Here is a 57,132-nt window from a genome sequence, read left to right on the forward strand (position 1 = left end):
CGGCGTTGCGCGCCATCAGCGCCTTGATCGGCAGGGCGGCGAGGTCGTCGGCGCGCACGCCGGAGAGGGCGCCGCCGTAGCGGCCTATGGGGGTGCGGATGCCGTCGCAGATGAAGACTTCACTCACGGAAGGAACTCCTCTTGGCCCGGCGGCTGCCGCGGGCGGCCGGCCGGCGGAAAGAAAAAAGGGGGCGCGTCGCCACGCCCCCCGAACGAGAGAGTTGGAGACAACCCTCTGGAGAACAGGTGCCACCGGGAGGGGCCCCGCGCGGGTGGCATGCGCCGCGCGGGTCGGGCTGCCCGGCTGCCTGGTTCAGGCAGGCAGGGCGGGCTCAGTAAGTCTCGATGTGGAAGCGGCCGGTGGTGAGCAGCCTGGGCCGCAGCGCGTCCCAGTCGGCGCCCTTGGCGCGGCAGATGTCGCGGAAGGCTTCGAGGACGCCGGCCTCCATGGTCTTGAGGCCGCAGATGTAGATGTAGGCGTTTTCGTCCTGCAGCATCTGGAAGACCTTGTCGGCGCGCTCGCGGATCAGGTCCTGCACGTATTTCTTCGGCTCGCCGGGCACGCGGGAGAAGGCCAGGTTGATGTCGATGAAGTCTTCCGGCAGCTTCTGCAGCGGGCCGAAGTAGGGCAGCTCGCCCGGCGTGCGGGCGCCGAAGAACAGCACCAGTTCGCCGCCTTCCTTCAGCGCCATGCGCCGGCGGCGGCGCTCGGTCATCGCCCGCATCGGCGCCGAGCCGGTGCCGGTGCAGATCATCATGATGGAGGCGCCCGGGTGGTTGGGCATGAGGAAGCTGGCGCCGTAGGGGCCGGTGACCTGCACCTTGTCGCCCTTCTTCAGGTCGCAGACGTAGTTGGAGGCCACGCCCCTGGCCGGATTGCCTTCGTGGTCTTCGGTGACGCGCTTCACCGTCAGCGCCAGGTTGTTGTAGTGCGGACGTTCGCCCTCGCGCGGGCTGGCGACGGAATACATGCGCAGCAGGTGGGGCTTGCCGCGCTCGTCCAGGCCGGGCGGGATGATGCCGATGGACTGGCCTTCCAGCACCGGGAAGGGGGTGGCGCCGAAATCCAGCACGATGTGGTGGATGTCGGAGGAAGCGTCCTCGTCGGTGAGCCGGTAGTTGCCGGTGACGGTGGCGGTGACCGGGTTGGCCGGCGAGTAGAGATTGACGTAGGGGTGCGACGCGGACCACGGCGCCAGCGAGGGGCCGCCCTGCCCTGCGGTGGCGACGTCGGTGATCTGCTGCACCTCGGCCGGGGTTTCGCTGCCGCCGCCGGTGGCGCCGGTCTGGGCTTCGTAGTTGTCCAGCTCGGTGGTGTCGGGCAGGAGATCCCAGGAAAGCTGCTCTTCCAGCGTATGCGGCTGCTGCTGCTCGACATTGCGCCAGGAGTCGATCGCGCCGGTAGGACAGGGCGGGACGCAGGCGAGGCAGCCGTTGCAGACCTCGAACTTGACCACGTAGTTGCGCGAATCATGGGTGATCGCGTCTATCGGGCAGGTTTCCTCGCAGGTGTTGCAGCGGATGCAGATTTCCGGATCGATCAGGTGTTGCCGGGCGATGCTGGCGTGCTCTGCTGGCGCGTTCATGGTCTCTCTCCTTGGGTCTCTCTCTCAGGCCTCGTGCCGCTGCGGCGCTGCCGGCGCCGGGCCCTGGTCTCCGATGTTCTGATTTGTCAAAGGCGCAGCGGCCGTGGCCGGCGGCGCGGCGCCGTGACAGGATGCGCTGCCGTACGGAGGTACGGTGCGCATCGCGGTCGCGGCCCCGGGTCGCGCGGCAGGCCGGTGCGGCCTTTTTAGTTGAAGCGGACGTACTCGAAGTTGACCGGCTGGTTGTTGATGCCGCGTCCCGGGGGAGCGATCCAGTTGGCGAACTGGCCCGGCTCCAGGCAGCGGCCCATCAGGGAGTGCACATACAGGCGGTCTTCATCGCTGGGCAGCCAGTTCAGGTGCTGGTGGGTCCATTCGGCTTCGGACAGCAGGCGGCCGTCGGGCGACACATGGACGTCGGCGAACATGCCGATGGCGCGGTGGAAGCCCTTGTGCGGCAGGGTGAACTTGAAGTCGATGCCGAACTTCGCCGGGATGCGGTTCCAGCGATCGACACCGGCCTGCACGTCGGCGATCCAGTCGTCGCGCAGACGCTCGTTCAGGGCCGACAGCGCGGCGACCTGACGGGTGCCGATGTTGTCGCCGGCCACGTCCATCACCTGGTACTCGTTGTTCTGCAGCTTGTGGTCGTCGTCGATCTTGGTTTCTTCGAAACGTCCCTTGAGGCCGGTGGTGTAGTAGGTGGCGGCGTTGGACGACACTTCGTTGCCATACAGGTCGCTGGTGACGCTGAAGTGGAAGTTGAGGTACTTCTGCAGCGTCGGCAGGTCGATCACGCCGGCGGCGCGCAGCTTCTCCTTGTCGTCGGTCTTCAGCTGCTGCATCACTTCGCAGGTGCGCTGGATCACGCGGGCCACGCCGGATTCGCCGACGAAGAGGTGGTGCGCTTCCTCGGTGAGCATGAACTTGCAGGTGCGCGCCAGCGGGTCGAAGGCGGATTCGGCCAGGGAGGCGAGCTGGTACTTGCCGTCGCGGTCGGTGATGAAGGTGAACATGAAGAAGGACAGCCAGTCCGGCGTCTTCTCGTTGAAGGCGGTGAGGATGCGGGGATTGTCCTCGTCACCCGAACGGCGCTCCAGCAGGGCTTCGCCTTCTTCGCGGCCATCGCGGCCGAAGTGGGCGTGCAGCAGATACACCATGGCCCACAGGTGGCGGCCTTCTTCCACGTTCACCTGGAACAGGTTGCGCAGGTCGTACAGCGAGGGCGCGGTGAGGCCGAGGTGGCGCTGCTGCTCGACCGAGGCCGGCTCGGTGTCGCCCTGGGTGACGATGATGCGGCGCAGGGTGGAGCGATACTCGCCCGGCACTTCCTGCCACACGTCTTCGCCCTTGTGGTCGCCGAAGGTGATCTTCTTGTTGGCTTCCTGCGGCGCCAGGAAGATGCCCCAGCGGTAGTCCGGCATCTTGACGTGGTCGAAGTGCGCCCAGCCCTTGGGGTCGACGCTGATGGCGGTGCGCAGGTAGACGTCGTAGTTGGTCGAGCCGTCCGGGCCCATGTCGTCCCACCACTGCAGGAAGGCCGGCTGCCAGTGCTCCAGGGCGCGCTGCAGGGTCTTGTTTTCCGACAGATTGACGTTGTTCGGGATGCGTTCGCTGTAGTTGATCATGACTCAGTGCTCCTCCGAGTTTCGGATGTGGCGTGCTGGGGCACGCGCTGCTTTGCGACGGACCTCCCGCTCTGCGCCAAGGCGCCGACTGCATCGGCAGTGGGACGGCTTGCCACGCGGCACGGGCGAGGGATACGGACGGACCGGGTGCGTGTGCCCGGCCTTGTTCTTCCGGCGGCCGGCGGGCGGCGTTGCAGCCACCCGCCGGCGGGGCGCCGGCTTAGACGCGGTCCCAGTCGAACTGGGCCTTCTTGCCGGAGCCGAACAGCTTCAGCGCGCCGTTGGCGCCCACCGCGTTCGGGCGGATGAAGATCCAGTTCTGCCACGCCGACAGCCGACCGAAGATGCGGGTGTTCATCGTCTCGGTGATGCCGAAGCGCAGGTTCGCCTCCAGGCCGGTGAGGGCGTCGGGCGACAGGGCCACGCGTTCCTCGATGGCGATGCGGATTTCATCCGCCCAGTCGAGGTCGTCGGGGATGGAGGTGACCAGGCCCACCTCGAAAGCTTCGGCCGGGGTGAGCAGGCTGCCTTCCTTCGCCTTCACCGCGCCGACCTGGGCTTCGTCTTCGTAGAAGCGGGCGGCGATGCGGGAGAGGCCGTTCACCATCGGCAGGGCACCGAAGTTGAGCGCGGAGAGGCCGATGCGGTTGTCGGCGTCCGGCGTGTCCAGCATGTAGCTGCGGTCGGCGGCCAGGGCGATTTCCAGCAGGGTGCCGGCGAAGCAGGAGCCCGGCTCGATCAGCGCGTACAGGCTGCGGGAGGAAACGTCGATGCGGGCCAGGGTGCGGCGCAGCATGCCCAGGGTCTCGCGCACGAACCAGTTGTCCTGGTTGGCGGCGATGATGCCGTCGATTTCCAGCACCACCTTGGCGTCGCCGGCGGTGCGCAGCTGCCACAGGCCGACGTCGAGGTGGTTGGTGCGCAGGTTGAGGATGGCGTCGTCCAGCTCGCGCGCCATCTTCAGGGGCCACCAGGCGGCGCCCTGGGCTTCGATCTCGGCGGCGCTGCGGGCGCCGACGGCGGCCGGTGCGCGCACCGTCAGCGTGGCGCTGCGGCCGGCGGCGTCGATGGCGACATCGACGAATTCATAGTGGTAGCCCTTGTCGTCCACCGTGCGCTCCAGGCGCGGCAGCGGCACGCCCTTGGCGCCCGCCGGACGGTTGGACTGGCGGGCGAGTTCCTTGGCGCGGGCGGCGATGTGTTCGCCGAACTGCTGCTGCTTCACCACGTCGTCCACCAGCTTCCAGTCCTTGGCGCGGCTGCCGCGCACGCCTTCGGAGATGGTGCAGAAGATGTCGGCGTGGTCGCGGCGCACCTTGCGCTTGTCGGTGACGCGGGTGAGGCCGCCGGTGCCGGGCAGCACGCCCAGCAGCGGCACTTCCGGCAGGGAGACGGCGGAGTTGCGGTCATCCACCAGCACGATCTCGTCGCAGGCCAGCGCCAGCTCGTAGCCGCCGCCGGCGGTGGTGCCGTTGCAGGCGGCGATGAACTTGAGGCCGGAGTACTGGCTGGCGTCCTCGATGCCGTTGCGGGTCTCGTTGGTGAACTTGCAGAAGTTCACCTTCCACGCATGGGTGGAAACGCCCAGCATGTAGATGTTGGCGCCGGAACAGAAGATCTTGGCCTTGCCGGAGGTGAACACCACGGTGCGCACTTCCGGATGCTCGAAGCGGATGCGCTGCAGCGCGTCGTGCAGTTCGATGTCCACCCCGAGGTCGTAGGAGTTCAGCTTGAGCTTGTAGCCCGGGCGGATGCCGCCGTCCTCGTCGATGTCCAGCGTCAGCGTGGCGACTTCGCCGTCGAAGCCCAGCTTCCAGTGCTTGTAGCGCGACGGCTCGGTGCGGTAGTCCACCGGTTCGATTTGGGCGTCCTGCTTGATCGCGACCGCTTCCATTTGTCTGTCTCCTCTCTGTCGGGGTTTGGGGTGGGCCTGCGGTTTTTCGGGCCCGGCCGGCGAACCGGCCCTTGCGTCAGCTCGCGACGAATTGCCTGAGCTTCAGAAAACTTTCCTCCACCGTCTCGCCCGAGGTATCGAGCATGGTGTCGGCGCGGGCGTAGAGGGATTCGCGCGCTTCCAGGATGCGCTTGAGGTCCTCCATCGCCTCGTCGTTGCCCGCCATCGGCCGCAGGTCGCCCTGGGCCATCACGCGGGCCATGTGTTCTTCCGGCTGCGCCTTCACCCACACGGTGAGGCAGTTCGACAGCAGCATTTCGTAGGTTTCCGGCTGGGCAACCACGCCGCCGCCCACCGAGATCACCGCACGGTCGTGGTCGCGGATCACCCGCTCCAGCGCGCGCTTCTCGATGCGGCGGTAGCCGGACTGGCCGTAGAGGGCAAACAGTTCGCTCGCCGGCATGCCGGTGTCCTTCTCGATCTCGCGGTCCAGCTCGATGAAGGGCATGCCTTCTTCCTTGGCCAGCCGCCCGCCCAGGGTGGACTTGCCGGCGCCGCGCAGGCCGATCAGGGCGATGCGCTTCCTGCGCACCGCTTCTTCATGGCCGAAGTCGCGCATCAGGCGGAACACCACTTCTTCCAGCCGGTTCTGCGGCAGCCGTTCGAGGAAGCGGCGGATCAGCCGCTTCTCCACCGTGTCTTCCGCCTCCGGCGCCAGCAGCTCCACCAGGGAGACATCCAGCGCACGGGCGATGTGGCGCAGCAGCACGATGGAAACATTGCCTTCACCGCCTTCCAGGTGCGCCAGGTGGCGCTCGGAGACGTTGGCTTCGCGTGCCACCAGCTTGCGCGTCATGCCACGGCGGTCGCGGATTTCGCGCACCCGTTTACCCAGCGTCTGCAGGAAGTCAGCATCGCTGCCAACGGCGGGCAGGGCCTCGGTTTCCTTGCTGTTGTCTGCGGTCGGGTCCTTGGTGTTCATCCTTGGCTTCCTGTTGCGCCCTGGCTGGCGCGCTTGAGTTGAACAATAGTGCAGTCGAAATTTGTCGTCAAGAGGTATATTGCATCTTGTGCAGGGCGGTAGATGCAGAAAACTTCCTAAATGCCTCTGTGTTGCTTATTAGGTGCACTGAAAATTAGCTTTATTTTGCAATGCATCATCTGCAACCTCGTTTTAACATGCAATAAAGTGCTTGACGGTGCAGTCTTCGCGTGTATTCTATATCCAACGGTCGCGCCTTTCGTCGGCGCGACGGCCTGATGAAGAAGCGCGGCGCAGACCGCATCGGAACCTGACAAGGAGGAGCTGTGAAACTGGCCAATTACGTATACGGACAGTGGGTGGAAGGCAGCGGCGAAGGCGCCGCCCTGTTCGATCCGGTCAGCGGTGAACAGCTGGTGAGCGTCTCTTCCGAGGGCCTCGACCTGGCGCGGGCCTTCTCCTTTGCCCGCGACAGCGCCGGCCCCGCGCTGCGGGCGCTGGGCTACGAGGCGCGTGCCGGGCTGCTTGGCGCCATCGCCGATGTGCTGGCGGCCAGGCGCAGCGACTATTACGACATTTCCCTGAAGAACTCCGGTGCCGGCGAGGGCGATGCCGCCTTCGATGTGGATGGCGCCATCTTCACCCTCAAGACTTATGCCCGCGCCGGCCGTGCGCTCGGCCCGGCGCGCCTGTTGCGCGAAGGCAAGGCGGTGCCGCTGGCGAAGACGGACGCCTTCCAGGGCCAGCATTTCCTCGCGCCGCTCACCGGCGTGGCGGTGTTCATCAACGCCTTCAACTTCCCCGCCTGGGGTTTGTGGGAAAAAGCCGCGCCGGCCCTGCTGGCCGGCGTGCCGGTGGTGGTGAAGCCGGCCACGCCCACCGCCTGGCTGACCCAGCGCATGGTGGAAGACGTGGTGGCGGCGGGCATCCTGCCGCCGGGCGCCATCTCCATCATCTGCGGTTCCGCTCGCGACCTGCTGGACCATGTGCAGGCCTGTGACCTCGTTTCCTTCACCGGCTCGGCCGAAACCGCCGCGCGCATCCGCAACCACCCCAGCGTGGTGGCGAACGCGGTGCGGGTGAACGTGGAGGCGGATAGCGTGAACTCCGCCATCCTCGGGCCGGATGCGGTGCCGGGCAGCGGTGAGTTCGATCTCGCGGTTAAGGAGATCGTGCGCGAGATGACGATCAAGGCCGGACAGAAATGCACCGCCATCCGCCGCGTGCTGGCACCGGCGGCGATTGCCCCGGCGTTGTCCGAAGCGGTGGCGGCCAAGCTCGCCGGCATGAAGGTGGGGAACCCGCGCAGCGAAGGCGTGCGCGTCGGCCCGCTGGTGAGCAAGGCCCAGCAGGCCGCGGCCGAGGAGGGGCTGGCGCTGCTGCGCAAGGACGCGCGGGTGGTGTTCGGCGGTGGCGAAGGCTTCGCCCCGGTGGATGCCGACCCGGCCGTCTCCGCCTTCGTCCAGCCCACGCTGTTGTTCTGCGACAAAGGCCTGGCGGCGCAATACGTTCATGACGTCGAGGTGTTCGGTCCGGTGGCCACCGTGCTGCCCTATGCGGATACAGCGGAAGCCATAGCGCTGGCGCGGCGCGGCGGCGGCTCGCTGGTGGCCTCGGTGTACTCCGCCGACGCCGCCTTCCTGGGCGATCTGGTGCCCGCCATCGCCGACCTGCATGGCCGCGTGATGGTGGTAGACAGCGCGATCGGCAGCCAGCACACTGGCCACGGCAACGTGATGCCGACCTGCCTGCACGGCGGGCCGGGACGGGCCGGCGGCGGCGAGGAACTGGGTGGTCTGCGCGCACTTGCCGCCTATCACCGTCGTTATGTGGTGCAAGGTGGCCCGGCGCTGCTGGAAGCCCTGGCGCGCGACGCGGCGGATGCGGCGCTGCTGGGCGGCTGAGCCGGCGGCCAGGGTTTGGCATCACCACTCCGGTCGGCGGCCGGGGTGAGGGCAGGGCGCAGGCGGCATTGCATCCCCTGTGCCCGCGAATAAAAGAAAGACGAGGATCGCCCCCGATCCCGACAGGAGAGACAAGGATGTCGCCAGACAAAATCACGCCCGAGCGCTTCCAGGCGCTGATCTCGCGAGTCACCGACGTCATCGCCGGCCTGCCGGTGGACAAGGAACTCCAGGCCCTGCTCAACCAGCGTTTCCCCGCCGGCGGCGACGATTTCCGCGCCATCGCCGAGGCCTGTAAGGAGGCGGTCGCCGCCGGCTGGATGTGCGACCGCGAGCATGGCGGCATCAAGTACGGCCGCGTCATCAAACCGGGGCCGGCGCTGAAGGGCTTCAGCGTGGACGTGGTGGAAATGAACGACGTCGCCGGCCCGCACCACGTTCATCCGAACGGGGAAATCGATCTCATCATGCCGCTGGAAGGCGACGCCCGCTTCGACGGCCACGGCGCCGGCTGGTTCGTCTACGGCCCCGGCAGCGGCCACCGCCCGACGGTGTCCGGCGGCCGCGCCTACGTGCTCTACCTGCTGCCGGAAGGCGCCATCGAATTCACGCGTCAGTAAGACCCGCCCGCCGCGGCGGGCATCCGCAAAGCCGGCAACCATAGACCGGCTGCGGTCCGCAGTGGCGGTACCCAGTACCACGGAGGAGACACCATGCCTACCCTGAGCGAGGCGGACCACGCCACCAGTCCGCCCAAAATCAGCATCCCGCGCCTGTACAACGCCGCCGACGACCTCATCGGCCGCAACCTCGCCGCCGGCCGCGGCGGCAAGCTGGCCTACATCGACGACAAGGGCCGCTACACCTACGACGAACTGGCCGCCCGCGCCAACCGCTTCGCCAACCTGCTCGGCTCTCTGGGCGTGATGCGCGAGCAACGGGTGCTGTTGTGCGTGCACGACACCATCGACTTCCCCGCCACCTTCCTCGGCGCCATCAAGGCCGGCGTGGTGCCGATCGCGGTGAACACCCTGCTCACCGCCGCCGACTACGAATACATGCTGGGCGACAGCCGCGCCCGCATCGCGGTGGTGTCCGAGCCGCTGCTGCCGTTGTTCCAGCCGTTGCTGGAGAAGATCCCGACGCTGGAGCGCATCCTCGTCGCCGGCGCCGACAGCGCCCAGGGCGAGCGGGTGCTGGCGCTGGCACCGCTGCTGGCCGACAGCGGCGACCATTTCGACGCTGTCGCCACCACCCGCGACGACGCCTGTTTCTGGCTCTATTCCTCCGGCTCCACCGGCGCGCCCAAGGGCACGGTGCATGTGCATTCCAGCCTGATGGAAACCGCCGAGCTGTATGCCCGGCCCATCCTCGGCATCCGCGAGGACGACGTCGTCTTCTCCGCCGCCAAGCTGTTCTTCGCCTACGGCCTGGGCAACGGCCTCACCTTCCCGCTGGCGGTGGGCGCCACCACCGTGCTGATGGCCGAGCGGCCGACGCCGGCGGCGGTGTTCCAGCGCCTGCGCGAACACAAGCCCACCATCTTCTACGGCGTGCCCACGCTGTACGCCTCTATGCTGGCAGCGGCAGACTGCCCGCAGCGCGAGGACATGCGCCTGCGCGCCTGCACCTCCGCCGGTGAGGCGCTGCCGGAGGAGATCGCCAGGCGCTGGGCGCAGCGCTTCGGCGTGGACATCCTGGACGGCATCGGCTCCACCGAGATGTTGCACATCTTCATCTCCAACCGCCCGGGCGACGTGCGCTACGGCACCACCGGCAAGCCGGTGCCCGGCTACGAAGTGCGGCTGGTGGACGACGAAGGCAACATCATCGACGGCGCCAACCAGCCAGGCGAGCTGCAGATCTCCGGCACCACCAGCGCGATGGCCTACTGGAACAACCGCGACAAGAGCCGCGCCACCTTCCAGGGCGGCTGGACGCGCAGCGGCGACAAGTATTCGCGCACCGCCGACGGCTACTACGTCTATGCCGGCCGCAGCGACGACATGCTGAAGGTGAGCGGCATCTACGTTTCGCCGATCGAGGTCGAGTCCTGCCTGATCCAGCACGAGGCGGTGCTGGAGGCGGCGGTGGTCGGCCATGAGGACGACGACAAGCTGATCAAGCCCAAGGCCTATGTGGTGCTCAAGCCCGGCATCAGCGCCAGCCCGGTGCTGGCGGAGGCGATCAAGCAGCACGTCAAGGCCGGCCTCGCCCCCTACAAGTACCCGCGGTGGATGGAGTTCGTCGAAGAACTGCCCAAGACCGCCACCGGCAAGATCCAGCGTTTCAAATTGCGCGCCGCCGGCTCCCGCTGACGGCGAAGCAACCCCGGCGGCGGCACGATCCGCCGTACGACAACAATAGGAGGAGACCATGATGCAGGATCAACAACGACGTAATGTCATGCGGGTGGCAGTCGGTCTGGCGCTCGCCGCCCTGGCGCCCATCGGCGCGGTGCAGGCGGCGGAGAAGGTGAAGGTCGGGCTGATGTTGCCCTACACCGGCACCTACGCCTCGCTGGGCAATGCCATCACCAACGGCTTCAAGCAGTACGTGACGGAGCAGGGCGGCACCCTGGCCGGCCGCGAGGTGGAGTATTTCGTGGTGGACGACGAGTCCGACCCGGCGAAGGCGACGGAGAACGCCAACAAGCTGACCAAGCGCGACCAGGTGGATGTGCTGGTCGGCACGGTGCACTCCGGCGTCGCCCTGGCCATGGCCAAGGTCGCCCGCGATACCAAGACGCTGATGATCATCCCCAACGCCGGCGCCGACGAACTCACCGGCCCGCTGTGCTCGCCCAACGTCTTCCGCAGCTCCTTCAGCAACTGGCAGCCGGGCTACGCCATGGGCAAGGTCGCCGCCGAACGCGGGCACAAGACCGCGGTGACGCTGAGCTGGAAGTACGCCGCGGGCGACGAGGCCACCGGCGGCTTCGCCAAGGGCTTCGAATCCGGCGGCGGCAAGGTGGTGAAGCAGCTCACGCTGCCCTTCCCCAACGTCGAGTTCCAGGCGCTGCTGACCGAGATCGCCTCGCTCAAGCCGGACGCGGTGTACGTGTTCTTCGCCGGCGGCGGCGCGGTCAAGTTCGTCAAGGACTATGAAGCGGCCGGGCTGAAGAACAGCATTCCGCTGTACTCCAGCGGCTTCCTCACCGACGGCACGCTGGAAGCCATGGGCACTTCCGGCGAGGGCCTGGTCACCGCGCTGCACTACGCCGACGGCCTGGACAACGCCAAGGACAAGGCCTTCCGCAGCGGCTACATGACCGCCTACAAGGCGCAGCCGGACGTTTATGCAGTGCAGGGCTACGACGCCGCACAGCTGCTGAAGGCCGGCCTGGACGCGGTGAAGGGCAGCGACAAGCTCGACAAGGACGCCATGATCAAGGCCATGGGCGCCGCCACCATCGACAGCCCGCGCGGCAGCTTCACCCTGTCTTCCGCCCACAACCCGGTGCAGGACATCTACCTGCGCAAGGTCGAGGGCAAGGAGAACAAGGTGATCGGCATCGCCGCCAAGAAGCTCGCCGACCCGGCGCGCGGCTGCAAGATGTAAGGCGGGTACTCCCCAACCCGCCACCCGTCTAGTAAACCCAAGCACATCCGGGCGCTGCCGCAGGGCGGCGCCCGGAGGGGAAGGCTCATGGATCTCGTCACATTCCTGATTCAGATTCTGAACGCGCTGCAGTACGGCCTGCTGCTGTTCCTGGTGGCCAGCGGGCTGACGCTGGTGTTCGGCATCATGGGCATCATCAATCTCGCCCACGGCAGTTTCTACATGGTGGGGGCCTACATGGCCTTCGTCCTCACCGGCATGACCGGCAACCTGATGCTGACCATCGCCCTCGGCATCCCGCTGGCCTTCGCCTTCGGTGCGCTGCTGGAGTGGCTGCTGTTCGCCCACCTCTACAAGCGCGATCACCTGGAGCAGGTGCTGCTCACCTACGGCCTCATCCTCATCTTCGAGGAGCTGCGCAGCCTGGCGGTGGGCGACGACGTACACGGCGTGGCGGTGCCGGCGCTGTTCTCCGCCTCCATTCCGCTGTCGGACACGCTGAGCTACCCGGTGTACCGCATCGTCATCTCGGTGGTCTGCCTGCTGCTGGCCGGCGGCCTGTGGTGGCTGATGAAGCGTACCCGGCTGGGCATGATGATCCGCGCCGGCAGCCACGACCGCGACATGGTCCAGTCGCTCGGCATCGACATCAACCTGCTCTACCGCACGGTGTTCGCCCTCGGCGTGGCGCTGGCCGCACTGGCCGGCATGCTGGCGGCGCCGATTTCCTCGGTCTACCCGGGCATGGGCGGCAGCGTGCTGATCATTTCCTTCGTCATTGTCGTCATCGGCGGCATCGGGTCGGTGTGGGGCGCCCTGGTGGCGGCCCTGCTGATCGGCTTCGCCGACACCTTCGGCAAGGTGCTGCTGCCCGAGTTCGCCGGGCTGGCGGTGTATCTGGTCATGGCGGCGGTGCTGCTGTGGCGGCCCGAAGGCATCTTCAAGAAGGGGTAAGGGCGCATGGACTCCCGTATCGCACTCGTTCTCAAGCTGGTGGCGCTGGCCGGCCTGCTTGCCTTCCCGGTCTTCGGCTCGCCGTTCTACGTCGAGATGCTGGCCAAGATCCTGGTGTTGGCGATCTTCGCCATGAGCCTGGATCTGCTGGTGGGCTTCACCGGGCTGGTCAGCCTCGGCCATGCCGCCTTCTTCGGCGTTGCCGCCTACGCGGTGGCGCTGCTCACGCCCAAGTACGACCCGGCCAGCCTGTGGCTGGCGCTGCCGCTGTCGGTGCTGGGGGCGGCGGCGGCGGCTTTCGTCATCGGCCTGTTCGTGCTTCGCAGCAAGGGCATCTACTTCATCATGGTGACGCTGGCCTTCGCCCAGATGGCCTACTACGTGTTCCACGACACCGCGCTGGGCGGCGGGTCGGACGGCATCTACCTCAACTTCAAGCCGGACGCGAGCATCGCCGGCTGGGCGCCGTTCAGCCTGGATGAACCGATGCATCTGTACTACTTCATCGTGTTTGCGATGGTGGCGGTGTTCGTGTTCCTCACCCTGGTGCTGCGCTCGCCCTTCGGCAAGGTGCTGGTGGGCATACGCAGCAACGAGCACCGCATGCAGTCGCTGGGCTACGCCACCTTCCGCTACAAGCTGGCGGCCTTCACCCTGTCCGGCGCGCTGGCCGGGGTGGCGGGCTTCCTCTACGCGGTGCTGTTCGGCTTCGTCACCCCGGAGTACCTGTCCTGGCACCAGTCCGGCAATGTGCTGATGATGGTGATCCTGGGCGGCATGGGGAACCTGGCCGGCGCGGTGATAGGCGCGTTCGCCTTCGTCGGCCTGCAGGAGTTCTTCGCCGGCATGACCAAGCACTGGCAACTGCTCATGGGGGGCGTGATCGTGCTGGCGGTGCTGTTCCTGCCGGGCGGCCTCGCCGCGCTGCCGCGCCGCATCGCGGCTGCCCGCGAGGCCCGGCGCGCCGCGCTGCCGCCGGATGCGCCGCCGCCGGCGGCAAGAAAGGCGGCCGCGCCCGCCACGCCGCCGGCCCCGCCGATGATCGGCAAGATGAAGCAGGGGGTGAATCATGTCTGAGGCCATGCTCGTTGCCGATAAATTGACCCGCCGCTTCGGCGGCCTGGCGGCCAACCAGGATGTCTGCCTGGAACTGCACCGTGGCGCGCTGCATGCGCTGCTGGGGCCCAACGGCGCCGGCAAGTCCACCTGCATCAACATGCTCTCCGGCGATCTGCCGCCTTCGTCCGGCCGCATCGTCTTCGGCGGCCGCGACATCAGCGCGCTGAGCGCGGCGCAGCGTTCGCGCATCGGCATCGGCCGCAGCTACCAGCGCACCAACATCTTTCCCGGCTTCACGGTGCTGGAGAACTGCCGGCTGGCGGCGCAGTCGCGCAACCCGCGGCCGTGGAAAATCTTCACCGACGCGCTGCGCCTGTCCGACACGGTGACGCGGGCGGAGGCGGCCATCGCCGAGGCCGGCCTGGCCGGGCGCGAGAGCCGGGTCGCCGGCACGCTCTCCCACGGCGAGCAGCGCCAGCTGGAGATCGCCATGGTGCTGGCCACCGACGCGCAGGTGCTGCTGCTGGACGAACCGCTGGCCGGCATGGGCTCGGAGGAGTCCGCCCAGATGGTGGAGCTGCTGAAGGGCCTCAAGGCCAGGCGCGCCATCCTGCTGGTGGAGCACGACATGGATGCGGTGTTCGCGGTGGCGGACACCATCACCGTGATGGTCAACGGCCTGGTGCTGGCCTCGGGCGCGCCGGAAGCGATCCGCGCCAACCCGGACGTGCAGCAGGCTTACCTGGGAGAGGGCGCCCATGTCTGAAACCGCCAGCCGCAACGCTGTGAGCTCCAGCGCTGCCGAAACCCTGCTGGAAGCCCGCGGCCTGCACACCTACTACGGCTCCAGCCACATCCTGCACGGCGTGGATTTCCGCATCGGCAAGGGCGAGACCCTGGGCCTGATGGGCCGCAACGGCATGGGCAAGACCACACTGATCCGCAGCATGCTCGGGCTGGTGAAGCCGCGCGGCGGCGAGGTGAGGGTGCGCGGCCACGCGATGACCGGCGGCCCCACCCACCGCATCGCTCGCCGCGGCGTCGCCTACGTGCCGGAAGGCCGCGGCATCTTCCCCAACCTGTCGGTGCGGGAGAACCTGCTGATGGCGGCGCGTCCCGGTGTGGATGGCCAGTGCAACTGGGACTACGACCGGGTGATGCACACCTTCCCGCGCCTGGCCGAGCGCATCGGCCACGGCGGCGGCCAGCTCTCCGGCGGCGAGCAGCAGATGCTCACCATAGGCCGGGCGCTGATGACCAACCCGGACCTGCTGATCCTGGATGAAGCCACCGAGGGCCTGGCGCCGCTGATCGTGCGCGAGATCTGGCGGGTGATCCGCGAGATCCGTGACAGCGGCATCGCCACCGTGATCGTGGACAAGAACCACGCCGCGGTGACCTCGGTGACCGACCGTTCGATGATTCTGGTCAAGGGCCAGGTGGTGTTCGACGGCGCCAGCGAAGCGGTGCGGAATAATCCGGAGCTGATCCAGCGACATCTTGGAGTGTGACGTGAAGAGCATCCGCATCAACGGCATCCCCATCGAATACGTCCGCCTGCCTTCGGCCCACCCGCGCGAGGATGCGCCGGCCATCGTCTTCCTGCACGAAGGCCTGGGTTCGGTGGCGATGTGGCGCGATTTCCCGCAGAAGGTGGCCGACGCCACCGGCTGCGAGGCGGTGGTCTATTCCCGCGCCGGCTACGGCGGCTCCGGCCCGGCGGCGCTGCCGCGGGCGGTGAGCTACATGCACGACGAGGGGCTGGCGGTGTTGCCGGCCTTCCTCTCCGCGCTGGAGCTGGAGCGGCCGGTGCTGTTCGGCCATTCGGACGGCGGCTCCATCGCCCTGATCTGCGCCGGCGGCACCGACACGCCGCTGGCCGGGGTGATCGCGATGGCGCCGCATGTGATGGTGGAAGACATCTCGGTGAGCAGCATCGCCCAGGCGAAGATCGCCTACACCAGCACCGATCTGCCGGCGCGGCTCGGCAAGTACCACGCCGATGTGGATGCCGCCTTCTGGGGCTGGAACGACATCTGGCTGCACCCGGATTTCCGCGCCTGGAACATCGAGGAATACCTGCCGCGCATCGAATGCCCGGTGCTGGCGCTGCAGGGCGAGGACGACGAGTACGGCACCATGGCGCAGATCGAACGCATCGGCGCTGGCGCCCGCGATGTCGAGCTGGTGAAGCTGGCCGACTGCCGCCACTCGCCGCACAAGGACCAGCCGGAGGCGGTGATCGCCGCCGTCTCCGCCTTCCTCGAACGCACGGTGGAGGCCTGAGCCATGGGCAAGATCTTCGAACGCAACAAGCGTGTCCGCTTCGCCCACTGCGATCCGGCCGGCATCGTCTTCTACCCGCGCTACGTCGAGCTGTTCAACGAGGTGGTGGAAGACTGGTTCGCCGATGCACTGGGCGTCGGCTTCCAGGACCTGCACGAGGTGCGCCGCCTCGGCATCCCGACGGTGAAGCTGGATGTGGAGTACCTCGCCCCCTCGCGCTACGGCGACGTGCTGACCTTCCGCCTGCAGGTGGCGCGCATCGGCAACGCCTCGGTGGAAGTGGAGATCGCCGCCGGCGCCGGCGACAAGGACAGGGTGCGCGCCCGCCTCAAGTTCGTGCTCGCCGACATGGACCAGTTGAAGGGCGTGCCGATCGACGAATTTTGGCGGCCGAAGTTTGCCGCCTACCTGAAGCCGGGCGGGGAAGACCTGGCGGCGCGCTGAGCGCGGCCGCCGTTCTCCGCCCACCCCGGCGTATCGCAAAAGGAAACGCAGCATGGACTACAGCCGCTACACCGGCCTGCAGGTGGTGAAGCACGACAAGGGCATCGCCGAAGTCATCATGGGCCGCGACGGCAAGCTGCCGGCTGCCGACCACGCCGGCCACGGCGAGCTGGCCGACATCTGGCGCGACATCGACCGCGACCCGGACATCTCGGTGGTCATCGTCCGCGGCCAGGCCAAGGGCTTCTCCGCCGGCGGCACGCTGGAGCTGGTGGCCGACATGGTGGACAGCTTCGAGCACCGCGCCCGGGTGTGGAAGGAGGCGCGGGAGATCGTGTACAACATGATCAACTGCTCCAAGATCATCGTCTCCGCCATCAACGGCCCGGCGGTGGGCGGCGGCCTGGCGGTGGCGCTGCTGGCGGACATCTCCATCGCGGCGAAGAACGCCCGCCTGATCGACGGTCACACCCGGCTGGGCGTAGCCGCCGGCGACCACGCCGCCATCATCTGGCCGCTGCTGTGCGGCATGGCGCGCGCCAAGCTGCACCTGCTGCTGTCGGACGAAGTCAGCGGCGAAGAGGCGGAGCGCATCGGCCTGGTGTCCATGGCGGTGGAGGCGGACGCGCTGATGGACAGCGCCTTCGACATCGCCGCAAAACTCGCCGCCGGCCCGCAGAGCGCGCTGCGCTGGACCAAGCACAGCCTGAACAACTGGCTGCGCCAGGCCGGCCCCCTCTTCGACAACTCGGTGGCGCTGGAAATGCTCGGCTTCACCGGCCCGGAAGTGCGCGAAGGGCTGGCGGCGGTGCGCGAGCGGCGCACGCCCGCCTTCCCGCCCGGCGCGCCGTTCTGAGGGCGCAGCGGCCATGCGCGCGCTGATCTGCGACCGCAACGAGGGCATCGCCGCCCTGCGGCTGGGCGAGCTGCCCGATCCGCAGCCGGCCGCCGGCGAGCTGGTGCTGCGGGTGCTTGCCGCCGGCGTGAATTTCTACGACACCCTGATCGTGCAGGGTAAGTACCAGATCAAGCCGCCGCTGCCCTTCGCCCCCGGCGGCGAGGTGGCCGGCACGGTGGTGGCGGTGGGCGAGGGCGTGGCCGGCTTCCAGGTCGGCGACCGCGTCTGCGCCTTCACCTCCCACGGTGGCGACGCCGAGCTGTGCCGCGCCCGCGCCAGCCAGACCTGGCGGCTGCCGCAGGAGGTGGATTTCGACTGCGCCGCCGCCGGGCTGGTGGCCTACGGCACCGCCTGGTTCGCGCTGCATGACCGTGGCCGCCTGGCCGCCGGCGAAACCGTGCTGGTGCTGGGCGCGGCCGGCGGCGTCGGCCTGGCGGCGGTGCAGATCGCCCATGCCGCCGGCGCGCGGGTGATCGCCGCCGCCAGTTCGCCTGAACGGCTGGCGCTGTGCCGCGAGGCCGGCGCCGATGTCGGCATCGACTACAGCCGGCAGGATCTGAAGGAAGCGGTGAAGGAGGTGACCGCCGGCCGGGGCGCGGATGTGGTGATGGACGTCGTCGGCGGCGCCTTCACCGAGAGTGCCTTGCGCGCCACAGCCTGGCGCGGCCGTGTGCTGGTGATCGGCTTCGCCGCCGGGGAGATTCCCCGCCTGCCGGCCAACTTGCTGCTGCTCAAGGGCTGCGAGGCCAGCGGCGTGTTCTGGGATGAATTGCTGCGGCGCGAGCCGGCGCGGGCGGCGGAGCAGGTCGGCCGGGTGCTGGCCGGCTTCGCCGACGGCAGCCTGCGGCCGCGGATCAGCACCCGCTACCCCTTGTCGCGCGGCGCCGAAGCGTTGCAGATGCTGGCCGGGCGCAAGGCGCCGGGCAAGCTGTTGATCGCGCCCGCAGAGGCGTGACCGGGGCGGAGCGGACCCGGTTTTTCACCCGCTCGCCTGTTTTTCCAACCCCGAATCGAGACAAAAGGATAACGATCATGGCCAAATACCAATGTGGCGCCTGCTTCTTTCCCTACGACGAGGAGCAGGGACTGCCCGAAGACGGCATCCCGGCGGGTACGCCTTGGGAAGCCGTGCCTGAGGATTGGGTGTGCCCGGATTGCGGCAACCCCAAGAGCAGCTTCATCGGTCTGGACGACTGACCTGAAGCGCCCCACGCCATTGCGTGCGCCGCCCTGGAAGGGCGGTGTGCCGGCGGCGGTGCGGCGCGTACTAGTGGAGAAGAAATACAAATGGCAGCACTGAATCCCCAAACGAGCGTTCTGGTGATTGGTGCCGGTGCGATGGGCGCGGGTATCGCGCACGTTGCGGCGGCCGCCGGCCACCCGGTGTACCTCTACGACACCCGGGCGGAGGCGATAGAGCGCGGCATCGCCGGCATCGGCAAGGACCTCGCCTTCCTCGTTTCCAAGGGCAAGATGGACGAGGCCGAACGCGCGGCGGTGCTGGGCCGGGTGACGGCGGTGACCGACCTCGCCCAGGCGGCGGACGCCGGCCTCGCCATCGAAGCCATCGTCGAGAACCTCGAGGTGAAGCAGTCGCTGTTCAAGCAGCTGGAAGCCCTGCTGCCGGCCGACGCCATCCTGGCGAGCAACACCTCCTCGCTGTCCATCACCGCCATGGCCGCCGCGCTGGCGCGGCCGGAACGGCTGGGGGGCCTGCACTTCTTCAACCCGGCGCCGCGCATGAAGCTGGTCGAGATCGTCTCCGGCCTCGCCACCGATCCCGCCATCGCCGAAACCCTGTACGCCACCGCCAAGGCCTGGGGCAAGGTGCCGGTGCATGCGAAGTCCACCCCGGGCTTCATCGTGAACCGCGTTGCCCGCCCGTTCTACTCCGAGGCGCTGCGGGTGCTGGCCGAGCGCGCCGCCGAGCCGGCGACGGTGGATGCCGCGCTGCGCGAGGGCTGCAATTTCCCGATGGGCCCGTTCGAGCTGATGGACCTGATCGGCCACGATGTGAACTTCGCGGTCACCAACTCGGTGTTCGACGCCTACTTCGGCGACCGCCGCTTCGCCCCCAGCCTGATCCAGCAGGAACTCGTCGCCGCCGGCCGCCTGGGCCGCAAGAGCGGCCGGGGTTTCTACAACTACGCCGAAGGCGCGGCCAAGCCGCAGGCACAGCAGGAAGAGTTGCACACCGCCGATCTGCCGGTGACCGCGGTGGGCGACCTCGGTGCTGCCGCCACGTTGATCGGCCGCCTGGAAAGCGCCGGCGTGGAAGTGCGCCGCGAATCCGGCGACGCCGGCGTGCAGGGCTGGCTGGAAATCGGCTCCGCCCGGCTGGCGCTGTCCGACGGCCGTACCGCCTCCCGCCGCGCCGCCGAGGAAGGCATCGCCAACCTGGTGCTGTTCGACCTCTGCCTGGACTACGCCACCACGCCGCGCCTGCTGCTGAGCCGCTCCGACGACTGCGGCCACGGTGCCTGGGGCGCGGTGGTGGGCACGCTGCAGCGTGCCGGCATCGTGGTGAGCCGCATCGACGACATCGCCGGCATGGTGGCGCTGCGCACGGTGGCCATGCTCGCCAACGAGGGTTCGGACGCGGTGCTGCAGGGCATAGGCAACGCCGCCGACATCGATACCGCGATGCGCTTCGGCACCAATTACCCGAAGGGGCCGCTGTCCTGGGCCGACCAACTGGGCCTGGGCTTCGTCGCCCGCGTGCTGTTGAACCTGCGCGAGCACTACGGCGAGGAGCGCTACCGGGTGTCGCCGCTGCTGCAGCGCCTGGCGCTGCGCAGCCAGGGCCAGTTCCACGAGGGCTGAACCGGGTTGAACCTTGCTCCGCTCCACGGTTGCCGGCGGGGGCGAGGTGAAGTGAAACGGGCCGCACCGCGTTGTTCCCTTCTTCCGACGGGGCGCGCGCTGCGGCCCGTTTCCAATGGCACTCTGGCTTGCGGGTGGCGGCTGTCGGGCGTGGGGGGTTGGAGCGCCAGGGGCTGGCCCGGCATGGGCCGCAGCGCCTATGAGTCGGCCTCCGTGATGGGCCTGCCTGCAAGGGGCTGACCCGCAACGGGCCGACCCTCAACGGGCCGACCCTTTCGCGTATGCTGATGCCCTTGGCCGGCGCGCTGCCGGCGCTGGTCCAACTCTTGGCGAATTCCGACATGAAGCTCCAACCCGTCATCCTTTCCGGCGGCTCCGGCACCCGCCTGTGGCCCTTGTCCCGCGAACGCTATCCCAAGCAGCTGCTGGCCCTGTCCGGCGACGACACCATGCTGCAGGCCACCGCCCGGCGGCTGGAAGGCTTCGGAGGCCGGGCGCCGGTGGCCGCCGCCCCCATCGTCGTCTGCAACGAGGAGTACCGCTTCATCACCGCGGAGCAGTTGCAACTGTGTGGCCATGCGACCGACCGGGTGGTGCTGGAGCCGGTCGGCCGTAACACCGCGCCGGCGCTGACGCTGGCGGCGCTGGTGGCCGAAAGCGCGGGCGAGGATGCGCTGCTGCTGGTGATGCCGGCGGACCATGTGATCCGCGACCGCGCTGCCTTCCACCGGGCCATCGATATCGGCCTGGCGGCTGCGGTGGAGGGCGCCATGGTCACCTTCGGCATCGTGCCCGACCGGCCGGAAACCGGTTACGGCTATATCCGCCCCGGCGCGGCGGTGGGCGAGGGCGCATTGGCGGTGGAGGCCTTCGTCGAGAAGCCGGACGCGGACACCGCCGCCCGCTACATCGCCGAAGGTTATCTGTGGAACAGCGGCCTCTTCCTGCTGCGCGCCAGCGTGTGGCTGAAAGCCATCGCCCATTTCGCGCCGGAGATGGCGGCCGCCTGCCGCAGCGCCTACGAGGCGGCGAAGCAGGACAGCGACTTCGTCCGTGTCGGTCGCGATGCCTTCGCGGTCTGCCCGTCGGATTCCATCGACTATGCGGTGATGGAGAAGCTCGCCGGCGCGCCGGAGCTGGGCGTTCCGCCGCGGGTCGTGCCGCTGGAGGCGGGCTGGTCCGACGTTGGCGCGTGGGATGCGCTGTGGACCCTGGCCGAGCGCGATGGCGACGGCAACGCGGTGCGCGGCGACGTGCTGCTGGAGGACACCCGCGACAGCCTGGTCCATGCTTCCGACCGCATGGTGACCTGCCTGGGCGTGGACGGTCTGGTGGTGGTGGAAACGCCGGACGCGGTGCTGGTCGCCCGCCGCGACCGCACCCAGGACGTGAAGAAGCTGGTGGCGCGGCTGAAGGCCAATGCCCGGCCGCAGGCGGACATGCACCGCAAGGTCCATCGCCCCTGGGGCTTCTACGACTCCATTGATGCCGGCGACCGCTTTCAGGTGAAGCGCATCGTGGTCAAGCCTGGCGCCCAGCTGAGCCTGCAAATGCACCACCACCGCGCCGAGCACTGGATCGTCGTGCGTGGCACCGCCCGCGTCACCCGCGGCGAGGAGAGTTTCCTGCTGGCGGAGAACCAGTCCACCTACATTCCGCTGGGCACCACCCACCGGCTGGAGAACCCGGGCAAGGTGCCGTTGGAGATGATAGAGGTGCAGTCCGGCTCCTACCTGGGCGAGGACGACATCGTGCGCTTCGAGGACACCTACGGCCGGGGTTGATTCCGGTACAGGGGAGCACCACGGGAAGCATAAAAAACGCCGCGAAGGCGGTAATGCCGTTCGGTTAATGTCTTTTTTTTGGTAACGGACGGTATAGCGTTTGGACAGGGCTTTGACGACACGGGGCATCGACGCCCCCGTCGTTTTTCGACGATGGCAAATTGCATTTGGGCGCGCAGTCGAACGAGATGAGCCGGCGGTTTTCCCGGAGCCATGCCGCCGGCCCGAACCTGGGGTGCTGTTCCACTCCGACCGAGGAAGCCGATACGCCAGTCATGCTTACCAAGCCCGCCTGGCTACCTACGGCATGTGCGGATCGATGTCGCGCAAGGGCAACTGCTGGGACAACGCCCCCGCCGAGAGCTTCTTCAACAGCCTCAAGGATGAGCAGGTTCATGGCGTGCGCGACGCGACCCGCAACGAGGCCACGAGCGATCTGTTCCAGTACATCGCCGTGTTCTACATCGGAAACGCCGCCACTTCACCTCGGGATATCTGTCGCCCACCACGTTCCTGCAGAGCTGGATCGAACGACAGCATCAGCAAGAAAGGGCAGCCTGAGAACGACCCGTTGGAAGGCGGAAAACGTGGGGCACCTCAGACATCCGTTGTCGCGTGAAGTTGGCTCGAAAACATCGAACCAGACGTTCACAGCCTTTACTCATGTTTACAACAACTTGCGCACAAAATAAAAATGCCGCTCAGCGCTAACTGAACGGCATTGCCGCGGAAGCGGCGTTTTTCATCGGCTTGCCCGGGCGCTTACCAGAGTTGCCACCACGGCCGGCTATCCGCCGGGCCGCCGCTGTAGTAGACGCTGTTGGGGAAGTTCTTGCGCAGCACGCGATCGGCGTCCTCGCGCAGGTCGTTCATGCCCAGGGCTTCATAGCTTTTCACCAGCAGGTACAGCGCTTCTTCGTTGGCCGGCGCGTTCGGGTAGGACGTGATCGCCGCCTGGGCGCGGTTGATCGCAGCCACATAGGCGCCACGGCGGTAGTAATAGCGCGATACATGCACTTCATGCGCAGCCAGGGAGTTCACCAGGTAACGCATGCGCTGGCGGGCGTCCTCGGAATAGCGGCTCTCCGGGAAGCGGGTGACGAGGTCGCGGAAGGTGTCGAAAGCTTCGTGGGCACCCTTGGGGTCGCGCTCGGACAAATCCTGGTTGGACAGGCCGGCGAGCAGGCCGAGATCCTCGTTGAAATTCACCAGCCCTTTCAGGTAATAGACGTAATCCACATTGGGGTGGTTGGGGTGCAGCTTGATGAAGCGGTCGGCCGCTGCGATGGAGAGCGCCGCCTCGCCCTGTTTGTAGTAGGCGTAGGCAACCTCGATCTGCGCCTGCTGGGCGTAGCGGCCGTAGGGATATCGGGCCTCCAGCTTCTCGAACAACTGGATGGCGCGGTCGTACCCGCCCTCGTTCATCGACGATTTCGCCTCGGAGTAGAGCTTCTGGGCATTCCAGCCCGCAGTTTCGTCGTTGAGGTCCGGCACACCACTGCAGCCGCCAATGAGCAGGGCGCCGATAACCGCTAAACTTCCGAGGGTGAACCTAGCCATCGATAACACTCGCGTGAATGAACTTGAGGATTATAGCCCAGCGGACGAGGCGGGTTCTTGTCGTGAACTGAGCATTCCTGCGGACTTCGCCGGTCTGAGGCTGGATCAGGCGCTGGCCCGGCTCTTTCCCGAACATTCCCGCAGCCGGCTGCAGTCCTGGCTGAAGGATGGGCGCATCCGGTTGAACGGTGTTTCGCCGGATGCCAAGCACAAGGTCTGGGGTGGCGAAGCGCTGGAGATCGACGAGGCGCCACTGCCGGCGGCCACCGCGGCACTGCCGGAGGACATTCCGCTGAGTGTGGTGTTCGAGGACGCCAACATCCTGGTGATCGACAAGCCGGCCGGGCTGGTCGTCCATCCCGGCAGTGGCAACTGGAGCGGCACGCTGCTCAATGCGCTGCTGCACCACGCCCCGGAAGTCGCTGCGATACCCCGCGCCGGCATCGTGCACCGGCTGGACAAAGACACCAGCGGCCTGCTGGTGGTGGCCAAGACCCTGGCGGCGCAGACCGACCTCATCCGCCAGTTGCAGGCGCGTACCGTGAAGCGCCACTACCTGGCGCTGGTGCAGGGCGAGCCCGGCATGATGGGCACAGTGGAGGCCCCTATAGGCCGGCACCCCAGCCAGCGCATCAAGATGGCGGTGGTGCAGGGCGGCAGGCCGGCGGTTACCCGCTATTCCTTGCGCGAGCGGCTGGACCGCGCGGCACTGGTCGAGTGCAGGCTGGAGACTGGCCGTACCCACCAGATCCGGGTGCACATGGCGCATATCGGCCATCCCTTGATCGGCGATCCGGTCTATGGACAGCGGCGCACCGGTGTTGCGGCGATGGATGCCTTTCCCCGGCAGGCGCTGCATGCCTTCAGGCTGGGGCTGGTGCATCCGGCCACCGGTGAGGAACTGACGTGGAACGCGCCGCTGCCCGCCGATTTCGCCGATTTGTTGCGCTTGCTGGGAAGCAAGGAGGTGGAATGTCCGACGTCCTGATTCCCGGCTGGCCGGCGCCGGCGAACGTGCGCGCCTTGGTCACCACCCGCGCGGGCGGTGTCAGTCAAGCGCCCTATGGCAGTCTGAACCTGGGCGGCCATGTGGGCGATCTGGCGGAAGCCGTTGCCGAGAACCGCGGTCGCCTGCGGCGCCTGCTGCCAGCCGAGCCGGTCTGGCTGGAGCAAGTGCATGGGGTGGCTGTGGCGGATGCGGACTCAGCCAGCGGCCTGCCGCGAGCCGATGCTTCGGTGGCGCGCCGTCCAGGCGTGGTCTGCGCGGTGATGACGGCGGATTGCCTGCCGGTATTGTTCTGTGATGACGAAGGCGAGGTCGTTGCTGCCGCTCATGCCGGATGGCGCGGACTGGTCGCGGGCGTGCTGGAGGCGACGGTTGCACGCATGGGTGTGGCGCCTTCGAACGTGCTCGCCTGGCTGGGCCCGGCGATAGGTCCCGCCGCCTTCGAGGTCGGTGGCGAGGTCAGGGCGGCATTCCTGGACAGCGACCCGGCCGCGGCAGACGGCTTCGTTTCCTCGGCAGAGCCCGGGAAATGGCTGGCGGATCTGTACGCCCTTGCCCGCCTGCGCCTCGTCCGTGCGGGAGTGTCACGGATCTACGGCGGGGGGGAATGCACGTATTCTGACAGCCTGCGCTTCTATTCCTATCGGCGCGAGGGCGCCACCGGCCGATTCGCTTCCCTGGTGTGGCGGGAGCCGGCACGCCGGGCTGAGGCTTAAGCGCTAGGCATTGGCCTGACGCTATTGCTTGCCATCCGAATCAGCTCTATCGTGGAGGCTCTCGTCCGCCTGTTGCTGACGCAGCTTGCGCCGCCGGGCGGGCGTGCCGAATATCCACAGGAAAAGCGCAAGAGGCGCAGCGCCGTAGAAGATGAAAGTGAGCGCCCCGCCGACCACGGTGTCATCCGACACCGCTGCGAGCAGGGCGACGTACAGCCAGGCGATTGCGATCACGTACATGAACCGATTCTACCCGTCGAGGGAGCCCCGTAGCGTCCGGGGTAGATGCGTGCAGGCGGAGCTGTGCGCACTCGCGGGCGGCGTCTCAGGAGAGACTGATGTCCGAATCGAATGACAAGCAGGGAACTGCCGCGATGCAGGCCATGTTCGTCGCCGGCCAGGAAATGGCACGTAATTTCTTCGACCTCATGGCCAAGCAGCAGAGCGCAGTGCAGGGGGCTGGTCAGGTGCCACCCTTGCCGATGCCGGAGGCGGAGACGCTGATGCGGCTGCAGAAGGAGTTCGCCGAGAAGCACGCCGCTTTGTGGTCCACCATGCTGTCCCGCAAGGCCGGCGAGGAGCAGGCCCAGGTTGCCGCTCCTGAGCCGGGCGACCGTCGCTTCAACGCGCCGGAGTGGTCCGCCAGCCCGGTCTTTGATTATGTGCGGCAAGCCTATCTGCTCAACGCCGGCTTTCTGCGCAACGTGGCCGACGAACTGCCCATCGCCGACGGCCGGGCCAAGTCCCGTATCCAGTACCTGACCCGCCAGTACATCGACGCCTTCGCGCCCACCAATTTCGCCGCCACCAACCCCGAGTTCATCCGGACCGCGATCGATACCAAGGGCGAGAGCATTACCCGCGGCATCCAGAACCTGCTGTCCGACCTCGAGAAGGGCAGGATCTCGATGACCGACGACGAGGCCTTCGAGATCGGCCGCAATATCGCCATCAGTCCGGGCTCGGTCATCTTCGAGAACGAGCTCATCCAGCTGATCCAGTACGCGCCCCTGACGGCCAAGGTCGCTCAGGTGCCGCTGCTGATCGTGCCTCCCTGCATCAATAAGTTCTACATCATGGATCTCCAGCCGGAGAACTCCCTGGTGCGCTTCATCGTCGAGCAGGGCTACACCGTGTTCCTGGTGTCGTGGAAGAACCCTGGCCTGGATGAGGCGCATTTCGGTTGGGACGATTACCTCGAGAAAGGCGTGTTGACCGCGCTGGACGTGGTGCGTGCCGTTACCAAGGTGAAAAAGCCGAATGCGCTCGGTTTCTGCGTAGGCGGGACCTTGCTGGCCTCTGCCCTGGCGGTGGCGCGGGCCCGCGGAGAAGAACCGGTGGCCAGCCTGACGCTGATGACCACGTTGCTGGATTTCGCCGATGCCGGCGAGATCGGTTGTCTGGTGGACGAGGCCAGTGTGGCGGCGCGTGAGGCGGCCATCGGTAAGGGCGGGCTGCTCAAGGGCCAGGAACTGGCGAATGTGTTTTCTTCGCTGCGTGCCAATGACCTGATCTGGCAATACGTGGTCGGCAACTACCTGAAGGGTCAGAAGCCGCAGGCCTTCGATCTGCTGTACTGGAACTCGGACGCCACCAACCTGCCTGGCCCCTTCCTTACCTGGTACCTGCGCAATATGTACCTGGAGAACAACCTCCGGGTGCCGGGCCGCCTGAAGATGCTGGGGCAGAAGGTGGACCTCGGACGGGTGGATGCGCCGGCCTACCTGATCGCCACCAAGGAGGATCACATCGTCCCGTGGAAGAGTGCCTATCTCGGCCGCAACCTGCTGGGTGGCGAGGTGACTTTCGTGCTTGGCGCAAGCGGCCATATCGCTGGGGCGATCAACCCCGCCTCCAAGAACAAGCGCAGTTACTGGACCAGTGAAGCGGCCGTGGCGGATCCGGATGCCTGGCTGGAAGGTGCCGCCGAGCAGAAGGGCAGTTGGTGGTTGCACTGGATACAGTGGCTGAGGCCATACGGCGGCAAGCAGGTTGCGGCCCGCCAGCGGCTGGGCAGCCCGCGCTTTGAACCGATAGAGCCGGCGCCTGGGCGGTACGTCAGAGCCAAGGCTTGAGCGCTGCGGCGCTCAGGTCAGCGGTAGCGGAGGGGAGGGCGCTGCCGGATGATCGATACCCTCCCCGAACGGAAAACAACGGGAGAGGAGGAGGAAATATGTCCAGAGTCGCACTCGTTACCGGTGGTATGGGAGGGCTGGGCGAAGCGGTGTGCATCAAGCTCGCAGCCTTGGGCTACCGGGTGGTGACTACGCATTCGCCGGGCAACAGCAAGGCGGCTGAGTGGTTGCAGGGCATGAACAATATGGGCTACGGCTTCAAAGGCTATCCCTGCGATGTGGCTGACTTCGAGTCGGCGCAAGTCTGCGTTGCGCAAGTGACTGAAGATGTCGGGCCGGTGGAGGTGCTTGTCAACAATGCCGGCATCACGCGTGACATGACTTTCCGCAAGATGACCAAAGCGGATTGGGATGCGGTAATGCGCACCAACCTGGATTCGGTGTTCAACATGACCAAGCAGGTCATGGACGGCATGGTCGAGCGCAAGTGGGGGCGGGTGATCAACGTCTCGTCGGTGAATGGCCAGAAGGGTGCTTTCGGCCAGACCAACTATTCCGCCGCCAAGGCAGGCATGCACGGTTTCACCAAGGCGCTGGCGCTGGAAGTGGCCCGCAGCGGGGTGACGGTGAATACCATCTCGCCGGGCTACATCGGCACCAAGATGGTGACGGCGATCCCGCAGGAGATTCTCGACTCCAAGATCCTGCCGCAGATCCCGGTGGGACGTCTCGGCAAACCGGAGGAAATCGCCGGCCTGGTGGCCTATCTGTCCTCCGAAGAGGCGGCATTCGTGACGGGCGCGAACATCTCCATCAACGGCGGCCAGCACATGTTCTAACGTCACCTTTGCTTCCGCCCGCGGCGGGAGATCAAGGCACAAAAACGACGGCGCCTCGCACCTGCGGGCGCCGTTCCAATTTAGTGTATTGCGTCGCAACATCGCACCAATATTGTGACTATAATGCCAGCGCCAAGCGGCTGACGCGTTGCCGCATGCACACAGGGATGTTGGCGGGAAAGCCATTCCGCATGCTCCCGGTTCCGAAAACCGTTGCAGAAGGATTCGACATGACTCAGAAAGTCGCACTCGTTACCGGCGCCATGGGCGGCTTGGGCACCGCGATTTGTCAGGCCCTGGCCAAGGATGGCATGAAGGTCGTTGCCAACTGTCTGCCCGGCTTCCCCGAGAAGGACGCCTGGCTGGAAAAGCAGAAGGCGCTCGGGTTTGACTTTGCTGCGGCCGAAGGTGACGTATCCGACTACGAGTCCTGCAAGGCAATGGTCGAAAAGATCGAAGCGGACATCGGTCCGGTGGACGTGCTGATCAACAACGCAGGCATCACGCGCGACAAGTTCTTTCCCAAGATGGAGAAGGGCCAGTGGGATGCGGTGATCAACACCAATCTGAACAGCCTCTTCAACGTGACTCACCACATCTCGCCCAAGATGGCCGAGCGGGGCTGGGGTCGGATCATCAACATCTCTTCGGTGAACGGCGTGAAGGGTCAGGCCGGCCAGGCGAATTACTCCACGGCCAAGGCGGGCGTGCTGGGCTTCACCAAGGCGCTGGCCCAGGAGCTTGCAACCAAGGGTGTTACCGTCAATGCCATCGCTCCGGGCTACATCGGCACCGACATGGTCATGGCCATCCGCGACGATATCCGTCAGTCCATCATCGATTCCGTGCCGATGAAGCGTCTTGGCAAGCCGGAGGAAATTGGTGGCCTGTGTGCCTATCTTTCGTCGGATATGGCGGGCTATATCACCGGTAGCACGATCAACATCAACGGCGGTCTGCACATGTGCTGATTGTTGTCCGCCTGTCCGCGGATACGCGTAACCCCGTCTATTGGCGGGGTTTTTGTTTTCGCCGCGCGGTATAATTGCCCCACATTCAAGAGCGGGACGACCGCCGCCGAGGAGATAAGCGATATGGCCGATCAAGCGCGCCTGATCAAGAAGTACCCGAACCGCCGCCTCTACGATACCCGCACCAGTTCCTACATCACCTTGGCCGACGTCAAGGAACTCGTGCTCAACCACGAAGAGTTCCAGGTGGTGGACGCCAAGACCAACGAGGATCTGACCCGCAGCATCCTGCTGCAGATCATCCTTGAGGAGGAGGCCGGCGGCGCCCCAATGTTCACCAGTGATCTGCTGGCCCACATGATCCGCTTCTATGGCAACGCCATGCAGGGCATGATGGGCAAGTACCTCGAGAACAACATCAAGGCCTTCACCGACATGCAGGGCAAGCTGCAGGAGCAGGCTCGCAGCATCTATGGCGATAACAGCCCGGTGAGTCAGGATCTCTGGGCCCAGTTCATGAATTTTCAGGGCCCAGCGCTACAGAGCATGATGGGTACCTACGTGGAGCAGTCCAAGCGGATGTTCCAGCAGATGCAGGAACAGGTCGAGAATCAGACACGCAACATGTTCTCGGGCTTCCAGTTTCCAACCTACAACAAGACTGCCGGCAAGGATGAGAAGGAGGCGCCTGCCTCCGGTTCCGCTGGCAAGAGCGGCGCCGACAAGTAAAGGCGCCCGGCGGCTCCCCGATGGTCTTGTAGGGGAATCGCGCCATCCCCTACGAGCGGGAGCTGTATGAGCACCCTGAAAGCCCCCGACGCGCCCCGCGTCGGTTTTGTTTCTCTAGGCTGTCCGAAGGCGACAGTCGATTCAGAACACATCCTGACCCGACTGCGCGCCGAAGGGTATGCCATCTCCGGTTCGTACGACGAAGCCGACATTGTTGTCGTGAACACCTGTGGCTTCATCGACGCGGCCGTCGAGGAGTCATTGGATGCCATCGGCGAGGCGTTGGCCGAGAACGGCAAGGTCATTGTCACCGGCTGTCTGGGTGCGAAGGATGGGGTGGTTCTCGCCGCTCATCCGCAGGTGCTCGCCGTGACGGGGCCGCACGCGACCGACGAGGTAATGCAAGCGGTCCATCAGCATCTGCCAAAGCCGCATGATCCCTTCACCGATCTGGTGCCGCCACAGGGTATTCGCCTGACGCCCCAGCATTATGCTTACCTCAAGATATCCGAGGGCTGTAATCACCGTTGCACCTTCTGCATCATTCCGTCGATGCGAGGGGATCTTGTCAGCCGGCCTATCCATGAGGTGATGCGCGAAGCCGAGGCGCTGGCGGATTCGGGTGTCAAGGAGATCCTGGTGATTTCCCAGGACACCTCAGCCTACGGCGTGGATGTGAAGTACCGCACGGGCTTCTGGAACGGAAAGCCGGTCAAGACCCGTTTGCTGGACTTGGCGAAAGCGCTCGGGGAACTGGGCATCTGGATACGGATGCACTACGTTTATCCTTATCCCAGCGTCGATGAGCTGATCCCGTTGATGGCGGAGGGACACATACTTCCTTACCTGGACGTGCCTTTCCAGCATGCCAGTCCGCGCGTTCTCAAGGCCATGAAGCGGCCCGCGAACGCGGAGAATGTCCTGGAGCGGGTACGCAAGTGGCGCAGCATCTGCCCCGATCTGACCATCCGCTCTACTTTCATTACGGGTTTTCCCGGCGAAACGGAAGAGGATTTCGAGATGCTGCTCGGTTTCTTGGAAGAAGCGCAGCTGGACCGGGTGGGGGCGTTCGCTTACTCGCCGGTGGAGGGCGCGGCGGCCAATGAGCTGGCAGAGCCGGTGCCGGACGAAATCCGCGAGGAGCGGCGGGCCCGCCTGATGGACTTCCAGGAGGACATCTCTACCCAGCGCCTTGAAGCCAAGATCGGCCGCGAGATGACAGTTCTGGTGGACGACATCGATGAAGACGGCGCGTTGGCCCGTACCCCTGGCGACGCCCCCGAAATCGACGGTCTGGTTCTTATCCCTGACGGCGAGGGCTTGACGCCTGGGGATTTCGTCCGCGTCCGCATTACCGATTGCGACGTACACGACTTGTACGCCGAGCGGATTCCCGACTGACATGGCGTCTGGCGGTGGCGTGATGGAGCTCGCGCTTGCCGCCCCGCCGCTCTCCTGCGACGGACCAGTTATCGGGCTGGCGCTGGGAAGCGGCGCCGCGCGCGGCTGGGCGCATCTCGGAGTGCTGAAGGCGCTGGCGGCGGAGGGCATCGTCCCGCAGGTTGTTTGCGGTTGCTCCATTGGTGCTTTCGTCGGGGCGGCGGCGGCCTCGGGTGACTTGCAGAAGCTGACGGAGTGGGCGGAGTCGCTCAAGTGGCAGGATGTGGTTTCCCTGCTGGACGTCAGCCTGCGAGGCGGCTTGATCAAGGGGGCCAAGCTCATCCAGTTTTTCGAGCGGAACTTTGTCGACCGGGAATTCTCCGAGTTGCAGACCCGCTTTGCTTGCGTGGCGACCGAGCTTGCGACCGGCCGGGAAGTGTGGCTTCATCGCGGCAGCGTTGCGCAGGCGGTGAGAGCCTCGATTGCACTGCCTGGTCTCATGACCCCGGTAATACAGGAAGGGAGCTTGCTGGTAGACGGCGGGCTCGTCAATCCTGTTCCAGTTTCCCTGTGCCGGGCGATGGGAGCAGAGCTCGTGATTGCGGTTGATTTGGGCTCCGACATGGTTGGGCGCGCCTGGCGGCGTGCAGAAATGGAGCCGGTACCCGCGGAGGAGACGGAGGCCGCATGGAGTGACCGTCTCCTGGCTCGATTGGGCTTGGGCGCGAACGGTGCTCAGGCGAAGGCGATCGAGGATCTGCCTTCGCTGATTACGGTTCTGGGTGCCAGCATCAATATCATGCAGGTGCGCATTGCCCGCAGTCGCCTGGCTGGAGAGCCGGCAGACGTGCTGATCTCGCCGCGCGTCGGCCAGTTGGGTTTGATGGACTACCACCGGGCGGCTGAGGCGATTGCCGAGGGCGAGGCGGCGGTGGCCCGCATCAAACCTCTGCTGCGTTACGCTTTGGGGCACCCAGAACCGCGGCTGTGAGTCGGAACTCGGTGTCCTGCTGGAGTGTGCCCATGGATGTGCTGTTGCAAAATCTGGCTGACATCGTTGGCCGGGATCATGTGCTTACCCGGTCGGAGGAAATCGAGCCCTATGTCGTCGACTGGCGCGGACGCTACCGGGGGGGGGCTCGGGCTGTCGTGAGGCCGGCGGATGCTTCGGCGGTTTCGGCGGTCGTGCGAACCTGTGCTCAGGCAGGGGTGCCGATGGTCCCTCAGGGCGGTAATACCGGTCTGTGCGGCGGGGCGACTCCTTTGGAGGATGGGCGGGCGGTGGTGATCAGCCTGTCTCGCCTGAACCGTATCCGGTATGTCGACACCGCCAATAATACGTTGTGTGCCGAGGCGGGCTGCACGCTCGCGAAGATACAAGTCGCGGCGGAAGAGGCGGGGCGCTTGTTTCCACTCTCGCTTGCATCGGAAGGCAGTTGCGAGATCGGTGGCAACCTGTCTACCAACGCGGGAGGCGTGCAGGTCCTGCGCTATGGCAACACCAGGGAACTCACCCTCGGGCTGGAGGTAGTGATGTCTGATGGTGAGCTCTGGAATGGTCTGCGCGGTTTGCGCAAGGACAATACCGGGTACGACCTCAAGCAACTCTTCATTGGTGCCGAGGGCACTCTGGGCATCATTACTGCAGCAGTACTCAAGCTTTTCCCGGCGATAAGGCAGCGTGCCACCGCCTGGGTCTCGGTACCTGATCCCGCGGCGGCTGTCTCCCTGCTAGCCAGCCTCCGAGGGGGGTGTGGAGATCGGGTAACCGCCTTTGAGATCGTTGGCCGAAGTGCGCTGGAACTGGTGCTGCAGCACATGCCCGGGGCGAGGGACCCGTTTCCGGGAGGTGGTGTGTGGGCAGTGCTTGTGGAGTTGTCAGACGCCGCACCAGGCGGCGGGTTGGCTGAGCTGCTGGAAAGCGAACTGGGGCGCGCCGTGGAGGCGGGAATCGTCGATGACGCGGTGGTTGCCAACAGTCTGAGCCAGATGGAGGCCTTGTGGGCGCTGAGAGAGAACATCTCGGAGGCCCAACGTATTGAGGGGGTCAGCATCAAGCACGATGTGTCTGTGCCGGTCAGTGCAATTCCCGAGTTTCTTGCAGAGGCAGATCGGCGGCTAAAGGAAATATGGCCCGATGTTCGGATCGTTGCCTTCGGCCATATCGGAGATGGAAATCTGCATTACAACCTATCGAAGCCGAACGCGCTGGACAACAATGGGTTCATCGCCCGGACAGGAGAAGTAAATCGTATCGTTCATGATCTCGTTGCGGAGTTGGATGGTTCGATTTCTGCCGAGCATGGACTGGGCCAACTGAAGCGTGCGGAAGTGCTGCGTTATAAAAGTCCCTTGGAAATGAGTCTGATGCGCTCTTTGAAGCATGCAATGGATCCTGCAGGGTTGATGAATCCCGGTAAGCTTCTTTGACGCTGTCTGAAGCAGAAATTAGGCGAGAGGGCTTTACACCCAGGAAAACGCCCCCTATAATGCGCGCTCTTTCGGATCGGGGGTATAGCTCAGCTGGGAGAGCGCTTGCATGGCATGCAAGAGGTCAGCGGTTCGATCCCGCTTACCTCCACCAGCCGAAAGAAATAAGTCCCCATCGTCTAGAGGCCTAGGACACCGCCCTTTCACGGCGATAACCGGGGTTCGAATCCCCGTGGGGACGCCAAGGTTTAGTGCTCTGGCGTAAGCGAGAGCCAAGCCGGCATAGCCGGTGCAGGTTGAAGTTGAAGTTGGAGTGGTAGTTCAGTTGGTTAGAATACCGGCCTGTCACGCCGGGGGTCGCGGGTTCGAGCCCCGTCCACTCCGCCAGTAATACAGCAGGGCATTTGTCCTGCAAGCCTCAGGGAAGGTCATGAGGTGCTTGCGGTAAGCTTGAACAGAAGCTATAATCGCCGGCTCGTTGTGGGGGTATAGCTCAGCTGGGAGAGCGCTTGCATGGCATGCAAGAGGTCAGCGGTTCGATCCCGCTTACCTCCACCAAAAGGTTTTTAAAAATTTGTCCCCATCGTCTAGAGGCCTAGGACACCGCCCTTTCACGGCGATAACCGGGGTTCGAATCCCCGTGGGGACGCCAATAAAAAGACGCTTTGGCGTCGACCCGTGGCATGCTTGCGGGCAAAGTCAGTGCGGAGTGGTAGTTCAGTCGGTTAGAATACCGGCCTGTCACGCCGGGGGTCGCGGGTTCGAGTCCCGTCCACTCCGCCAATTTTATGAAAGGGAGCCTGAGGGCTCCCTTTTTTTATCTCCACGTTCTGTTTGCCTCTGCTTTTCTCCTTTCGTCTTGTGCCGGAAATAGGCGCTGGCGCCAAACGATTTCTTGATATAGATTTCGGCCATACGCAACGGTATGGAAGCTATCATTCCTGCCTGGCCGTTCCGGCGTTGATAATTTGTGGAGAGCTTATTGCAATGAGCATCAAGAAGATTGGTGTGGTTGGTGCGGGCACAATGGGGAACGGGATTGCGCAGGCGTTTGCTGTCTCGGGGGTGGATGTCCTGATGACGGACGTCAGTGACGCCCAAGTTCAAAAAGGGCTCGCTGCCGTCGGCGGCAGCCTCGATAGGCTTATCAAAAAGGATAAGTTGAGCGAGGCCCAGAAAGCTGCGGCAATGTCGCGGATCTCCATTGCGACGGATATTGGGAAGATTGCGGAATGCGATCTAGTAATCGAGGCTGCGACCGAGAACCTGGATCTCAAACTGAAGATTTTTTCGCAACTGGATGCGGTTGCCAAGCAGGGGGCAATTCTTGCCACGAATACATCCTCGATTTCCATCACCAAAATCGCCGCAGCGACGAAGCGGGCTGACTGTGTCATCGGCATGCACTTCTTCAATCCGGTGCCTATGATGGCGCTGGTGGAACTCATCCGCGGACTGCAGACTTCCGACGCGACTTATGCGGCGGTGGAGGCTGTCTCCAAGGCAATCGGCAAGGCGCCTGTGCAGGTGCGTAATAGTCCGGGCTTCGTGGTGAATCGCTTGCTATGTCCGATGATCAATGAAGCGATTTTTGCTCTGGGCGAGGGATTGGCAACGGCGGCGGAAATCGACGAGGCGATGAAGCTGGGATGCAATCATCCTATCGGGCCGTTGGCGCTTTGTGATTTGATCGGCTTGGATGTCGAATTGGCTGTAATGCAGGTCCTCTTCGAGGGTTTCAAGGACCCGAAGTATCGTCCTGCGCCGCTATTGGTGGAGATGGTCGAGGCGGGCTACTTGGGGCGCAAGGCGGGGAAGGGGTTCTTCGATTACGCCTGAGAGTCAGCCGAGTTATTTGGCTAAGCAAAATAAAAACGCCACCGTCAGGTGGCGTTTTTATTTGGTCGGCGCTTCGGTCAGCCTCTGCGCATTGCGTCAAAGAACTCCGCATTTCCTTTGGTGGCCTTGATTTTGTCGAGCAGGAATTCCATTGCGTCGATATCGTCCATGCCGTAAAGGAGTTTTCTGAGTATCCAGACCTTTTGCAGGATGTCCGGCTTCATCAGTAGTTCTTCACGCCGCGTGCCGGAGCGATTCACATTGATTGCCGGATAGACCCGCTTCTCCGCCATGCGCCTGTCGAGGTGGAGCTCCATGTTGCCGGTGCCCTTGAATTCCTCGTAGATGACGTCGTCCATCCGGCTGCCGGTGTCGATCAGCGCGGTTGCAATGATCGTCAGTGAGCCGCCTTCCTCGATATTTCGCGCCGCACCGAAGAAGCGCTTGGGCTTCTGCAGTGCGTTGGCATCAACGCCGCCGGTCAGCACCTTGCCGGAGGCCGGAACAACGGTGTTGTAGGCGCGTGCCAGCCGGGTCAGGGAGTCGAGAAGGATGACGACGTCCTTCTTGTGCTCGGTCAGGCGCTTGGCCTTCTCGATCACCATCTCGGCCACCTGGACGTGGCGCGATGCCGGCTCATCGAAGGTGGAGGCAACGACCTCGCCCTTCACTGAACGCTGCATCTCGGTCACTTCCTCCGGGCGCTCATCGATCAGCAGCACGATTACGACCACGTCGGGATGGTTTGCCGTGATGGAGTGGGCAATATGCTGCAGCATCACCGTCTTGCCGCTCTTGGGCGGAGCAACGAGCAAGCCGCGCTGACCTTTGCCGATAGGCGCGATCATGTCGATGATCCGGCTGGTAACGTTCTCTTCGCCCCGGATGTCACGCTCAAGCTTCAGGCATTCCTGCGGATGCAGCGGCGTGAGGTTCTCGAACAGGATCTTGTGCTTGCACTCTTCAGGAGGGCGGCCATTGATCTTGTCGAGCTTCACCAGGGCGAAGTAGCGCTCTCCATCCTTGGGTGTGCGGATTTCGCCTTCAATCGTGTCACCCGTATGCAGATTGAAACGTCGGATCTGCGACGGAGAGACGTAGATGTCGTCGGTGCCGGCGAGGTAGGAGGTGTCTGGCGAACGCAGGAAGCCGAAGCCGTCAGGCAGGACTTCCAGGGCGCCGTCTCCGTATATCGGCTCGCCCTTCTTGGCTCGATTCTTCAGCAGGGCGAAAACCAGTTCCTGTTTGCGCAAGCGGTTCGCGCCTTCGACCTCGTTGGCAATGGCCATTTCCAGGAGCTGGCTGACGTGCAGCGATTTGAGCTCGGAAAGATGCATCGCCGCAGCGGCGGTCGATTCGGCGGACGTGGATGAGCCTTCCTCAAGCGCCATGTCCGCGTCGAACATGTCGTTTTCGGAAGCGTTGCCTTGGGGGGGATTACCGTCGCGGTGCTGCCGGGTGCCCCGGCGGCGAGTGCGCGATGCACCGCGAGAACGGGCCGGAGTCGATTCCGGCTTAGATGTTGCTGTCAATGAAGGCGGTCAATTGTGATTTGGACAGGGCTCCCACCTTGGTTGCCTCGACGTTGCCACCCTTGAAGAGCATGAGGGTCGGAATGCCGCGGATACCGTACTTGGAGGGGGTTTCTTGGTTCTCGTCGATGTTGAGCTTGGCGACCTTCAGCTTGCCGGCGTAATCCTTGGCAATGTCGTCCAGAATGGGGGCGATCATCTTGCAGGGACCGCACCATTCGGCCCAGTAATCGACAAGGACGGGCGTTTGCGACTGAAGCACTTCAGATTCGAAGCTGCCATCAGTCACGTAATGGATATGCTCGCTCATGGTTCCTCACATCAGGGTGAAGGTTTTTCGTCTTTGATTCGGGGGGTGGGCCGGAGATGGCCCGGCGGGGGCTGGATGCAACTGCCCCGAGGGAAGTTTTTGGGACGTTATGCTATGGCGACGCGCGCGTCAAGAAAATCTCTGGCGGACGCGTGGCGAAAATGCAAATCACTGGACTATATTGTCGGCAATGCCGCTTGTGCACAAGTTTCGCGCCCGGTTTGTTCCCTGGAGTATGACTAGATGGCCTATGTAGTGACCGAATCCTGTATCCGCTGCAAGTACACCGATTGCGTGGATGTCTGCCCGGTGGACTGTTTTCGCGAGGGCGAGAATTTCCTCGTGATTGACCCGGAGGAGTGCATCGACTGCACGCTTTGTGTCGCGGAGTGCCCGGTCGAGGCAATCTATGCCGAGGATGATGTGCCGGCCGGCCAGGAGGGCTTCATTGCACTGAATGCAGAATTGGCCCGCCAATGGAAGCCCATCGTGGAGCGCAAGGAGCCGCTGCCGGATGCGGAAGAGTGGGCCAAGATCAAGGGCAAGCTCGATCAACTCAAGCGTTGAGCGGGTAAGCCCTTACTTTGCGCCCCAAGTGCCTTGCACTAACATGGCGCATCACCTTCAGACATATCGGTAAACAAGGGGATACATATGCTCGTGAGCGAGATCCTCGCGATCAAGGGCAAGGTGCTCTACACGATCGCGCCTAATAGAACGCTGACCGAGGCGGTAGCGATCATGACTGAGCAGGATGTGGGATCGCTGGTGGTGTTCGATCATGGCCAGATGGTCGGTATGCTCACTTTCCGCGAGGTGCTGAAGGCGGTCCATGACAACGGATCCGCATGGGGAGAGGCGGAGATCGCACGTGCAATGCTCAGGGCTCCGCTGAGCGCGGCTCCCAATATGGAAATGGACGAATTGCGTCGTCTGATGGTCGATAAGCGCCAGCGCTACCTTCCGGTGATGGACGGCCATACCCTGCTTGGTGTAGTCAGCTTTCATGACGTGGCCAAGGCTGTTCTTGAAGAACAGAGCTTCGAGAACCGGATGTTGAAGAACTACATACGCAACTGGCCCGAAGAGGAAAGCGAGCGGGCCTGAGCAAGGGGGAGGAGACCCCACGCACGGCCTGCCGGGGCTAGTGCGGAGATGCAGCTGAACGCCCACGGCAGATGGGTGGCGGCTACGGTTGGAACCGGGCGGTGCAGACCGCTACGACGCCTCGGGAGGGCGGAGCCAGGGCAGCGCTAGCTGTCCTGGCAGGTTTCCAACCCATGGAGGAGGCACGATGGAAAAGATCTGGCTGCAAAGCTACCCGGCAGGCGTTCCAGCAGAAGTCGATCTCAACGAGTTCCGTTCCATCGGTGACTTGTTTGAGCGCAGCGTGCGCAGCTTTGGGGATCGCACTGCGTATGTCTGCATGGATAAGGGGATCAGCTATTCGGAGCTTGATTCCTTGTCGGCCCGGTTCGCTGCCTTCCTCCAGAGCGAGCTGAGACTGCCCAAGGGCACGCGGGTGGCGTTGATGATGCCCAATGTGCTGCAGTATCCGATTGCAATGTTCGGCGCATTGCGGGCCGGTTATACCGTCGTCAACGTCAATCCCCTCTACACGGCGAGAGAACTGGAGCACCAGTTGCGGGACTCCGGGGCCGAGGTCATCGTAATCCTCGAGAACTTCGCCCACACCCTGCAGAACGTGCGCTCCAGCTTGCCGCTGAAGCATGTGATTGTTACCAGCCTGGGCGAGATGCTGGGCCTGGTTAGGGGCAGGTTGGTGAACTTCGTCGTTCGTCGGGTCAAGAAACTGGTTCCCCCTTGGGAATTGGCTGGTGCGATGAGTTTCTCCGCTGTCTTGAAGTGCGGGAGCAGGCAGGTTCTCCACCCTGTCGAGATAGGCCACGACGACATTGCCTATCTGCAGTACACCGGTGGCACGACGGGCGTGGCAAAGGGGGCGATCCTCAGTCATGGCAACATCATCGCCAATCTGCAGCAGGCGCATGCGTGGATACGCCCCTTTCTGCGCGATGGGGAGGAGGTGATCATCACCGCGCTGCCGCTTTATCACATCTTCTCGCTCACCGCTAATTGCCTTACCTTCTTCAAGATTGGCGCCCGCAATGTACTGATCACCAATCCGCGCGATATTTCTGGCTTCATCAAGGAGTTAGGCAAGCACCGTTTTACCGCGATCACAGGGGTAAACACGCTGTTCAATGCCCTGCTTAATAACCCCGAGTTTGCCAAGCTGGATTTTTCCGCGTTGCAGATATCACTGGGTGGCGGCATGGCCGTACAGCAGGCGGTGGCGGAGAAATGGCGCAAGGCGACGGGTAAGCCCTTGATCGAGGCTTACGGGTTGACCGAGACCTCGCCGGCGGTAACGATAAACCCGCTTGATCTGCCGGAGTTCAACCAAGCGATCGGCCTGCCGGTGTCTTCCACCGAGATCAGCATCCGTGACGACGACGGCGTCGAGCAGCCCGTAGGTTCGCGCGGGGAACTGTGCGTGCGGGGGCCGCAGGTGACGCGTGGATACTGGAACCGGCCGGAGGATACCAAGCGCGCTTTCACCCACGACGGTTATCTGCGCACGGGTGACATCGCCGTAATTGACGAGCGGGGTTTCATCCGCCTCGTTGATCGCAAGAAGGACATGATCCTGGTCTCCGGCTTCAACGTATATCCCAACGAAGTCGAGGACGTGATCGCCAGTCATCCCGGCGTGATGGAGGTGGCTGCAGTCGGGGTACCGGACGAGCGCAGCGGTGAGGCGGTGAAGGCCTTCGTCGTGCGCAAGGACCCCGGCCTGACCGAGGAGGTGCTGATCGCATACTGCCGGAAAAACCTGACCGGCTACAAAGTGCCGCACAAGGTGGAGTTCCGCGATGCGCTGCCCAAAACCAATGTCGGGAAGATTCTCCGACGTGCCCTCAGGGATGAGGAGCAGAGCGCGGTAGCGCTGGAGTAAACCCTGACCTAGAAAGTGCTTGTGTCCCTGGGGCGCTTCATGTTTTCATTCCGAATGCTAATCGCACTTTCCGCAAAATGACCCGTCTCGCTTCCGCCCTCGTCGTAGTCCTGCCCGTACGCGTAGTAGTAGGCGTAGGCGGTCGCGCGTCGTAGCAGGGTCAGGAAAAGCGGTTTCACCGAATCCAAACCCCCGCCGGCGCGCAAGGCCGGCGGGGGTTTCGTCTTTTAGGCCCCCCGGTCTGGTTAGTCGGACATGCTTGCCAGGAGAAAACAATGGAAAAAATGACCGGTGCGCAGTTGATTGTGCGCCTCCTTGAGCGCCAGGGCGTGCGCACAATTGCCGGAATACCCGGGGGCGCGATCCTGCCTCTCTACGACGCGCTGTCCGGTAGCACGCTCATTCACCACGTCCTGGCCCGGCATGAGCAGGGCGCTGGTTTCATGGCGCAGGGGATGGCGCGGGTTTCCGGGCGTCCGGAGGTGTGCTTTGCCTCCAGCGGGCCAGGGGCGACCAACCTGGTGACCGCCATTGCTGACGCCCGGCTGGATTCCATTCCGCTGGTGGCCATCACTGGGCAGGTGCCGTTGTCCATGATAGGAACGGACGCCTTCCAGGAAGTGGACATCTACGGCATGACGGTGCCGATCACCAAGCACAACTTCCTCGTCCGCTCCGCCCAGGAGTTGCTGGAGGTGATCCCTGCCGCCTTCCGCATCGCCATGTCCGGCCGGCCTGGCCCGGTGCTGGTGGATGTGCCCAAGGACGTGCAGAGCCAGTTGATCGAGGTGGCCGAGCTGCCGCCGCCGGCTGAGCCGGAGGCGTTGCCGCCGCTGGATCAGGAACTGCTGGCGCAAGCGGCGCAGATGATCAACGAGGCTGAGCAACCGGTGCTCTATCTCGGCGGCGGCGTGGTGCATTCCGGCGCGGCGGCGCTGGCGGTGACGCTGGCCGAGCAGGCCAGCATGCCGACGACGATGACGCTGATGGCGCTGGGTGCCATGCCGATGGACCATCCCTTGTCCATCGGCATGCTCGGCATGCATGGTGCGCGCTACACCAATTTCGTGCTCGAAGAGGCGGACCTGGTGGTCTGTGTCGGCGCCCGTTTCGACGATCGCGCGGTGGGCAAGGCGGCGCAGTTCTGCCCCAAGGCCAGGATCGTCCATATCGACGTGGACCGTTCCGAGCTGCACAAGGTGAAGAACGCCCATGTTGCCATCCATGCGGACGTTTCCACCGCGCTGGAGGCGCTGCTGCCGCAGGTGAAGGTCACGCTGCGCAAGCGCTGGCTTTCCCATGTGGACAGCCTCAAGAGCCGCTTCCCGCTGCAACTGCCGGGGCAGGACGATCCGCGTACCCATTACGGCCTGATCCACGCGGTGGCCGCTGCGCTGGATGACGAAGCGGTGATCACCACCGACGTCGGCCAGCACCAGATGTGGGTGGCGCAGGCCTACCCCTTCCGCCGTGCCCGCCAGTGGTTCACCTCCGGCGGCCTCGGCACCATGGGCTTCGGCATGCCGGCGGCGATGGGGGCGGCCATGGCCGAGCCAGGCCGCACCGTGGTGTGTTTCTCCGGCGATGGCAGCCTGATGATGAACATCCAGGAACTGGCGACGCTGGCGGAGGAGGGCCTGAACGTAAAGATCGTGCTGATGAACAACAACTCGCTCGGTCTGGTGTACCAGCAGCAGAACCTGTTCTATGGCAAGCGGGTGTTCGCCTCCAAGTACCGCGGCGCACCGGATTTCGTGCGCATCGCGGAGGGCTTCGGCATCAAGGCGCTGGACCTCGACGGCGAGAGCGATCCGCGGGCGGCGCTGGCGCAGGCGCTCAACACGCCGGGGCCCTGCCTGATCCACGCCTCGATAGACCGCGAGCAGTTCGTCTATCCCATGGTGCCACCGGGTGCCGCCAATACCGAAATGATCGGAGGCTGAGAACATGATCGAACAAGTTGCCGACCCCCTGCCGCAGCAGGGTTACGCCAAGGTGGTGCTGGAGCTGGAGGTGAACAATCACCCCGGCGTGATGAGCCACATCTGCAATCTCTTCGCCCGCCGGGCGTTCAACGTCGAAGGCATTCTGTGCATGCCGGCGGCCGATGGGCGTCGTAGCCGCATCTGGCTGCTGGTGTTCGAAGATCAGCGGCTGGAGCAGATGATGCGCCAGGTGGAAAAGCTGGAGGACGTGCTGGCGGTGCGCCCGCACGGTGCCGGCCACGAAGTGTTCGAGCGGCTGGAAGACTTTTTCCACTGACCGCCTGCAGCCCCGCGCTTGAGGCGGGAAAGGCGGCTAGGGCGCTGTGCTAGACTCCGGCGCCTTGCCCGCCTGGTTTTCCCGCTGGGCGCCACCGTTTCCTGTGCTTTTCGACGAGCTTTCCTATGTCCGGCAATACTCTAGGCACCCTGTTCCGCGTCACCTCCTTCGGCGAGTCCCATGGCCCCGCCATCGGTTGCGTCGTGGATGGCTGTCCGCCGGGGCTGGCCCTGGCGGCGGCGGACATTCAGGCTGAGCTGGACAGGCGCAAGCCAGGCACTTCGCGGCACGTCACCCAGCGCCGCGAGCCGGACGAGGTGGAGATTCTCTCCGGCGTGTTTGAGGGCGTGACCACCGGCACGCCCATCGCGCTGCTCATACGCAACCAGGATCAGCGCTCCAAGGACTACGGCAACATTGCCGACACCTTCCGCCCGGGCCACGCCGACTACCCCTACTGGCAGAAGTATGGCGTGCGCGACTACCGCGGCGGCGGCCGTTCCTCCGCGCGAGAGACCGCTGTGCGGGTGGCTGCCGGCGCCATCGCAAAGAAGTGGTTGGCGGAGCGCTACGGCGTGGTGGTGCGCGGCTACATGGCGCAGCTCGGCCCGCTGCCGATCCCCTTCCAGTCCTGGGACGAAGTCGGCAACAACCCCTTCTTTGCGCCGAACGCCGACATGGTGGATGAGCTGGAACGGTACATGGACGAACTGCGCAAGTCCGGCGATTCGGTCGGGGCGCGCATCAACGTTGTCGCCACCGGCGTGCCGGTCGGTTGGGGCGAGCCGGTTTTCGATCGCCTGGACGCGGACATTGCCTACGCGATGATGAGCATCAACGCGGTGAAAGGCGTCGAGATCGGCGCCGGCTTTGGCGCGGTGGCCCAGCTTGGCACCCAGCATGGCGACGAGATGACGCCGGAGGGCTTCCTGTCCAACAACGCAGGTGGCGTGCTGGGCGGCATTTCGTCCGGCCAGGACATCCTCGTCAGCATGGCCATAAAGCCGACCTCCAGCATTCGCCTGGATCGCCGCTCCATAGACCGCAGCGGGGCGGCCACCATCGTCAATACCCACGGCCGCCACGACCCCTGCGTCGGTATCCGGGCGACGCCGATCGCCGAGGCCATGCTCGCGCTGGTGCTGATCGACCATGCGCTGCGCCATCGCGCCCAGTGCGGCGACGTGCAGGCGGCGACGCCGCGCATTGCCGGGCTGGCGCCGGATGGCGTGCAGCCGGTGCCGTCGCCGCGCGGCGGTTGATCCGGGGCGGAGTGCGGGCGGGCCATCGCGCCCGCAGGGCTGAGCGATGCTTCCGTACTGGCGCCTGTCGGCTTACTACTTCTTCTACTTCGCCTTCATCGGCGCCTTCTCGCCGTACTTCACGCTCTACCTGAAGTCGCTGAGTTTTTCGGCTGCCGAGATCGCGCTGTTGATGTCACTGATGCAGGTGATGCGGGTGCTGGCGCCGAATATGTGGGGCTGGCTGGCCGAGCATCTGGGCATGCGGGTGCAGATCGTGCGCCTGTCGGCCTTGATGAGCCTGATCGGTTTCTCCATCTTCTTCGTCACCATCCGTTTCGACGGCATCTTTGCCGGCATGGCCTTGATGGCCTTCTTCTGGAGTGCAGCGTTGCCACTGATCGAGGGCGTCACCTTCGCCCACCTTGGCGGCCAGGGACACCAATATGGCCGCATCCGCGCCTGGGGTTCGGTGGGCTTCATTGCCGCAGTGATCTGTCTGGGCTGGCTGCTGGATTTCCTGCCCATCTCCGCGGTGCTGTGGGGGATTGCGGCGGTGCTCGTCGGCATCCTGCTGTCCGCGCTGCTGGTGCCCGAGGCTTACCGCCCGCCGCAGGGCAGGGCGGCCATGGGCTTTGGCGATACCTTGCGGCGTACCGAGGTGCAGGCCTTGCTGGGAGCCTGTTTCCTGATGGCGGCGGCGCATGGTGCTTTCTACGTCTTCTTCTCCATCCTGTTGGTGGAGAACGGCTACGACAAGCGCGTGGTAGGGGCGCTGTGGGCGCTGGGGGTGATGGCAGAGATCCTGGTGTTCCTGGGCATGCCGCGGCTGCTGAAGCGCTTCGCGCTGCGCGACATCCTGATCGTGGCATTTGCCTGTGCCACCCTGCGCTTCGCGCTTACTGGCTGGGGCGTCGCCAGCCTGGCGCTGCTGGCTTTCGCGCAACTGCTGCACGGCGTCACCTTCGGCGCCCACCATGCGGCCTCGATCGCGGCGGTGAACCGCTGGTTTCCCGGCCGCCTGCAGGCGCGTGGGCAGGCGCTGTACGGCAGCTTGTCCTTCGGCGCTGGCGGCATGTTGGGCGGGTTGATCAGCGGCTACACGTGGGACACCATCGGCTCCGCCTGGACCTTTACCCTGGGTTCGGCGTTCGCGGTGGCCGGCCTGGCCTGGCTCTTGATCGGCTGGCGAACTGCCGCGAACGGAGAGGAAACATCCCTGAACGAGGAGAGAACGGTATGAGAAGAATCGGCAAGGCCCTGGTGCCTGGCGCCTTGGCGCTGACCCTGGCGGTCGCCTGCCAGACGGTGCAGACCACCCATGGCGGTGCGGTGGGCATAGAGCGCAGCCAGATGATGATGGTTTCCTCGCAGGAGGTTGAGCAGGCCTCCAGCAAGCAATATCAGGAGGTGCTGGCCGAGGCCCGCAAGAAGAATGCGCTGAACCGGGATGCGGCCCAGGTGCAGCGGGTGCGCCGCATCGCTGACCGGCTGATCCCGCAGACCACGGTGTTCCGCCCGGATGCGGCCTCGTGGAAGTGGGAGGTCAATGTGTTGAGCTCGGACGAGCTCAACGCCTGGTGCATGGCCGGCGGCAAGATCGCCTTCTACTCCGGTCTGATCGACAAGCTGAAGCTGAGCGACGACGAGATCGCCGCGGTGATGGGCCATGAGATCGCCCATGCCCTGCGCGAGCATGCCCGCGAGCGCATCTCCAAATCGGTGGCGACCGGGCTGGGGATTTCGGTTGCCGGCGCATTGCTGGGGGTTGGCCAGGGTGGGCAGGACCTGATGGGGCAGGTGGCCAAGGTGACCTTCGAGTTGCCCAACTCCCGCCTGCATGAGACCGAGGCGGACCGTATGGGCGTCGAGCTGGCGGCGCGTGCCGGCTACGACCCGCGAGCGGCGGTCACGCTGTGGAACAAGATGGCGACACAGTCCTCCAGCGCGCCGCCGCAGTGGCTCTCCACCCACCCGTCGCATGCCGACCGGCAGAAGGATCTGAGCGACTACGCGGCCCGGGTGATGCCGCTCTACGAACAGGCCCGGGCCAGCCGAAGCTGAGTCCCGGCGCGGGAATGGCGGGCAGGCGGCGTCTATCCGCTAGCTCGGTCCTGTGAAATAATCAACAACTTTTCTTTGCGCGGAATGCAGAGCATGGAAGCCCAAACGCTGTACGAGAAGCTGTGGTCGAGTCATGTGGTCCACCAGGAGGCGGACGGCACGGCGCTGATCTACATCGATCGTCACCTCGTGCACGAGGTCACCAGCCCGCAGGCCTTTGAGGGCCTGAAGCTGGCCGGCCGCAAGCCGTGGCGCGTGTCGTCCATCGTCGCCACTGCCGACCACAACACGCCGACCGACCACTGGGAGCAGGGCATCCAGGATCCGGTGTCGCGCCAGCAGGTCGAGACTCTGGACAGCAACATCCGTGAAGTGGGTGCGCTGGCCTATTTCCCGTTCAAGAACGAGCGCCAGGGCATCGTCCACGTGATCGGGCCGGAAAACGGCGCCACGCTGCCGGGCATGACCGTGGTCTGTGGCGACTCCCACACCTCCACCCATGGCGCTTTCGCCTGTCTGGCGCATGGCATCGGCACCTCCGAGGTGGAGCATGTGATGGCCACCCAGTGCCTGATCCAGAAGCGCTCCAAGACCATGCTGGTGCGGGTGGATGGCAAGCTGGGCAAGGGCGTGACCGCCAAGGACGTGGCGCTGGCCATCATCGGCCGCATCGGCACCGCCGGCGGTACCGGCTACGCCATTGAATTCGGCGGCGAAGTGATGCGCAGCTTGTCCATGGAAGGCCGCATGACTGTCTGCAACATGGCGATCGAAGCCGGCGCGCGCATGGGTTTCGTCGCGGTGGACCAGATCACCATCGATTACCTCAAGGGCCGGCCCTTCTCGCCGCGCGGCGATGACTGGGAGCGGGCGGTGGCCTACTGGCGCACCCTGCATTCCGACGAAGGTGCGCGCTTCGATCAGCTCGTCGTGCTGCGCGGCGAGGAGATCCAGCCGCAGGTCACCTGGGGCACTTCGCCCGAGATGGTGGTGCCTGTGGGCGCAACCGTGCCGGACCCGGCGAAGGAAAACGATCCGGTGCGCCGCGAGGGCATGGAGCGGGCGCTGCAGTACATGGGGCTCACGCCCAACCTGCCGGTGACCAGCATCAAGATCGACAAGGTGTTCATCGGCTCCTGCACCAACTCCCGCATCGAGGATCTGCGCCAGGCGGCGGTGATCGCTCGCGGCCGGCGCAAGGCGGACAACGTGCGCCAGGTGCTGGTGGTGCCGGGTTCCGGCCTGGTGAAGCGCCAGGCGGAGCAGGAAGGGCTGGACAAGATCTTCGTCGCGGCAGGTTTCGAGTGGCGCGAGCCGGGCTGTTCGATGTGCCTGGCGATGAATGCCGACCGGCTGGAGCCGGGCGAGCGCTGTGCCTCCACTTCCAACCGCAACTTCGAAGGACGCCAGGGCGCGGGTGGCCGTACCCACCTCGTCAGCCCGGCAATGGCCGCGGCGGCGGCCATTGCGGGCCATTTCGCCGACGTGCGCGACATCCTCTGAGGGAGACCGACATGCAGAAATTCATCACCCTCAACGGCTTGGTGGCGCCGCTTGACCGTAACAACGTCGATACCGACGCCATCATCCCGAAGCAGTTCTTGAAGTCCATCAAGCGTTCAGGCTTCGGCCCCAACGCCTTCGACGAGTGGCGCTACATGGACCGCGGCGAGCCGGGCATGGACAACAGCCAGCGTCCGCTGAACCCCAACTTCGTGCTGAACCAGCCGCGCTACCAGGGCGCCTCGGTGCTGCTGACCCGGGCCAACTTCGGCTGCGGCTCCAGCCGCGAGCATGCGCCGTGGGCGCTGCTGGACTACGGCTTCCGCGCCATCATCGCGGAGTCCTTCGCCGACATCTTCTTCAACAACTGTTTCAAGAACGGTGTGGTGCCCATCGTGCTGCCCAAGGCAGAGGTTGATGCCTTGTTCGGGCTGGTCGAGCATTCGCCGGGTTACACCATCGAGGTGGATCTGCCGACGCAGCTGGTGAAGCGTCCGGACGGGCATGCGGTCCATTTCGACATCGACCCTTTCCGCAAGGAATGCCTGATCAACGGCTGGGACGACATCGGCCTCACCCTGCGGCATGCGGACAAGATCAAGGCCTTCGAAGAGCGGCGCCGCGCCGAGCATCCCTATTACTTCGCCTGAGCCGCTGCGGCCGGGTCACGAGGAGAAACGACGGAATGAAGATTTGCGTGTTGCCGGGTGACGGCATCGGTCCCGAGATCACCGCGGAGGCGGTGCGGGTGTTGAAGGCGCTGGATCTCAAGCTGGAGCTTGAAGAGGCGCAGCTGGGCGGGGCGGCAGTGGACGCCACCGGCGTGCCCTACCCGGAAGCCACGCAGAAACTCGCCCGTGCGGCCGATGCGGTACTACTTGGCGCGGTCGGCGGCCCGAAGTGGGATACGCTGCCCCGTGAGCAGCGCCCGGAGCGCGGCCTGCTGGGCATCCGCAAGGATCTCGGCCTGTTCGCCAATCTGCGCCCGGCCATCCTCTACCCGGAACTGGCCAACGCCTCCACGTTGAAGCCGGAAGTGGTGTCCGGGCTGGACATCCTGATCGTGCGCGAGCTGACCGGCGACATCTACTTCGGCCAGCCGCGCGGCATCGAGCTGCGAGAGGTCGAGGGCAAGCAGCAGCGGGTGGGTTGGAACACCATGATCTATGCCGAGTACGAAATCCGCCGCATCCTCAAGGTGGCGTTCGAAGCGGCGATGAAGCGCGGCAAGAAGCTGTGCTCGGTGGACAAGATGAACGTGCTGGAGACCACCCAGTTGTGGCGCGACATCGCCGACGAGATGGCCAAGGATTATCCGGAGGTGGAGCTGTCGCACATGCTGGTGGACAACGCCGCGATGCAACTGGTGCGTGCGCCCAAGCAGTTCGATGTGATGGTCACCGGCAACATGTTCGGCGATATCCTGTCGGACGAGGCCTCCATGCTCACCGGCTCCATCGGCATGCTGCCGTCGGCCTCGCTGGATGCGAACAACAAGGGCCTGTACGAGCCGTCCCACGGCTCCGCGCCGGACATCGCCGGCAAGGGCGTGGCCAACCCGCTGGCTACCATCCTGTCGGCAGCGATGATGTTGCGCTACACCTTCGACCAGGAGGAAGCCGCGACGCGTATCGAGACGGCGGTGAAGAAGGTGCTGGCGCAAGGCCTGCGCACTGGCGACATCTACGAGCTGGGCACGACGAAGGTGGGCACGCGGGAAATGGGCGACGCGGTACTGGCGGCGCTGTAAGGGATTTTCAGTAACGGCGGAAAGGTCGGAGAAGCAAGATGATGCGAGTAGGTCTGGTCGGTTGGCGTGGCATGGTTGGTTCCGTGCTGATGCAGCGGATGGTGGAAGAGGGCGATTTCGCCCACATCGAGCCGGTTTATTTCTCCACTTCGGCGGCGGGCGGCAAGGCTCCGGTGTTCGGCGGCAAGGAGGCAGCACTGCCGCTGCAGGACGCCAGCAGCGTGGATGCCCTGAAGGCATGTGACGTCGTCATCACCTGCCAGGGCGGCGACTACACCAAAGAGGTCTATCCCAAGCTGCGCGCTACCGGCTGGAACGGCCACTGGATCGACGCCGCCAGCGCGCTGCGCATGGCAGACGATGCAGTCATCGTGCTCGACCCGGTCAACCGCAATGTCATCGACCAGGCGCTGGCCAAGGGTGGCCGCAACTGGATAGGCGGTAACTGCACCGTCTCGTTGATGCTGATGGGCCTGGGCGGGCTGTTCAAACATGATCTCGTCGAGTGGGTGTCGGCGATGACCTACCAGGCTGCCTCCGGCGCCGGCGCGCAGAACATGCGCGAGCTGATCTCCCAGATGGGGGCGATCCACGCCTCGGTGTCGGACCTGCTGGCCGACCCGGCGTCCGCCATCCTCGACATCGACCGCAAGGTCGCCGAAACCATCCGCTCCGACGCCTTCCCGAAGAAGAACTTCCGCAACACCCCGCTCGCCGGAAGCCTCATTCCCTGGATCGACGTGCCGGTTGAGCACGGCCAGTCCAAGGAGGAGTGGAAGGGCGGCGCCGAGTGCAACAAGATCCTCGGCAAGCCGGCTTTCCGCAGTGAGGGCAGCATTCCCATCGACGGCCTGTGCGTGCGCATTGGCGCGATGCGCTGCCATTCCCAGGGGCTGACCATCAAGCTGAAGAAGGACGTGCCGCTGGACGAGGTGAGCGAGATCATCGCCACCGCCAATGACTGGGTGAAGCTGGTGCCGAACGAGCGCGAGCTCTCCGAGCGCGAACTGACTCCGGCTGCGGTTACCGGCACGCTGACGGTTCCGGTCGGTCGCCTGCACAAGCTGGCGATGGGGCCGGAATACCTTGGCGCCTTCACCGTCGGCGACCAACTCCTCTGGGGCGCGGCCGAGCCGCTGCGCCGCATGCTGCGCATCCTGCTCGAACGCTGATCGAAGCGCAGGGCGTCTATGCCCTGCGCCATAGACTTGACCCGCATGTCCTGACACAGAACGGGCTGCGGGTCCAGCGCTCCGTTGAAAAAAGCCTTGTGCCTGAAAGAATTGCTGCACGAAGTTGAGCTTAATGCTAGATTGCTAGCCCAAGTCCATGATGCTATGTCTCTTGCCGGTTGAATGCCGCAGGGGGAACGGGTTTGAAGGCAATGATGAAAACGTCGCTCAAGGCTTCCCTGGTCGCAGTCGCGATCGCTTCGCTGTCATCCATCGGTCATGCGGCCGGGCTCGGGCAGATCAACGTTCTTAGCGGCCTTGGGCAGCCGTTGAGGGCCGAAATCCCGGTCAGCGGGACTGCGCAGGAACTGCAATCACTCTCTGCCCGCATTGCCTCGCCGGATGCCTTTCGCCAGGCGAACATCCCTTATGCAGGTGTGCTGAGCAGCCTGGCCGTTACCGTTGATAACCGCGGCCAGCGCCCGGTTCTGCGTCTCAGCAGCGACCGGCCTGTCAATGATCCTTTTCTCGATCTGCTGATTGAGCTCGACTCCAGTTCAGGTCGCCTGGTCCGCGAGTACACCTTCCTGCTCGATCCTGTCGATCTGGGCGCCACGCCGCGTAATGGCGGGGCATTCACCCCCGCGGCGCGACCCGCACCGGCTGTACCGGCGCCGCAGCCAATCGCTGCTGCCCCGCGTCCGTCCCCAGTGGCACAGCAGGTCGCTTCCCCGTCCCGCAGCCCGAACGGCCAATACACCGTGCGACGGGGCGACACGCTGCGTCGTATCGCCGAAGCCAACCGGCCCGATGGGGTCACGCTGGACCAGATGCTGATCGCGCTCTATCGCGGCAATCCGGAGGCGTTTGATGGTGGAAACATCAATCGCCTGCGGGCCGGCGCAATCCTCAGCCTGCCAGGTGGAGAAGCCGCCGGCGCCGTGGAGGTTGGAGAAGCGCGGCGTGAGGTGGTAGCGCACTCCGCTGATTTCGAAGCGTACCGTCGCCGGTTGGCATCGTCCGCCGTCAGCCGGCCGGCTGAGAGTGCTCCAGCCGAGCAGTCCTCCGCTGGGCGTATCACGCCGCGTGTGGAGGAGGCCCGACCCGCTGCAGAGAATGGTGACAAGGTGCAGGTGTCACGCACCGAGCGCGCAGGTGGAGCGAGCGGCGGCGATGCTGCGAGCCGGGTGCAATCCCTGGAGGAGGAACTGGTTTCGCGCGAGAAGGCGTTGGAAGAGGCGAATGCCCGCCTGGCCGAGCTCGAACGCAACATCCGTGACCTGCAGAAGCTGGTTGAACTCAAGAGCGAAAGCCTGGGTCAGCTTCAGCAGCAGTTGCAGGGCGGGGCATCGGGCAGTGCAGTCGAGCCTCCCGCGACTCCGGCTGCTCCGCCGCCCACGGCTCCTGCTGGCGAAGCGACGCCTTTGCCGCCTGCCGAAGCCGCGCCTGCGGTCGAAGCGCCAGTTCAGCCGGCGCCGCCCCCTGTGGCGCAGGCTGCACCCCGCCCGCCAGCGCCTCCCAAGCCGGCGGCGCCCGCTCCTGAGCCGGAAGAGGGCTTCATCCAGAGCCTACTGAAGGATCCGACGCTGCTTGCCGCCGGTGGCGGCATCCTGATCCTGCTCCTGGGGTATGCGGCTTATCGCATGCGTCAGAAGCGCAAGGAAGGCGAGCGTGGCGATACCGAGGCGCTGATGAGCGAATTCCCGCCGGAAAGCAGCGGTGTATTCGGCGGCACCGGCGGTCAGAGTGTGGATACCGGCAACAGCAGCGTCATCCATACCGATTTCAGCCAGTCTGGGCTGTCTTCGATCGACGCGGATGAGGGCGTGGACCCGGTCGCCGAGGCGGACGTCTATATGGCGTATGGCCGCGATGCTCAAGCCGAGGAAATCCTGCAGGATGCACTCAAGGCGGATCCAGCACGGGCTGCCATCTACCTCAAGCTGCTGGAGATCTATGCCCAGCGCAAGAGTCTGAAGCCCTTCGAGACGACAGCTACCGAATTGTATGGCCGAACCAACGGTCAAGGCCCTGATTGGGAAAAGGCTGCCCAGATGGGCCGCAAGCTGGATCCGGAGAATCCGCTCTACAACGGCGGAGCCGTCGAGACTGCTGGGGCGGGCGCGCCGCAGACCGAACAGCCGCTTGGGCCCGCTGCAGCGGCTGCTGGATTGGGGACCGTAGCGGGTGCAATGGCGGTCGCGGCGGCCCAGGAAAAGGTGGATGAGAAGGCCGGCTTGCAGGGGGACGCACTCGATACTTCTGAAGAGCCGACCGGCCCTTCCCTGGCGAGCCTGGACTTTACGACTTCTTCGCCAGTGGATCCCAGTCCCTCCCAGTTAAAGGACACCTGGGCGATGCCCGGCGAGCTGGGGCAGCTGGCACAGGGGGAAAATGAGTCGCTCCCGGCGAATGAGCCTCCGCCGCCGGCCGACGACATGTCGCTGGATTTCGATCTCGATCTCGGCGAACCGGAAGCCGGGTCCGTGCCGCCGGCATCACTTTCCGAAACGGGCGGGATCGATGAGTCCTTCCAGACCCGTTCTGCCGATCTTGTTCTGGACCTGGACGTCAGCGGCGATGAAGCGCCAACCGAGCCGCCGTCCCTGGGCTCCGGTGAAACGGTCGATTCCTCTCGGCATCAGGACTCCACCGTGACCGTGCTGGGCAATGAGATGGACCTGGCCAGCGCGGAAGAGCCGGGCTTGGCCTTCGAACTGCCCGAGCTGAATGTTCCCAAGTCGTCGCCGGCCTTCGACATGAGCGCGACGGTGATCCAGAGCGACGAGCCCGGGCAGGAGGACGATGCAGCTGTGGTCGACCTGGAGAAGACCAGCTTCGACAGCAGCCTGCTGGACTTCGATCTGGACATCGACTCGCCTACCACGACCTCGGTGACGGAGCCCCCGGCTCTGGATCTTACCAGTATCGATCTGGATCTCGAGCCTCCCGCGGAAGAGGGGCCGGCCGCATCTCCCACGTCTTTACCAGAAGCAGGTGGCGAGGTTGATACCAAGCTCGAGCTTGCCCGGGCGTACGACGAGATGGGCGACAAGGAAGGCGCGCGCGAATTGCTGGAAGAGGTGTTGAAGGAAGGCAGCGCCGCCCAGCAGCTGACCGCCCGCGAACTGATGGAAAAGCTTGGCTGAGACTCTTTGGAGATGCCGCCGCGGCGCAAGCGTGCCGCGGCGGCTTTGTCGTTTACCGCGATGCATTCCGGTTCCATCCTGCTGATCTGGCTCGCCGGCGTTACGCTGGTGCAGTTGCTCCCGCCTGTAACGCTGACGCTGGCGCTGGGGAGTGCGCTTCTGCTTGCCTTCGCATTTGCGCCCCAGCGAGCGCGTCGGCTCGTGCGCCGGGTACGCGTTTTCCTGCTTGTTATCGCGGTACTGTTCGCGTGGTTTACGCCAGGGGAGGCTGTCATTCGGGCCTGGCCATCACTAAGTCCTAGTCGGGAGGGGCTGGAAATGGCTTATCTGCACGGCGCAAGGCTCCTGGTTGTGGTGTGTGCCGTGGCGCTGTTGCTGGAGCGTCTTCCTGCGGATCGGCTTGTGAGCGGCTTGTACGCGTTGTGCCGCCCTCTTGCATGTGCCGGGCTTTCCGCTGAACGCCTCGCCCTGCGGCTGATGCTGGTTTTCCGCTATGTGGAAGGCGGAGCCGGGCGCGGCTGGAAAGACTGGCTGGGCGGGCAGGATGAGGGTGAAGAAGCGCCGGTGCTGTTGCGGCGTGAGCGCCTGGGCTGGGTGGAGGGCACGATGTTCTGTGGCTTGGTGCTGGCTTGGGCGGGGTGGCTGTGGTGGTGAGGATCGCGCTCGGTGTTGAGTACGCTGGCGACTGTTTCGAAGGCTGGCAGAGCCAGCGCCATGGGCGCACGGTTCAGGACGCGCTCGAGACTGCTCTCGGGGGCGTGGCGGGCGAGCCTGTCCGGACTCACTGTGCCGGTCGAACGGATACCGGCGTCCATGCCACTGCCCAGGTGGTTCATTTCGACGTAGCTGCCCGACGGCCGTTGTCGGCTTGGGTGCGCGGCGTCAATAGCGCCTTGCCGCCGGCGGTGGCTGTGCGCTGGGCGGTGGAGGTTCCCGAGCAGTTTCACGCCCGCTTCTGCGCCTTCGAGCGACGCTACCGCTACATTCTTTTCAATTCTCCGACCCGACCGGCGCTGTTGGCGGGTCGGGTTGGCTGGTTTCATCTGCCCCTGGAAGAAGCAAGGATGGCGGAAGCGGCTGCCTGCCTTGTCGGCCGGCAGGATTTCTCCTCCTTTCGCGCGGCGGGATGCCAGGCAAAGTCTCCAGTTCGCGACATGCGCGAGGTGGCGGTCCAGCGCCAGGGCGACTATCTGCTGTTCGATTTCCGCGCCGACGGTTTCCTGCACCACATGATCCGCAATCTGGTCGGCGCCTTGGTCTATGTGGGCAAAGGGCGTTATCCGCCCAGCTGGTTGCAGGAGGCCTTGGCGCTGCGGGACAGGAGTCGTGCGGCGCCTACTTTCGCGCCGGATGGCTTGTACCTGTGCGGGGTGGGATATGAAGCGCACTGGTCGCTGCCAGACGAAGGGCGTATCATCGCGGCGCCCCAGCTTCCCCTCATCTGAATGTCCCGAACCCGGATCAAGATCTGCGGCCTTACGCGCCCCGAAGACGTGCGTGCCGCCGTAAGCGCCGGCGCCGATGCAGTAGGTTTCGTGTTCTATCCGCCCAGTCCGCGTAATGTATCGGTGGCGCGGGCGGCGGAACTTGCAGCGCTGCTGCCCCCGTTCGTCAGCGCCGTCGGCCTCTTCGTCAATCCTGTCCCCGTCTTCGTCAACGAGGTGCTATCAGCGGTGCCGCTGCAGTTTTTGCAGTTTCACGGCGATGAGACGAATGCCGAATGCGCCCGCTATCGCATGCCCTGGATCAAGGCGGCGAGGATGCGGCCTGGAGTCGATCTGCTAGAATTCGCCCTTTCCCACCCCGGCGCCAGCGGCATCCTGCTCGATGCCTATGTCGACGGCTACGGCGGTGGTGGGAAGACTTTCGATTGGTCCCTGATTCCTGTTGGCCTAGATCGGCCGATCATCCTGTCCGGTGGGCTGGCGCCCGAGAATGTGCAGGAGGCGGTGCGGTGCGTGCGCCCGTGGGCAGTGGACGTCTCCAGCGGCGTGGAAGCCGCGAAGGGGATTAAGGACGCGGACAAGATCGCCGCCTTCGTTGCTGGAGTTCGAGATGCAGATGGCTGATACGCCTTATTCGTTTCCCGATGCCCGCGGGCATTTCGGTCCCTATGGCGGCATCTTCGTCGCCGAAACGCTGATTCCGGCGCTGGAAGAGTTGCGCCTCGCCTACGAGGCATGTATTGCCGACCCCGAGTTCATTGCCGAGTACGAATACGAGCTCAAGCACTATGTGGGCAGGCCCAGCCCCATCTACCACGCCCGCCGCTTGTCGGAGAAGTTCGGCGGCGCGCAGATCTACCTGAAGCGTGAAGATCTGAACCACACCGGCGCGCACAAGGTGAACAACTGTATTGGCCAGGCGCTGCTGGCCAAGCGCATGGGCAAGCCCCGTGTCATCGCCGAGACCGGCGCTGGCCAGCATGGGGTTGCCAGTGCCACCGTAGCGGCGCGCTATGGCATGGAGTGCGTGGTCTACATGGGTTCGGAGGACGTCAAGCGCCAAGCTGCCAACGTTTACCGGATGAAGCTGCTGGGTGCCAAGGTGGTGCCGGTGGAGTCCGGCTCCAAGACTTTGAAGGACGCGCTCAATGAAGCGATGCGCGATTGGGTTACCAACATCGCGGATACCTTCTACATCATCGGCACGGTGGCCGGCCCCCACCCCTACCCGCAGATGGTGCGCGATTTCCAGACCGTGATCGGCAAGGAATGCAAGGTGCAGATGCCGGAGCTGGCCGGTCGCCAGCCCGACTACGTGATTGCATGCGTGGGTGGCGGCTCGAACGCCATCGGCATTTTTCACCCTTACATCGCCGAGGCGGGTGTCAAGCTGGTGGGGGTCGAAGCGGCGGGGGATGGCCTGGAAACCGGGCGCCATGCCGCACCGCTGACTGCCAATGCGAAGGTAGGCGTGCTGCATGGCAATCGCACCTATCTGATGCAGGACGAAGATGGCCAGATCATCGAAACCCACTCGATTTCCGCTGGCCTGGACTATCCCGGTGTCGGCCCCGAGCACGCCTGGCTGAAGGATACCGACCGTGCCGAGTATGTCGCCGTCACCGATGGCGAGGCGCTGCAGGCCTTCCACGACCTGTGCCGCTACGAGGGCATCATCCCGGCGCTGGAGTCTTCCCATGCGCTGGCCTATGCCGCCAAGCTCGCACCCACGCTGCCGCGTGACCGCATCCTGCTGGTGAATCTGTCCGGCCGTGGCGACAAGGATATGCATACCGTCGCCGAGCGTTCCGGCATCCAGTTCTGAACCTTCCGGCGGGCCGCTTTCGCCGGCCCCGCTGCCAGAAAGCACCTATGTCCAAAATCCAGACCACTTTCCAGCGCTTGCAGGCCAGCGGGCGCAGGGCCTTAATTCCTTTCATCACCGCGGGCGATCCCGCGCCCGAGCTGACGGTGCCACTGATGCACGGCCTGGTTGCAGGTGGCGCTGACGTGCTCGAGCTGGGCGTGCCCTTCTCGGATCCGATGGCGGACGGGCCCACCATCCAGCGTGCTTCCGAGCGGGCTCTGGCGCAGGGCATGAGCTTGCGCAAGGTGCTCGAACTGGTGCGCACCTTCCGCCAGGATGATGCCAACACGCCGGTGGTCCTGATGGGCTACGCCAACCCCATCGAAGCGATGGGCGCGGAGACCTTCATTGATGCAGCGGTGGCGGCGGGCGTGGATGGCGTGCTGGTGGTCGATTACCCGCCGGAGGAGTGCTTCTCCTTCGCCGAGCGCAGCCGCAGTGCGGGGTTGGATCCCATCTTCCTGCTGGCGCCTACCTCCACCGAGCAGCGTTTCGCCGATGTGGCAAGG

General features: G+C 65.0%; 51 protein-coding genes, 6 tRNA genes and 2 pseudogenes (1 of these 59 only partly in view). 50 read left to right on the forward strand and 9 right to left on the reverse strand.

Translation table 11 applies throughout. The features are described 5' to 3' along the window. The 5 genes and pseudogenes from GRF61_RS06570 to GRF61_RS06590 form a co-directional block, all read right to left on the reverse strand. Positions 1-127 (reverse strand): annotated as a pseudogene (locus GRF61_RS06570) (3-oxoadipyl-CoA thiolase); the annotation flags it as partial. A gap of 205 nt (positions 128-332) precedes the next feature. After that, positions 333-1,586 (reverse strand): benzoyl-CoA 2,3-epoxidase subunit BoxA, encoded by a 1,254-nt coding sequence (gene boxA, locus GRF61_RS06575; RefSeq protein WP_169149883.1) that lies wholly within the window; start codon positions 1,584-1,586, stop codon positions 333-335. A 206-nt stretch (positions 1,587-1,792) separates the two neighbouring features. Then, positions 1,793-3,214: a benzoyl-CoA 2,3-epoxidase subunit BoxB gene (gene boxB / locus GRF61_RS06580; RefSeq protein WP_169149884.1), complete on the reverse strand. Its 1,422-nt coding sequence runs from the start codon at positions 3,212-3,214 to the stop codon at positions 1,793-1,795. A 220-nt stretch (positions 3,215-3,434) separates the two neighbouring features. Then, a complete protein-coding gene (gene boxC, locus GRF61_RS06585; protein WP_169149885.1) occupies positions 3,435-5,108 on the reverse strand; it encodes a 2,3-epoxybenzoyl-CoA dihydrolase in 1,674 nt (557 codons plus the stop codon). Positions 5,109-5,184: 76 nt separating this feature from the next. Further along, positions 5,185-6,090 carry a helix-turn-helix transcriptional regulator gene (locus tag GRF61_RS06590; RefSeq protein ID WP_169149886.1) on the reverse strand — a complete coding sequence of 302 codons (906 nt, stop codon included), beginning with the start codon at positions 6,088-6,090 and terminating at the stop codon, positions 5,185-5,187. A gap of 326 nt (positions 6,091-6,416) precedes the next feature. On the opposite strand from GRF61_RS06590, the gene GRF61_RS06595 reads away from it, so the two are divergent. The 16 genes and pseudogenes from GRF61_RS06595 to GRF61_RS06670 all read left to right on the forward strand — a co-directional run. After that, on the forward strand, positions 6,417-7,994 hold the full coding sequence (locus tag GRF61_RS06595; protein ID WP_169149887.1) for a 3,4-dehydroadipyl-CoA semialdehyde dehydrogenase: 1,578 nt from the start codon (positions 6,417-6,419) through the stop codon (positions 7,992-7,994). A gap of 152 nt (positions 7,995-8,146) precedes the next feature. Continuing rightward, entirely contained in the window at positions 8,147-8,614 is a 468-nt protein-coding gene (locus GRF61_RS06600; RefSeq protein WP_169149937.1) for a DUF4863 family protein, read from the forward strand. Between the two features lie 93 nt (positions 8,615-8,707). Next, on the forward strand, positions 8,708-10,312 hold the full coding sequence (locus GRF61_RS06605) for a benzoate-CoA ligase family protein (protein ID WP_169149888.1): 1,605 nt from the start codon (positions 8,708-8,710) through the stop codon (positions 10,310-10,312). Between the two features lie 61 nt (positions 10,313-10,373). Next, positions 10,374-11,555, forward strand: coding sequence for an ABC transporter substrate-binding protein (locus GRF61_RS06610; RefSeq protein ID WP_169149938.1), 1,182 nt, complete (start codon positions 10,374-10,376; stop codon positions 11,553-11,555). Between the two features lie 87 nt (positions 11,556-11,642). Then, positions 11,643-12,509 carry a branched-chain amino acid ABC transporter permease gene (locus GRF61_RS06615; protein WP_133592888.1) on the forward strand — a complete coding sequence of 289 codons (867 nt, stop codon included), beginning with the start codon at positions 11,643-11,645 and terminating at the stop codon, positions 12,507-12,509. Between the two features lie 6 nt (positions 12,510-12,515). Beyond that, on the forward strand, positions 12,516-13,586 hold the full coding sequence (locus GRF61_RS06620; protein WP_169149889.1) for a branched-chain amino acid ABC transporter permease: 1,071 nt from the start codon (positions 12,516-12,518) through the stop codon (positions 13,584-13,586). After that, positions 13,579-14,334 carry an ABC transporter ATP-binding protein gene (locus tag GRF61_RS06625; RefSeq protein ID WP_169149890.1) on the forward strand — a complete coding sequence of 252 codons (756 nt, stop codon included), beginning with the start codon at positions 13,579-13,581 and terminating at the stop codon, positions 14,332-14,334. Before GRF61_RS06620 ends, GRF61_RS06625 begins: the two co-directional genes overlap by 8 nt. Further along, a complete protein-coding gene (locus GRF61_RS06630; protein WP_169149891.1) occupies positions 14,327-15,079 on the forward strand; it encodes an ABC transporter ATP-binding protein in 753 nt (250 codons plus the stop codon). Before GRF61_RS06625 ends, GRF61_RS06630 begins: the two co-directional genes overlap by 8 nt. Position 15,080: 1 nt before the next feature. Continuing rightward, positions 15,081-15,854, forward strand: a complete 774-nt coding sequence (locus GRF61_RS06635; RefSeq protein ID WP_169149892.1) for an alpha/beta hydrolase — start codon at positions 15,081-15,083, stop codon at positions 15,852-15,854. A gap of 3 nt (positions 15,855-15,857) precedes the next feature. After that, positions 15,858-16,298: a thioesterase family protein gene (locus GRF61_RS06640; protein WP_169149893.1), complete on the forward strand. Its 441-nt coding sequence runs from the start codon at positions 15,858-15,860 to the stop codon at positions 16,296-16,298. 52 nt (positions 16,299-16,350) lie between these two features. Beyond that, complete coding sequence (locus GRF61_RS06645) at positions 16,351-17,154, forward strand: enoyl-CoA hydratase/isomerase family protein (protein WP_169149894.1); 804 nt, start codon at positions 16,351-16,353, stop codon at positions 17,152-17,154. Positions 17,155-17,167: 13 nt separating this feature from the next. Continuing rightward, positions 17,168-18,151 (forward strand): NADPH:quinone oxidoreductase family protein, encoded by a 984-nt coding sequence (locus GRF61_RS06650; RefSeq protein ID WP_169149895.1) that lies wholly within the window; start codon positions 17,168-17,170, stop codon positions 18,149-18,151. Positions 18,152-18,228: 77 nt separating this feature from the next. Continuing rightward, entirely contained in the window at positions 18,229-18,393 is a 165-nt protein-coding gene (locus GRF61_RS06655) for a rubredoxin (RefSeq protein WP_133592872.1), read from the forward strand. Between the two features lie 90 nt (positions 18,394-18,483). After that, positions 18,484-20,019 (forward strand): 3-hydroxyacyl-CoA dehydrogenase PaaH, encoded by a 1,536-nt coding sequence (gene paaH, locus GRF61_RS06660; protein WP_169149896.1) that lies wholly within the window; start codon positions 18,484-18,486, stop codon positions 20,017-20,019. Positions 20,020-20,360: 341 nt separating this feature from the next. Then, entirely contained in the window at positions 20,361-21,803 is a 1,443-nt protein-coding gene (locus GRF61_RS06665) for a mannose-1-phosphate guanylyltransferase/mannose-6-phosphate isomerase (protein WP_169149897.1), read from the forward strand. Positions 21,804-22,020: 217 nt separating this feature from the next. Next, positions 22,021-22,364, forward strand: a pseudogene (locus GRF61_RS06670) (IS3 family transposase); the annotation flags it as partial. Between the two features lie 201 nt (positions 22,365-22,565). On the opposite strand, the gene GRF61_RS06675 reads toward GRF61_RS06670, so the two are convergent. After that, positions 22,566-23,363: an outer membrane protein assembly factor BamD gene (locus tag GRF61_RS06675; RefSeq protein ID WP_169149899.1), complete on the reverse strand. Its 798-nt coding sequence runs from the start codon at positions 23,361-23,363 to the stop codon at positions 22,566-22,568. Between GRF61_RS06675 and rluD the strand changes: the two genes are divergently transcribed. Both rluD and pgeF read left to right on the forward strand, forming a co-directional pair. Further along, positions 23,350-24,351 (forward strand): 23S rRNA pseudouridine(1911/1915/1917) synthase RluD, encoded by a 1,002-nt coding sequence (rluD, locus tag GRF61_RS06680; RefSeq protein WP_348982356.1) that lies wholly within the window; start codon positions 23,350-23,352, stop codon positions 24,349-24,351. The two genes, GRF61_RS06675 and rluD, sit on opposite strands and share 14 nt — an antisense overlap. Then, complete coding sequence (gene pgeF, locus GRF61_RS06685) at positions 24,336-25,085, forward strand: peptidoglycan editing factor PgeF (RefSeq protein ID WP_169149901.1); 750 nt, start codon at positions 24,336-24,338, stop codon at positions 25,083-25,085. Before rluD ends, pgeF begins: the two co-directional genes overlap by 16 nt. A 21-nt stretch (positions 25,086-25,106) precedes the next feature. Here the strand turns inward: pgeF and GRF61_RS06690 are convergent, their stop codons facing one another. Beyond that, positions 25,107-25,325 (reverse strand): hypothetical protein, encoded by a 219-nt coding sequence (locus GRF61_RS06690; protein WP_169149902.1) that lies wholly within the window; start codon positions 25,323-25,325, stop codon positions 25,107-25,109. A gap of 98 nt (positions 25,326-25,423) precedes the next feature. On the opposite strand from GRF61_RS06690, the gene phaC reads away from it, so the two are divergent. The 14 genes from phaC (at position 25,424) to GRF61_RS06760 (ending at position 35,348) form a co-directional block, all read left to right on the forward strand. After that, positions 25,424-27,160, forward strand: a complete 1,737-nt coding sequence (gene phaC / locus GRF61_RS06695; protein WP_169149903.1) for a class I poly(R)-hydroxyalkanoic acid synthase — start codon at positions 25,424-25,426, stop codon at positions 27,158-27,160. Positions 27,161-27,258: 98 nt separating this feature from the next. After that, the gene (gene phbB / locus GRF61_RS06700; RefSeq protein ID WP_169149904.1) at positions 27,259-27,999 is read left to right on the forward strand and encodes an acetoacetyl-CoA reductase; all 741 of its coding nucleotides are present in this window, start codon (positions 27,259-27,261) and stop codon (positions 27,997-27,999) included. A 230-nt stretch (positions 28,000-28,229) separates the two neighbouring features. Then, entirely contained in the window at positions 28,230-28,970 is a 741-nt protein-coding gene (locus GRF61_RS06705) for a beta-ketoacyl-ACP reductase (protein ID WP_169149905.1), read from the forward strand. A gap of 123 nt (positions 28,971-29,093) precedes the next feature. Beyond that, on the forward strand, positions 29,094-29,699 hold the full coding sequence (phaR, locus tag GRF61_RS06710; protein ID WP_169149906.1) for a polyhydroxyalkanoate synthesis repressor PhaR: 606 nt from the start codon (positions 29,094-29,096) through the stop codon (positions 29,697-29,699). Between the two features lie 66 nt (positions 29,700-29,765). After that, positions 29,766-31,100 carry a 30S ribosomal protein S12 methylthiotransferase RimO gene (rimO, locus tag GRF61_RS06715; protein WP_169149907.1) on the forward strand — a complete coding sequence of 445 codons (1,335 nt, stop codon included), beginning with the start codon at positions 29,766-29,768 and terminating at the stop codon, positions 31,098-31,100. A gap of 22 nt (positions 31,101-31,122) precedes the next feature. Further along, entirely contained in the window at positions 31,123-32,070 is a 948-nt protein-coding gene (gene rssA, locus GRF61_RS06720) for a patatin-like phospholipase RssA (protein WP_248281142.1), read from the forward strand. A 32-nt stretch (positions 32,071-32,102) separates the two neighbouring features. Next, positions 32,103-33,509 (forward strand): FAD-binding oxidoreductase, encoded by a 1,407-nt coding sequence (locus GRF61_RS06725; protein ID WP_169149909.1) that lies wholly within the window; start codon positions 32,103-32,105, stop codon positions 33,507-33,509. A 78-nt stretch (positions 33,510-33,587) separates the two neighbouring features. Continuing rightward, positions 33,588-33,663, forward strand: a tRNA-Ala gene (locus tag GRF61_RS06730). 14 nt (positions 33,664-33,677) lie between these two features. After that, positions 33,678-33,753: transfer RNA gene (locus tag GRF61_RS06735), tRNA-Glu, on the forward strand. A gap of 66 nt (positions 33,754-33,819) precedes the next feature. After that, positions 33,820-33,896, forward strand: a tRNA-Asp gene (locus GRF61_RS06740). A 95-nt stretch (positions 33,897-33,991) separates the two neighbouring features. Beyond that, positions 33,992-34,067 (forward strand) — tRNA-Ala (locus GRF61_RS06745). An 18-nt stretch (positions 34,068-34,085) separates the two neighbouring features. After that, positions 34,086-34,161: transfer RNA gene (locus GRF61_RS06750), tRNA-Glu, on the forward strand. Positions 34,162-34,215: 54 nt separating this feature from the next. Beyond that, a tRNA-Asp gene (locus GRF61_RS06755) sits at positions 34,216-34,292 on the forward strand. Between the two features lie 204 nt (positions 34,293-34,496). Next, the gene (locus GRF61_RS06760) at positions 34,497-35,348 is read left to right on the forward strand and encodes a 3-hydroxybutyryl-CoA dehydrogenase (protein ID WP_169149910.1); all 852 of its coding nucleotides are present in this window, start codon (positions 34,497-34,499) and stop codon (positions 35,346-35,348) included. A gap of 77 nt (positions 35,349-35,425) precedes the next feature. On the opposite strand, the gene rho is transcribed toward GRF61_RS06760, so the two are convergent. Then, complete coding sequence (gene rho / locus GRF61_RS06765; protein ID WP_133592912.1) at positions 35,426-36,685, reverse strand: transcription termination factor Rho; 1,260 nt, start codon at positions 36,683-36,685, stop codon at positions 35,426-35,428. Positions 36,686-36,863: 178 nt separating this feature from the next. Then, positions 36,864-37,190: a thioredoxin TrxA gene (gene trxA, locus GRF61_RS06770; RefSeq protein WP_133592843.1), complete on the reverse strand. Its 327-nt coding sequence runs from the start codon at positions 37,188-37,190 to the stop codon at positions 36,864-36,866. A 243-nt stretch (positions 37,191-37,433) separates the two neighbouring features. Here trxA and fdxA point away from each other — a divergent pair, with 243 nt between their 5' ends. The 18 genes from fdxA to trpA form a co-directional block, all read left to right on the forward strand. Beyond that, positions 37,434-37,757 carry a ferredoxin FdxA gene (fdxA, locus tag GRF61_RS06775; protein ID WP_169149911.1) on the forward strand — a complete coding sequence of 108 codons (324 nt, stop codon included), beginning with the start codon at positions 37,434-37,436 and terminating at the stop codon, positions 37,755-37,757. Positions 37,758-37,844: 87 nt separating this feature from the next. Further along, a complete protein-coding gene (locus GRF61_RS06780) occupies positions 37,845-38,297 on the forward strand; it encodes a CBS domain-containing protein (RefSeq protein WP_169149912.1) in 453 nt (150 codons plus the stop codon). A 187-nt stretch (positions 38,298-38,484) separates the two neighbouring features. Then, a complete protein-coding gene (locus tag GRF61_RS06785; RefSeq protein WP_169149913.1) occupies positions 38,485-40,170 on the forward strand; it encodes a long-chain-fatty-acid--CoA ligase in 1,686 nt (561 codons plus the stop codon). A 275-nt stretch (positions 40,171-40,445) separates the two neighbouring features. Beyond that, positions 40,446-42,113: an acetolactate synthase large subunit gene (ilvB, locus tag GRF61_RS06790; protein ID WP_169149914.1), complete on the forward strand. Its 1,668-nt coding sequence runs from the start codon at positions 40,446-40,448 to the stop codon at positions 42,111-42,113. A gap of 4 nt (positions 42,114-42,117) precedes the next feature. Beyond that, positions 42,118-42,432, forward strand: coding sequence for an acetolactate synthase small subunit (ilvN, locus tag GRF61_RS06795; protein ID WP_169149915.1), 315 nt, complete (start codon positions 42,118-42,120; stop codon positions 42,430-42,432). Positions 42,433-42,557: 125 nt separating this feature from the next. Further along, a complete protein-coding gene (gene aroC, locus GRF61_RS06800) occupies positions 42,558-43,694 on the forward strand; it encodes a chorismate synthase (RefSeq protein ID WP_169149916.1) in 1,137 nt (378 codons plus the stop codon). A gap of 46 nt (positions 43,695-43,740) precedes the next feature. After that, positions 43,741-44,916 (forward strand): MFS transporter, encoded by a 1,176-nt coding sequence (locus GRF61_RS06805; RefSeq protein ID WP_169149917.1) that lies wholly within the window; start codon positions 43,741-43,743, stop codon positions 44,914-44,916. Continuing rightward, complete coding sequence (locus GRF61_RS06810; RefSeq protein WP_169149918.1) at positions 44,913-45,737, forward strand: M48 family metallopeptidase; 825 nt, start codon at positions 44,913-44,915, stop codon at positions 45,735-45,737. Before GRF61_RS06805 ends, GRF61_RS06810 begins: the two co-directional genes overlap by 4 nt. A gap of 93 nt (positions 45,738-45,830) precedes the next feature. After that, on the forward strand, positions 45,831-47,240 hold the full coding sequence (gene leuC, locus GRF61_RS06815) for a 3-isopropylmalate dehydratase large subunit (protein WP_169149919.1): 1,410 nt from the start codon (positions 45,831-45,833) through the stop codon (positions 47,238-47,240). 11 nt (positions 47,241-47,251) lie between these two features. Then, entirely contained in the window at positions 47,252-47,890 is a 639-nt protein-coding gene (leuD, locus tag GRF61_RS06820; RefSeq protein ID WP_169149920.1) for a 3-isopropylmalate dehydratase small subunit, read from the forward strand. A gap of 35 nt (positions 47,891-47,925) precedes the next feature. Next, complete coding sequence (leuB, locus tag GRF61_RS06825; RefSeq protein ID WP_169149921.1) at positions 47,926-48,990, forward strand: 3-isopropylmalate dehydrogenase; 1,065 nt, start codon at positions 47,926-47,928, stop codon at positions 48,988-48,990. Between the two features lie 38 nt (positions 48,991-49,028). Next, complete coding sequence (gene asd / locus GRF61_RS06830) at positions 49,029-50,162, forward strand: aspartate-semialdehyde dehydrogenase (RefSeq protein ID WP_169149922.1); 1,134 nt, start codon at positions 49,029-49,031, stop codon at positions 50,160-50,162. A gap of 215 nt (positions 50,163-50,377) precedes the next feature. Beyond that, positions 50,378-53,311 (forward strand): FimV/HubP family polar landmark protein, encoded by a 2,934-nt coding sequence (locus tag GRF61_RS06835; RefSeq protein WP_169149923.1) that lies wholly within the window; start codon positions 50,378-50,380, stop codon positions 53,309-53,311. A 12-nt stretch (positions 53,312-53,323) separates the two neighbouring features. Next, positions 53,324-53,965 carry a CbiQ family ECF transporter T component gene (locus GRF61_RS06840; protein WP_248281144.1) on the forward strand — a complete coding sequence of 214 codons (642 nt, stop codon included), beginning with the start codon at positions 53,324-53,326 and terminating at the stop codon, positions 53,963-53,965. Continuing rightward, positions 53,959-54,756, forward strand: coding sequence for a tRNA pseudouridine(38-40) synthase TruA (gene truA / locus GRF61_RS06845; RefSeq protein WP_169149939.1), 798 nt, complete (start codon positions 53,959-53,961; stop codon positions 54,754-54,756). The genes GRF61_RS06840 and truA overlap by 7 nt, the downstream gene beginning before the upstream one ends. Then, on the forward strand, positions 54,757-55,380 hold the full coding sequence (locus tag GRF61_RS06850; protein ID WP_169149924.1) for a phosphoribosylanthranilate isomerase: 624 nt from the start codon (positions 54,757-54,759) through the stop codon (positions 55,378-55,380). Continuing rightward, positions 55,367-56,581, forward strand: coding sequence for a tryptophan synthase subunit beta (gene trpB, locus GRF61_RS06855; protein WP_169149925.1), 1,215 nt, complete (start codon positions 55,367-55,369; stop codon positions 56,579-56,581). Before GRF61_RS06850 ends, trpB begins: the two co-directional genes overlap by 14 nt. Positions 56,582-56,628: 47 nt before the next feature. Continuing rightward, positions 56,629-57,132, forward strand: partial view of a tryptophan synthase subunit alpha gene (gene trpA, locus GRF61_RS06860; protein WP_169149926.1) — the 5' portion only. The gene runs 324 nt beyond the window's last position; 504 of the gene's 828 nt are visible here — the first part of the coding sequence; its start codon is at positions 56,629-56,631; its stop codon lies off the right edge, out of view.

The organism is Azoarcus sp. TTM-91 (assembly GCF_012911025.1).
Taxonomy (GTDB): Bacteria; Pseudomonadota; Gammaproteobacteria; order Burkholderiales; family Rhodocyclaceae; genus Azoarcus.

Coding starts and splice junctions, on each gene's coding strand:
- boxA (WP_169149883.1), bottom strand. CDS start 1,586: ATGAACGCGCCAGCAGAGCACGCCAGCATCGCCCGGCAACACCTGATC.
- boxB (WP_169149884.1), bottom strand. CDS start 3,214: ATGATCAACTACAGCGAACGCATCCCGAACAACGTCAATCTGTCGGAA.
- boxC (WP_169149885.1), bottom strand. CDS start 5,108: ATGGAAGCGGTCGCGATCAAGCAGGACGCCCAAATCGAACCGGTGGAC.
- GRF61_RS06590 (WP_169149886.1), bottom strand. CDS start 6,090: ATGAACACCAAGGACCCGACCGCAGACAACAGCAAGGAAACCGAGGCC.
- GRF61_RS06605 (WP_169149888.1), top strand. CDS start 8,708: ATGCCTACCCTGAGCGAGGCGGACCACGCCACCAGTCCGCCCAAAATC.
- GRF61_RS06610 (WP_169149938.1), top strand. CDS start 10,374: ATGCAGGATCAACAACGACGTAATGTCATGCGGGTGGCAGTCGGTCTG.
- GRF61_RS06615 (WP_133592888.1), top strand. CDS start 11,643: ATGGATCTCGTCACATTCCTGATTCAGATTCTGAACGCGCTGCAGTAC.
- GRF61_RS06620 (WP_169149889.1), top strand. CDS start 12,516: ATGGACTCCCGTATCGCACTCGTTCTCAAGCTGGTGGCGCTGGCCGGC.
- GRF61_RS06625 (WP_169149890.1), top strand. CDS start 13,579: ATGTCTGAGGCCATGCTCGTTGCCGATAAATTGACCCGCCGCTTCGGC.
- GRF61_RS06630 (WP_169149891.1), top strand. CDS start 14,327: ATGTCTGAAACCGCCAGCCGCAACGCTGTGAGCTCCAGCGCTGCCGAA.
- GRF61_RS06640 (WP_169149893.1), top strand. CDS start 15,858: ATGGGCAAGATCTTCGAACGCAACAAGCGTGTCCGCTTCGCCCACTGC.
- GRF61_RS06645 (WP_169149894.1), top strand. CDS start 16,351: ATGGACTACAGCCGCTACACCGGCCTGCAGGTGGTGAAGCACGACAAG.
- GRF61_RS06650 (WP_169149895.1), top strand. CDS start 17,168: ATGCGCGCGCTGATCTGCGACCGCAACGAGGGCATCGCCGCCCTGCGG.
- GRF61_RS06655 (WP_133592872.1), top strand. CDS start 18,229: ATGGCCAAATACCAATGTGGCGCCTGCTTCTTTCCCTACGACGAGGAG.
- paaH (WP_169149896.1), top strand. CDS start 18,484: ATGGCAGCACTGAATCCCCAAACGAGCGTTCTGGTGATTGGTGCCGGT.
- GRF61_RS06665 (WP_169149897.1), top strand. CDS start 20,361: ATGAAGCTCCAACCCGTCATCCTTTCCGGCGGCTCCGGCACCCGCCTG.
- GRF61_RS06675 (WP_169149899.1), bottom strand. CDS start 23,363: ATGGCTAGGTTCACCCTCGGAAGTTTAGCGGTTATCGGCGCCCTGCTC.
- pgeF (WP_169149901.1), top strand. CDS start 24,336: ATGTCCGACGTCCTGATTCCCGGCTGGCCGGCGCCGGCGAACGTGCGC.
- GRF61_RS06690 (WP_169149902.1), bottom strand. CDS start 25,325: ATGTACGTGATCGCAATCGCCTGGCTGTACGTCGCCCTGCTCGCAGCG.
- phaC (WP_169149903.1), top strand. CDS start 25,424: ATGTCCGAATCGAATGACAAGCAGGGAACTGCCGCGATGCAGGCCATG.
- phbB (WP_169149904.1), top strand. CDS start 27,259: ATGTCCAGAGTCGCACTCGTTACCGGTGGTATGGGAGGGCTGGGCGAA.
- GRF61_RS06705 (WP_169149905.1), top strand. CDS start 28,230: ATGACTCAGAAAGTCGCACTCGTTACCGGCGCCATGGGCGGCTTGGGC.
- phaR (WP_169149906.1), top strand. CDS start 29,094: ATGGCCGATCAAGCGCGCCTGATCAAGAAGTACCCGAACCGCCGCCTC.
- rimO (WP_169149907.1), top strand. CDS start 29,766: ATGAGCACCCTGAAAGCCCCCGACGCGCCCCGCGTCGGTTTTGTTTCT.
- rssA (WP_248281142.1), top strand. CDS start 31,123: ATGGAGCTCGCGCTTGCCGCCCCGCCGCTCTCCTGCGACGGACCAGTT.
- GRF61_RS06725 (WP_169149909.1), top strand. CDS start 32,103: ATGGATGTGCTGTTGCAAAATCTGGCTGACATCGTTGGCCGGGATCAT.
- GRF61_RS06760 (WP_169149910.1), top strand. CDS start 34,497: ATGAGCATCAAGAAGATTGGTGTGGTTGGTGCGGGCACAATGGGGAAC.
- rho (WP_133592912.1), bottom strand. CDS start 36,685: ATGCATCTTTCCGAGCTCAAATCGCTGCACGTCAGCCAGCTCCTGGAA.
- trxA (WP_133592843.1), bottom strand. CDS start 37,190: ATGAGCGAGCATATCCATTACGTGACTGATGGCAGCTTCGAATCTGAA.
- fdxA (WP_169149911.1), top strand. CDS start 37,434: ATGGCCTATGTAGTGACCGAATCCTGTATCCGCTGCAAGTACACCGAT.
- GRF61_RS06780 (WP_169149912.1), top strand. CDS start 37,845: ATGCTCGTGAGCGAGATCCTCGCGATCAAGGGCAAGGTGCTCTACACG.
- GRF61_RS06785 (WP_169149913.1), top strand. CDS start 38,485: ATGGAAAAGATCTGGCTGCAAAGCTACCCGGCAGGCGTTCCAGCAGAA.
- ilvB (WP_169149914.1), top strand. CDS start 40,446: ATGGAAAAAATGACCGGTGCGCAGTTGATTGTGCGCCTCCTTGAGCGC.
- ilvN (WP_169149915.1), top strand. CDS start 42,118: ATGATCGAACAAGTTGCCGACCCCCTGCCGCAGCAGGGTTACGCCAAG.
- aroC (WP_169149916.1), top strand. CDS start 42,558: ATGTCCGGCAATACTCTAGGCACCCTGTTCCGCGTCACCTCCTTCGGC.
- GRF61_RS06805 (WP_169149917.1), top strand. CDS start 43,741: ATGCTTCCGTACTGGCGCCTGTCGGCTTACTACTTCTTCTACTTCGCC.
- GRF61_RS06810 (WP_169149918.1), top strand. CDS start 44,913: ATGAGAAGAATCGGCAAGGCCCTGGTGCCTGGCGCCTTGGCGCTGACC.
- leuC (WP_169149919.1), top strand. CDS start 45,831: ATGGAAGCCCAAACGCTGTACGAGAAGCTGTGGTCGAGTCATGTGGTC.
- leuD (WP_169149920.1), top strand. CDS start 47,252: ATGCAGAAATTCATCACCCTCAACGGCTTGGTGGCGCCGCTTGACCGT.
- leuB (WP_169149921.1), top strand. CDS start 47,926: ATGAAGATTTGCGTGTTGCCGGGTGACGGCATCGGTCCCGAGATCACC.
- asd (WP_169149922.1), top strand. CDS start 49,029: ATGATGCGAGTAGGTCTGGTCGGTTGGCGTGGCATGGTTGGTTCCGTG.
- GRF61_RS06835 (WP_169149923.1), top strand. CDS start 50,378: ATGAAAACGTCGCTCAAGGCTTCCCTGGTCGCAGTCGCGATCGCTTCG.
- GRF61_RS06840 (WP_248281144.1), top strand. CDS start 53,324: ATGCCGCCGCGGCGCAAGCGTGCCGCGGCGGCTTTGTCGTTTACCGCG.
- GRF61_RS06850 (WP_169149924.1), top strand. CDS start 54,757: ATGTCCCGAACCCGGATCAAGATCTGCGGCCTTACGCGCCCCGAAGAC.
- trpB (WP_169149925.1), top strand. CDS start 55,367: ATGCAGATGGCTGATACGCCTTATTCGTTTCCCGATGCCCGCGGGCAT.